General features: G+C 70.1%; 47 protein-coding genes (2 of these 47 only partly in view). 27 read left to right on the top strand and 20 right to left on the bottom strand.

The annotated features are described in order from the left end of the window. Nucleotides 1–375 carry the end of an NAD(P)H-quinone dehydrogenase gene (locus tag QRN26_RS13965; RefSeq protein WP_285037240.1) on the top strand. It extends 1,062 nt beyond the left edge of the window, so 375 of the gene's 1,437 nt are visible here — the last part of the coding sequence; the start codon falls outside the window, past its left edge; its stop codon occupies nucleotides 373–375. 23 nt (nucleotides 376–398) lie between these two features. Here the strand turns inward: QRN26_RS13965 and QRN26_RS13960 are convergent, their stop codons facing one another. The 3 genes from QRN26_RS13960 to QRN26_RS13950 all read right to left on the bottom strand — a co-directional run bounded on the left by QRN26_RS13960 (nucleotide 399) and on the right by QRN26_RS13950 (nucleotide 4,598). Beyond that, nucleotides 399–2,036, bottom strand: a complete 1,638-nt coding sequence (locus tag QRN26_RS13960) for a helix-turn-helix transcriptional regulator (RefSeq protein WP_285037239.1) — start codon at nucleotides 2,034–2,036, stop codon at nucleotides 399–401. 54 nt (nucleotides 2,037–2,090) lie between these two features. Further along, complete coding sequence (locus QRN26_RS13955; protein ID WP_056012871.1) at nucleotides 2,091–3,851, bottom strand: ATP-binding protein; 1,761 nt, start codon at nucleotides 3,849–3,851, stop codon at nucleotides 2,091–2,093. A gap of 96 nt (nucleotides 3,852–3,947) precedes the next feature. Beyond that, nucleotides 3,948–4,598 (bottom strand): Maf family protein, encoded by a 651-nt coding sequence (locus QRN26_RS13950; RefSeq protein WP_056012868.1) that lies wholly within the window; start codon nucleotides 4,596–4,598, stop codon nucleotides 3,948–3,950. Between the two features lie 61 nt (nucleotides 4,599–4,659). Here QRN26_RS13950 and QRN26_RS13945 point away from each other — a divergent pair, with 61 nt between their 5' ends. From QRN26_RS13945 to QRN26_RS13930, 4 genes are all read left to right on the top strand, one after another. After that, nucleotides 4,660–5,964: a class I SAM-dependent RNA methyltransferase gene (locus QRN26_RS13945; protein WP_056781626.1), complete on the top strand. Its 1,305-nt coding sequence runs from the start codon at nucleotides 4,660–4,662 to the stop codon at nucleotides 5,962–5,964. Nucleotides 5,965–6,041: 77 nt separating this feature from the next. Continuing rightward, a complete protein-coding gene (locus QRN26_RS13940) occupies nucleotides 6,042–6,698 on the top strand; it encodes a response regulator transcription factor (protein ID WP_056012862.1) in 657 nt (218 codons plus the stop codon). Beyond that, complete coding sequence (locus QRN26_RS13935) at nucleotides 6,688–7,938, top strand: sensor histidine kinase (RefSeq protein WP_285037238.1); 1,251 nt, start codon at nucleotides 6,688–6,690, stop codon at nucleotides 7,936–7,938. Before QRN26_RS13940 ends, QRN26_RS13935 begins: the two co-directional genes overlap by 11 nt. Then, the gene (locus tag QRN26_RS13930) at nucleotides 7,935–8,996 is read left to right on the top strand and encodes a DUF8320 family protein (protein ID WP_056012859.1); all 1,062 of its coding nucleotides are present in this window, start codon (nucleotides 7,935–7,937) and stop codon (nucleotides 8,994–8,996) included. Before QRN26_RS13935 ends, QRN26_RS13930 begins: the two co-directional genes overlap by 4 nt. 341 nt (nucleotides 8,997–9,337) lie before the next feature. On the opposite strand, the gene QRN26_RS13925 is transcribed toward QRN26_RS13930, so the two are convergent. Next, a complete protein-coding gene (locus tag QRN26_RS13925; protein ID WP_056012857.1) occupies nucleotides 9,338–9,589 on the bottom strand; it encodes an acyl-CoA carboxylase subunit epsilon in 252 nt (83 codons plus the stop codon). Further along, nucleotides 9,586–11,187: an acyl-CoA carboxylase subunit beta gene (locus QRN26_RS13920; RefSeq protein ID WP_056012855.1), complete on the bottom strand. Its 1,602-nt coding sequence runs from the start codon at nucleotides 11,185–11,187 to the stop codon at nucleotides 9,586–9,588. Before QRN26_RS13920 ends, QRN26_RS13925 begins: the two co-directional genes overlap by 4 nt. 140 nt (nucleotides 11,188–11,327) lie before the next feature. On the opposite strand from QRN26_RS13920, the gene QRN26_RS13915 reads away from it, so the two are divergent. Then, nucleotides 11,328–12,116: a biotin--[acetyl-CoA-carboxylase] ligase gene (locus QRN26_RS13915; protein ID WP_285037237.1), complete on the top strand. Its 789-nt coding sequence runs from the start codon at nucleotides 11,328–11,330 to the stop codon at nucleotides 12,114–12,116. Here the strand turns inward: QRN26_RS13915 and QRN26_RS13910 are convergent. Next, nucleotides 12,100–12,912 (bottom strand): EI24 domain-containing protein, encoded by an 813-nt coding sequence (locus QRN26_RS13910; RefSeq protein WP_285037236.1) that lies wholly within the window; start codon nucleotides 12,910–12,912, stop codon nucleotides 12,100–12,102. The two genes, QRN26_RS13915 and QRN26_RS13910, sit on opposite strands and share 17 nt — an antisense overlap. 99 nt (nucleotides 12,913–13,011) lie before the next feature. On the opposite strand from QRN26_RS13910, the gene QRN26_RS13905 reads away from it, so the two are divergent. Continuing rightward, a complete protein-coding gene (locus QRN26_RS13905; RefSeq protein WP_285037235.1) occupies nucleotides 13,012–13,578 on the top strand; it encodes a PH domain-containing protein in 567 nt (188 codons plus the stop codon). A gap of 128 nt (nucleotides 13,579–13,706) precedes the next feature. After that, nucleotides 13,707–14,852, top strand: a complete 1,146-nt coding sequence (locus QRN26_RS13900) for a 5-(carboxyamino)imidazole ribonucleotide synthase (RefSeq protein ID WP_056012849.1) — start codon at nucleotides 13,707–13,709, stop codon at nucleotides 14,850–14,852. Between the two features lie 40 nt (nucleotides 14,853–14,892). Here the strand turns inward: QRN26_RS13900 and QRN26_RS13895 are convergent, their stop codons facing one another. Then, nucleotides 14,893–16,728: a sulfite reductase subunit alpha gene (locus tag QRN26_RS13895; protein ID WP_285037234.1), complete on the bottom strand. Its 1,836-nt coding sequence runs from the start codon at nucleotides 16,726–16,728 to the stop codon at nucleotides 14,893–14,895. Nucleotides 16,729–16,751: 23 nt separating this feature from the next. Continuing rightward, nucleotides 16,752–22,328, bottom strand: coding sequence for a glutamate synthase-related protein (locus tag QRN26_RS13890; RefSeq protein ID WP_285037233.1), 5,577 nt, complete (start codon nucleotides 22,326–22,328; stop codon nucleotides 16,752–16,754). 390 nt (nucleotides 22,329–22,718) lie between these two features. Between QRN26_RS13890 and mvk the strand changes: the two genes are divergently transcribed. From mvk to QRN26_RS13865, 5 genes are read left to right on the top strand one after another with little or no spacing between them, the layout of a single operon-like run. Next, nucleotides 22,719–23,657 carry a mevalonate kinase gene (gene mvk, locus QRN26_RS13885; RefSeq protein ID WP_285037232.1) on the top strand — a complete coding sequence of 313 codons (939 nt, stop codon included), beginning with the start codon at nucleotides 22,719–22,721 and terminating at the stop codon, nucleotides 23,655–23,657. Next, nucleotides 23,654–24,688, top strand: coding sequence for a diphosphomevalonate decarboxylase (gene mvaD, locus QRN26_RS13880; protein ID WP_056012843.1), 1,035 nt, complete (start codon nucleotides 23,654–23,656; stop codon nucleotides 24,686–24,688). The genes mvk and mvaD overlap by 4 nt, the downstream gene beginning before the upstream one ends. Then, nucleotides 24,685–25,902 carry a phosphomevalonate kinase gene (locus tag QRN26_RS13875; protein ID WP_082456127.1) on the top strand — a complete coding sequence of 406 codons (1,218 nt, stop codon included), beginning with the start codon at nucleotides 24,685–24,687 and terminating at the stop codon, nucleotides 25,900–25,902. Before mvaD ends, QRN26_RS13875 begins: the two co-directional genes overlap by 4 nt. Further along, complete coding sequence (locus QRN26_RS13870) at nucleotides 25,899–26,966, top strand: hydroxymethylglutaryl-coenzyme A reductase family protein (protein ID WP_285037231.1); 1,068 nt, start codon at nucleotides 25,899–25,901, stop codon at nucleotides 26,964–26,966. Before QRN26_RS13875 ends, QRN26_RS13870 begins: the two co-directional genes overlap by 4 nt. A gap of 58 nt (nucleotides 26,967–27,024) precedes the next feature. Beyond that, nucleotides 27,025–28,215: a hydroxymethylglutaryl-CoA synthase gene (locus tag QRN26_RS13865; protein WP_285037230.1), complete on the top strand. Its 1,191-nt coding sequence runs from the start codon at nucleotides 27,025–27,027 to the stop codon at nucleotides 28,213–28,215. A 44-nt stretch (nucleotides 28,216–28,259) separates the two neighbouring features. Here the strand turns inward: QRN26_RS13865 and QRN26_RS13860 are convergent, their stop codons facing one another. Continuing rightward, the gene (locus QRN26_RS13860) at nucleotides 28,260–30,356 is read right to left on the bottom strand and encodes an acyltransferase family protein (protein WP_285037229.1); all 2,097 of its coding nucleotides are present in this window, start codon (nucleotides 30,354–30,356) and stop codon (nucleotides 28,260–28,262) included. A 178-nt stretch (nucleotides 30,357–30,534) separates the two neighbouring features. Beyond that, nucleotides 30,535–31,638, bottom strand: a complete 1,104-nt coding sequence (locus QRN26_RS13855) for a VIT1/CCC1 transporter family protein (RefSeq protein ID WP_056013443.1) — start codon at nucleotides 31,636–31,638, stop codon at nucleotides 30,535–30,537. A 148-nt stretch (nucleotides 31,639–31,786) separates the two neighbouring features. Between QRN26_RS13855 and purE the strand changes: the two genes are divergently transcribed. Both purE and QRN26_RS13845 read left to right on the top strand, forming a co-directional pair. After that, the gene (purE, locus tag QRN26_RS13850; RefSeq protein ID WP_056012830.1) at nucleotides 31,787–32,308 is read left to right on the top strand and encodes a 5-(carboxyamino)imidazole ribonucleotide mutase; all 522 of its coding nucleotides are present in this window, start codon (nucleotides 31,787–31,789) and stop codon (nucleotides 32,306–32,308) included. Beyond that, nucleotides 32,305–33,678 carry an LCP family protein gene (locus QRN26_RS13845; RefSeq protein WP_285037228.1) on the top strand — a complete coding sequence of 458 codons (1,374 nt, stop codon included), beginning with the start codon at nucleotides 32,305–32,307 and terminating at the stop codon, nucleotides 33,676–33,678. Before purE ends, QRN26_RS13845 begins: the two co-directional genes overlap by 4 nt. An 89-nt stretch (nucleotides 33,679–33,767) precedes the next feature. Here the strand turns inward: QRN26_RS13845 and QRN26_RS13840 are convergent, their stop codons facing one another. The 3 genes from QRN26_RS13840 to QRN26_RS13830 are packed head-to-tail and all read right to left on the bottom strand — an operon-like array spanning nucleotide 33,768 to nucleotide 36,342. Next, nucleotides 33,768–34,904 carry a glycosyltransferase family 4 protein gene (locus tag QRN26_RS13840; protein WP_056012824.1) on the bottom strand — a complete coding sequence of 379 codons (1,137 nt, stop codon included), beginning with the start codon at nucleotides 34,902–34,904 and terminating at the stop codon, nucleotides 33,768–33,770. Then, nucleotides 34,901–35,752 carry a dTDP-4-dehydrorhamnose reductase gene (gene rfbD, locus QRN26_RS13835; protein ID WP_502927558.1) on the bottom strand — a complete coding sequence of 284 codons (852 nt, stop codon included), beginning with the start codon at nucleotides 35,750–35,752 and terminating at the stop codon, nucleotides 34,901–34,903. The genes QRN26_RS13840 and rfbD overlap by 4 nt, the downstream gene beginning before the upstream one ends. Next, nucleotides 35,749–36,342: a GtrA family protein gene (locus QRN26_RS13830; RefSeq protein WP_082456130.1), complete on the bottom strand. Its 594-nt coding sequence runs from the start codon at nucleotides 36,340–36,342 to the stop codon at nucleotides 35,749–35,751. The genes rfbD and QRN26_RS13830 overlap by 4 nt, the downstream gene beginning before the upstream one ends. 101 nt (nucleotides 36,343–36,443) lie before the next feature. On the opposite strand from QRN26_RS13830, the gene QRN26_RS13825 reads away from it, so the two are divergent. Further along, nucleotides 36,444–37,046, top strand: a complete 603-nt coding sequence (locus QRN26_RS13825) for a dTDP-4-dehydrorhamnose 3,5-epimerase family protein (RefSeq protein ID WP_056012821.1) — start codon at nucleotides 36,444–36,446, stop codon at nucleotides 37,044–37,046. Nucleotides 37,047–37,091: 45 nt separating this feature from the next. Here the strand turns inward: QRN26_RS13825 and QRN26_RS13820 are convergent, their stop codons facing one another. After that, nucleotides 37,092–38,636 (bottom strand): glycosyltransferase, encoded by a 1,545-nt coding sequence (locus tag QRN26_RS13820; RefSeq protein WP_285037227.1) that lies wholly within the window; start codon nucleotides 38,634–38,636, stop codon nucleotides 37,092–37,094. Next, nucleotides 38,633–39,010 carry a nucleotide exchange factor GrpE gene (locus tag QRN26_RS13815; RefSeq protein WP_056012816.1) on the bottom strand — a complete coding sequence of 126 codons (378 nt, stop codon included), beginning with the start codon at nucleotides 39,008–39,010 and terminating at the stop codon, nucleotides 38,633–38,635. Before QRN26_RS13815 ends, QRN26_RS13820 begins: the two co-directional genes overlap by 4 nt. A gap of 163 nt (nucleotides 39,011–39,173) precedes the next feature. Between QRN26_RS13815 and rfbA the strand changes: the two genes are divergently transcribed. Together rfbA and QRN26_RS13805 are read left to right on the top strand one after the other, a co-directional pair. After that, a complete protein-coding gene (rfbA, locus tag QRN26_RS13810) occupies nucleotides 39,174–40,040 on the top strand; it encodes a glucose-1-phosphate thymidylyltransferase RfbA (RefSeq protein WP_056012813.1) in 867 nt (288 codons plus the stop codon). A gap of 7 nt (nucleotides 40,041–40,047) precedes the next feature. Then, a complete protein-coding gene (locus QRN26_RS13805; protein WP_285037226.1) occupies nucleotides 40,048–41,166 on the top strand; it encodes a glycosyltransferase in 1,119 nt (372 codons plus the stop codon). On the opposite strand, the gene QRN26_RS13800 is transcribed toward QRN26_RS13805, so the two are convergent. Together QRN26_RS13800 and QRN26_RS13795 are read right to left on the bottom strand one after the other, a co-directional pair. Further along, entirely contained in the window at nucleotides 41,098–42,033 is a 936-nt protein-coding gene (locus QRN26_RS13800) for a lysylphosphatidylglycerol synthase domain-containing protein (RefSeq protein ID WP_056012807.1), read from the bottom strand. The two genes, QRN26_RS13805 and QRN26_RS13800, sit on opposite strands and share 69 nt — an antisense overlap. After that, complete coding sequence (locus tag QRN26_RS13795) at nucleotides 42,023–43,048, bottom strand: glycosyltransferase family 2 protein (protein ID WP_350223925.1); 1,026 nt, start codon at nucleotides 43,046–43,048, stop codon at nucleotides 42,023–42,025. The genes QRN26_RS13800 and QRN26_RS13795 overlap by 11 nt, the downstream gene beginning before the upstream one ends. A gap of 58 nt (nucleotides 43,049–43,106) precedes the next feature. On the opposite strand from QRN26_RS13795, the gene QRN26_RS13790 reads away from it, so the two are divergent. Beyond that, nucleotides 43,107–46,004, top strand: coding sequence for a putative glycosyltransferase family protein (locus tag QRN26_RS13790; RefSeq protein ID WP_285037225.1), 2,898 nt, complete (start codon nucleotides 43,107–43,109; stop codon nucleotides 46,002–46,004). Nucleotides 46,005–46,028: 24 nt separating this feature from the next. Here QRN26_RS13790 and QRN26_RS13785 read toward each other — a convergent pair whose 3' ends face one another. Together QRN26_RS13785 and QRN26_RS13780 are read right to left on the bottom strand one after the other, a co-directional pair. After that, nucleotides 46,029–46,769: an ABC transporter ATP-binding protein gene (locus QRN26_RS13785; RefSeq protein ID WP_082456132.1), complete on the bottom strand. Its 741-nt coding sequence runs from the start codon at nucleotides 46,767–46,769 to the stop codon at nucleotides 46,029–46,031. Further along, nucleotides 46,766–47,605, bottom strand: a complete 840-nt coding sequence (locus QRN26_RS13780) for an ABC transporter permease (protein ID WP_056012801.1) — start codon at nucleotides 47,603–47,605, stop codon at nucleotides 46,766–46,768. Before QRN26_RS13780 ends, QRN26_RS13785 begins: the two co-directional genes overlap by 4 nt. 191 nt (nucleotides 47,606–47,796) lie before the next feature. On the opposite strand from QRN26_RS13780, the gene QRN26_RS13775 reads away from it, so the two are divergent. The 8 genes from QRN26_RS13775 to QRN26_RS13740 all read left to right on the top strand — a co-directional run bounded on the left by QRN26_RS13775 (nucleotide 47,797) and on the right by QRN26_RS13740 (nucleotide 57,050). Beyond that, the gene (locus tag QRN26_RS13775; RefSeq protein WP_056012798.1) at nucleotides 47,797–48,741 is read left to right on the top strand and encodes a class I SAM-dependent methyltransferase; all 945 of its coding nucleotides are present in this window, start codon (nucleotides 47,797–47,799) and stop codon (nucleotides 48,739–48,741) included. A gap of 82 nt (nucleotides 48,742–48,823) precedes the next feature. After that, nucleotides 48,824–49,084 carry a hypothetical protein gene (locus tag QRN26_RS13770; protein WP_157580017.1) on the top strand — a complete coding sequence of 87 codons (261 nt, stop codon included), beginning with the start codon at nucleotides 48,824–48,826 and terminating at the stop codon, nucleotides 49,082–49,084. 4 nt (nucleotides 49,085–49,088) lie between these two features. Next, nucleotides 49,089–50,624 (top strand): glycosyltransferase family 2 protein, encoded by a 1,536-nt coding sequence (locus tag QRN26_RS13765; protein WP_056781646.1) that lies wholly within the window; start codon nucleotides 49,089–49,091, stop codon nucleotides 50,622–50,624. Between the two features lie 16 nt (nucleotides 50,625–50,640). Further along, nucleotides 50,641–51,876, top strand: a complete 1,236-nt coding sequence (locus QRN26_RS13760; RefSeq protein WP_056781649.1) for a rhamnosyltransferase WsaF family glycosyltransferase — start codon at nucleotides 50,641–50,643, stop codon at nucleotides 51,874–51,876. Continuing rightward, on the top strand, nucleotides 51,869–52,804 hold the full coding sequence (locus QRN26_RS13755) for an NAD-dependent epimerase/dehydratase family protein (protein ID WP_285037224.1): 936 nt from the start codon (nucleotides 51,869–51,871) through the stop codon (nucleotides 52,802–52,804). Before QRN26_RS13760 ends, QRN26_RS13755 begins: the two co-directional genes overlap by 8 nt. Nucleotides 52,805–52,899: 95 nt before the next feature. Beyond that, nucleotides 52,900–53,373 (top strand): hypothetical protein, encoded by a 474-nt coding sequence (locus QRN26_RS13750; RefSeq protein ID WP_056781652.1) that lies wholly within the window; start codon nucleotides 52,900–52,902, stop codon nucleotides 53,371–53,373. Further along, complete coding sequence (locus QRN26_RS13745; protein WP_285037223.1) at nucleotides 53,370–55,562, top strand: hypothetical protein; 2,193 nt, start codon at nucleotides 53,370–53,372, stop codon at nucleotides 55,560–55,562. The genes QRN26_RS13750 and QRN26_RS13745 overlap by 4 nt, the downstream gene beginning before the upstream one ends. A gap of 132 nt (nucleotides 55,563–55,694) precedes the next feature. Next, a complete protein-coding gene (locus QRN26_RS13740; protein ID WP_285037222.1) occupies nucleotides 55,695–57,050 on the top strand; it encodes a hypothetical protein in 1,356 nt (451 codons plus the stop codon). Nucleotides 57,051–57,073: 23 nt separating this feature from the next. Here QRN26_RS13740 and QRN26_RS13735 read toward each other — a convergent pair whose 3' ends face one another. Further along, on the bottom strand, nucleotides 57,074–57,671 hold the 3' end of the coding sequence (locus QRN26_RS13735) for a DUF2142 domain-containing protein (RefSeq protein ID WP_285037221.1). The gene runs 1,064 nt beyond the window's last position; only the last 598 of its 1,662 coding nucleotides appear in the window; its start codon lies off the right edge, out of view — the gene reads right to left on this strand; it ends in the stop codon at nucleotides 57,074–57,076.

Below are 57,671 nucleotides of genomic sequence, written 5' to 3'. Positions count from 1 at the left end.
AACCCGACCGAGATCCGCAACGTGGCCGCGAACATCTTCACGCAGCCGGAGATCGCGACCGTCGGGTGGACCCAGAAGCAGATCGAGGACGGCATCGCGCAGGGCGAGATCTACAAGCTGCCGCTGGCGCAGAACCCGCGCGCGAAGATGATGGGCATCAAGGACGGCTTCGTCAAGCTGTTCGCCCGCACCGGGAGCGGCACGGTGATCGGTGGGGTCATCGTCGCGCCGAAGGCCAGTGAGCTCATCTTCCCGCTGGCGTTGGCCGTCGAGCAGCGGTTGAACGTCGACCAGGTCGCGCGGGCGTTCACGGTGTACCCCTCGCTCACCGGGTCGATCACCGACGCCGCGCGGGCCATGCACATCGTGGAGTAGCCAGGCCGGTCGCGCTCTCCGGCTCAGGCCGGGCGGTTGGCGAGCACGATCCTGGCCACGGCCACGCGCGAGCGCACCGACCACGCGGTGAACACCGCGCTGAGGTGCTTCTCCACGGTCTTACGGGAGATCCCGAGGGTCGCGGCGATCTCGTCGTTCGACAGTCCGTCTGCGACGAGCTCCGTGAGGTCCCGTTGCCGCGGCGTCAGTGGCACCGTCGGGACGGGCACGGCGCTCAGCGGGAGGGTCGCCGGCAGTCTCGAGGGGAGCTGGCGCCGGGACACGATCCCGAACGCCGCGAGCACCCGCGTCACGTGGGCGTCGACGGTCCGGGAGGAGAGCTGCAGGACCGACGCGATCTGCGCCGTTGAGTTGCCCTCGGCGGAGAGCAGGGCGACCTCGCGCTCGCGGGGTGACAGGCCGTCCCAGCCGGATCCCGCGATCGGCGCGAGACGTCGTCCGATGGCCTTCAACTCGCGGGCGGCCGATCGGGTGGCCGCGGTGTGTCCGCCACGGTCGGCCTGCTCGGCGAGGGCGGACAGCTCGCGCACCGCCTGGGTGCGGTCGGACATTGCGATGAGCGCGCGGGTGGCGAGGATCTCCCCGATCCCCGCCTCGAGCATGCGCCCGTCCGCGAGCGCACGCATGGCCGCCGTCCGGGCGAGGGCGAGCGCACTGGCCGGATCGCCTCGCAGCAGCTCCAGCTTGCACTGCATGCGCAGGATCGCCGGGCCGGGCACCCGTCGGTCGACGTCGTCGGCGATGAAGCCGATGAGACGTTCCAGTTCGACGACGTCACCGTCGACGAACGCGCTGGCGACGAGCAGTTCGATCGCGAGGGCCCGGTCCTGGACGGACAGCCCGCTGAAGTCGTTCCCGGACGCGCTCCGAGCCAGGGCGGCGGCACCGTGGTCGTCGGCGAGGGCGGCCAGCCCGTACCCGACGAGGAGGTAGCAGGTCGTCTGGAAGGCGCCCGTCGGCTCGGGGATGGCCTGCCGGACGCGCCGAGCGAGGGTCCGGGTCGCACCCTGCTCGGCCCGGTTCCCCGCGACGAGACACTGGACGGCCTCCGCGTAGAGCGTCGTCGGCTCGCTGGAGGCCCGTTCGAACATGGCGAGTGCCGCCGCCTCGGCCTCGGCGACGCGGCCCTCGTTGAGGAGCAGCCGAGCGACGACGCCGTCGACGAGCGTGCGGAAGAGTCGGGTGGGCGTTGCGGCGATCTCCTCGCTGAACGCATCGGCGAACCGGCGCGCCACGTGGATCAGCACGTTGACGACGGCGCCTTCGACGAGCAGGTAGCCGACGAGCCAGGCGATGGACGGCTCCAGGTCGCCACCGGCCTCGACGAGGGACATGGCCTCCTCGAAGCACCCCTCGAGGATCGAGTCCGGTGACCGGTCGGACCCGAGCGCGAGCCCGGCCGCGCCGAGCGCGAGGAGTCTGGTCGTCCGGTCGGCACCCGCGGACGCGGCGACGGCCGCCGCCGCGTCGTGCTGGCAGCCGAGGAAGTCCGCGGCGGTGAAGCGCGCGTAGGAGCGGAGCGCGAGGAGTCGAGGGTCGGCGCCACCACCCGGCACCGACTCGAGCAGGGCGATCGCTCCGGAGGCGTCGAAGTTCGCCACACGATCCAACGCGTCTTCGAGGAGGTCGGCTGCTGACACCTGCTCAGCGTATCGCCGCCGTGAGCCGGGCGGCGCCGTCGACTGAACGGCGGGTCAGCTGATGGTGAGCAGTTGGTGCCCTGAGGAGACGGTCGTGCCGACCGTCGCGTCGATCGCGCCGACCGTACCGTCCTTGTGCGCGGTGATGGGCTGCTCCATCTTCATCGCCTCGAGGACGACGACGAGGTCGCCCTTCACCACGACGTCGCCCTCGGCGACCGCGAGCTTCACGATCGTCGCCTGCATCGGGGCGGAGACCGCGTCGCCGGTCGCCGCGGAGACGACCGTGGAACCGCCGCGACGGTGCGGGGCCGGGGCGGCGACGGGTGCGCCGACGTTCAGCCCCAGCTGGCCACCCGGGAGACTGACCTCGAGCCGCTTGCCACCGACCTCGACGACCACGGTGGATCGCGTCGCCGGCACCTGCTGGGCGTCGATGGAGCCGTCCCACGGTTCGATGTCGTTGACGAACTCGGTCTCGATCCAGCGCGTGTACACGCCGAAGGTGCCGTCCTCCGCGGTGAACGCCGGGTCGCGGACGATCTTCCGGTGGAAGGGGATCACCGTCGGGAGTCCGGCGACCTCGAACTCGTCGAGGGCGCGGCGGCTGCGCTCGAGCGCCTCCTCGCGGGTGCGACCGGTGACGATGATCTTGCCGAGCAGGGAGTCGAAGGCGCCGGAGATCGTGTCGCCGGCGGTGACGCCGGAGTCCAGGCGGACGCCGGGGCCACCGAAGGTCTTGAAGACGTGGATGGGTCCGGGCTGCGGGAGGAAGCCGCGTCCCGGGTCTTCACCGTTGATGCGGAACTCGAAGGAGTGGCCGGTCGGCTTCGGGTCGTCGTAGTCGAGCACGCCGCCCTCGGCGAGACGGAACTGCTCGCGGACGAGGTCGATGCCGGTGACCTCTTCGGAGACCGGGTGCTCGACCTGGAGTCGGGTGTTGACCTCGAGGAAGGAGACGGTGCCGTCCTTGCCGATGAGGAATTCGCAGGTGCCCGCACCGAGGTAGCCGACCTCCTTGAGGATCGCCTTCGACGCCCGGTAGAGCTCGGTGTTCTGCTCCTCGGTGAGGAAGGGTGCCGGTGCCTCCTCGACGAGCTTCTGGTGGCGGCGCTGCAGCGAGCAGTCGCGGGTGGAGACGACGACGACGTTGCCGTGCGCGTCGGCGAGGCACTGGGTCTCGACGTGCCGCGGCTGGTCGAGGTACTTCTCCACGAAGCACTCGCCGCGTCCGAACGCGGCGATGGCCTCACGGGTCGCGGACTCGAAGAGCTCGGCGACCTCCTCGCGTTCGCGGGCGACCTTGAGGCCGCGTCCGCCGCCACCGAAGGCCGCCTTGATGGCGACCGGCAGGCCGTGGATGTCGACGAAATCGAGGACCTCCTCGGCGCCCGAGACCGGGTTGAGGGTGCCTGGCGCGAGCGGGGCACCGACCTTCTCGGCCACGTGGCGGGCGGAGACCTTGTCGCCGAGGCGTTCGATGGCCTCCGGCGACGGCCCGATCCAGATGAGGCCGGCGGCCGTGACGGCGCGCGCGAAGTCGGCGTTCTCGGCGAGGAACCCGTAGCCGGGGTGCACGGCGTCGGCGCCGGACCGTCGGGCGATGGAGAGGAGCTTGTCGATGACCAGGTAGGTCTCGGCGCTCGTCGTCCCGTCGAGCGCGTACGCCTCGTCGGCGAGGCGGGCATGCATGGCGTCGCGATCCTGGTCGGCGTAGACGGCGACGGAGGCGATCCCGCTGTCCTTCGCGGCTCGGATGACGCGGACGGCGATCTCGCCACGGTTGGCGATGAGGACCTTGGTTATACGTGGCACAGTCCACGAGCCTACCGGGCGGGCCGGGTCGGCTTTTGGACCACACGCACAGAAAAGCTGGTGGAACGACATGCGACTCCTACAAGAGCATGAGCGTCACAGGGCTCCGGCGCGATTGCGGAGCGCATGCCAGTCGTGCCCGAGGGTGCGGACGAGACGCCGGAGCGTCGGCAGGGACAGGCCGACGACGGTGGACGGATCGCCGTCGATCCGGGTGATGAAGGCTGCACCGAGGCTGTCGATGGTGAACGCTCCGGCGACCTCGAGCGGCTCACCGGAGGCGATGTACGCGTCGATCTCGGCATCGTCGAGGTCGTCGGCGAAGGACACCTCGGCCGAGGCGACCGCACCGACCCCGACCGGCGAGGGGCGCGTGCCGTCGATGAGCCAGTGGCCGGAGTACAGCGTCCCGGTCCGCCCGCGCTGTGCCCGCCACCGCTCGCGTGCCCGCTCGGCCGTGTGCGGCTTCCCGTGGACGACGCCGTCGAGGACGAAGACCGAATCGCCCCCGAGGAGGAGGCCGACCTCGTCGCCGCGATCGACGACCACCCGCAGCGAGGCCTCGGCTTTCGCCCGGGCGAGGAGTGCCACGACCGCTTCCGGGGTCAGCGGCGCTCCGGCGGCGTGCGTGGCGTCCGCGACCGCCTGGTCCTCGTCCACCGACGACGGGACGACGACCGGTTCGATGCCGCTCGACCGCAGCAGCGCGAGCCGGGCCGGGGACGTTGAGGCGAGCGTGAGACGCACGGCGGTTCCTTCCGGGAGGACGGTGGACCCCCGCCGGTCACCCGTGTGACATGCTCGACGCATGAGCACGACGACTGGACGCACCGTGGAACTGGACATCACCAACGTAGCCCACGGGGGTGTGTTCGTCGCTCGGCACGAGGGCCGCGTGGTCTTCGTCCCCGACACCCTGCCCGGTGAACGGGTCAGGGCCCGGATCGTCGACGAGAACGAGAAGCGCTTCTGGCGCGCGGAGACCCTGGAGGTCCTCACGCCGTCCGAGCACCGCCGCCCCCACGTGTGGGCCGAGGCCTCCGTCGACCGCGATCCGGGCGAACGGGCCGGCGGCGCCGAGTTCGGCCACATCGATCTGGCCCACCAGCGTGCTCTGAAGCACCAGGTCCTGGCCGAAGGGCTCGAGCGCTTCGCCGGGGTCGCACCGGAGTTCACCGTGTCCGCGGTGGACGGCGAGACGCCCGACGGGACGCGGTGGCGCACGAGGGTCTCGCTGCACGTCGACCAGCACGGCAACATCGGTCCCTACGCCGCGCGGTCCCACCAGGTCGTCCCCGTCGACGACCTGCCCCTCGCGATCGAGGCCGTCGCGGACGCGGCGCGGCTCGAGGAACTGCCGCACGGCACCACGTCGATCGACATCGTCGCCTCCTCGACCGGAGCCGTCCGCGTCCTCACCCGCGCCGACGAGGCCGGAGGCGGCGACCGGCGACGCGGCGGCGGCCGTGGTCGACGCGGCGGCCCGAAGCCGGTCCGTCCGGCGGCCGATCCGATCCGTGAGCTCGTCGGCGACCGCGAGTTCATCGTCGACGCGAACGGGTTCTGGCAGGTCCACCGCCAGGCCGCGACGACCCTGCAGCAGGCGGTCTCCGACGCGATCGACGACGCGCGTTTCGACGCCCGCGCCGCGAACCTCGACCTCTACGGCGGTGTCGGGCTGTTGGCCGCCGGCGTGGCCGACCGCTTCGGCTCCACGACGCGCATCACGACCGTCGAGAGCGACGAGCGCGCCACCGAGTACGCGGGGGAGAACCTGTCCGAGTGGGTCGGCGCGCAGGCGGTCACCGCCAAGGTCGACGCCTTCCTGCGGTCGGAGATCGCCTCGGGCAGCCGCATCGAGCGTTCCCGCTACGCCACCGCGACGGTCGTCCTGGACCCGCCGCGGTCGGGCGCCGGCGCGGAGATCGTCGCGATGCTCGGCGAACTGCGCCCCGCGTCGATCGTCTACGTCGCCTGCGACCCCATCGCGCTCTCACGCGACGTGGCCCTGCTGGCCGAGCAGGGGTACGAACTGGGCCACCTGGCCGCCTACGACCTCTTCCCGAACACCCACCACCTCGAGGCCGTCGCCGGCTTCACCCGCACGGCTTGAACGGCGAGCACCCGGGCGGACCGACTCGCTCCACAGCCGTCCCGCCCGACGGGTCCGGCACTCGCTACGATGGTGCCGTGGTGACCGTCGCAATCATTGATGATCACGAGTCCGTCCGGCTCGGGATCGAAGCGGTGTGTGCGCACGCCGGGTATCAGGTCGTGGCGAGTGCCCCGACCGCCGTCGAGTGCATCGCCGCGCTGAACGGAGTGGTCCCCGACGTCGTCGTGCTCGACCTCTCCCTCTCCGACGGCAGCACCCCGACGACGAACATCCAGGCGGTGCAGGCGGTGGGCGCGCACGTGCTCATCCACTCCATCGCCGACCGGGTGGCGCTCGTCCGCGAGGCGCTGGCCGCCGGGGCGTCCGGGGTGATCCCGAAGTCGTCACCGACGGACACCGTCATCGCCGCCATCGCCACCGTCGCCCGCGGCGAGGCGCTCAACAACATCGAGTGGGCCAGCGCGATCGACGCCGACAGCGACTTCGCCCGCGCACAACTCGGTCGGCGCGAGCGCGACGTGCTGCACCTCTACGCCTCCGGCCTGCCGCTGAAGACCGTCGCCATGCAGCTCGGGATCGCCTACTCGACGGCCCGTGAGCACATCGACCGCATCCGCGTGAAGTACGTCGAGGTGGGTCGTCCGGCACCGACGAAGGTCGACCTGCTCCGCCGCGCGGTCGAGGACGGGATCCTCCCCGGCCTCGATCAAGGCGGGACGGATGTCTCCTAGCTTCCGGGCACCGACCAGGCATCCCGCGATCCCCGCGGACACGAAGGATGCCCAGGCTCAGCGCCGGATGCTGAACACCGCCAACTTCGAGCGCCTCCTCGGCCGATCGGTCGCGATCATCGGGCTCGTCTTCGGCCTGCAGACCGCGTTCACCACCCTCGGCCAGGGTGTCCAGATCGACGGCTGGATCGGCGTCCTCTACGTCGTGGCCGTCTTCGGGTCCATGGGGGTGGCCATCGGCTGCTGCTTCTTCCTCTGGCACCATCGGCTCGCATCCGGCGTCTTCGCGGCGGTGTTCTTCGTCGCACTGCTCATCTGGCCCGCGGTGAATGCACCGGCGCCGGCCGACATCAACCAGGAACCGTGGATCTGGTACCTCTGCACGATCGCGGTGGCCTTCGCCTGCGTCCCGCTCAAACTGCGCGGAGCGATCGTGTACCTCGTGGTCACCTCGCTCATGTACGGCGTGAACCGCATCATCGACGCCGACTTCGCCCCTGCCTCCTGGGAGATCGGCACGCTCGATGCCTCGTACGCGACCATCATCGGCGGGCTCATCGTCGTCCTGGTCGGCCTCTTCCGGGTGTTGGCGGGCCGGGTCGACGTGGCCAGGGCCGCCGCGCTGTCGACGTACGACGCCGCCGTCAAACAGCACGCCACGGAGGTGGAGCGGGTCGAGGTCGATTCGATCGTGCACGACAGCGTCCTCGCGTCGCTGCTCGCGGCCGACCGCGCGATGACCCCCAAGTCCGAGGCGCTCGCGGTGATGATGGCCAGGGTCGCCATCGAGCAACTCGAGGGGGTCGGCGCGCCAATGACCAACGAGGACGAGGTCACGGGCCTCGCGGAACTCGTCGAGCGCCTGCGCGGTGCGGCGTCGATGCTCGGCGAACCGTTCACGGTCACGACCGAGGGGGCGTCCGGCCGGGTGCTCCCCGTGACGGTCGCGAACGCGGTGTACTGGGCGACGGTGCAGGCGATGGTCAACAGCGTCGAGCATGCCGGCCAGGGCGTCGCGCGGAGCCTGGCGATCGAGGGGACGGTGTCGGGCGGGGTCTGCGTGACCGTCAGCGACGACGGGGTCGGATTCTGCCCCGACGCGGTCGCCGAGGAACGGCTCGGCCTCAAGGTGTCGATCGTCGAGCGCATGGCCGGTGTCGGAGGCCGCTCGACCGTGCTCTCCCGGCCCGGTGAGGGAGCCGTCATCCGGATCGAATGGTCTCCGGAGGACGCCTCATGACCCCGGCCCCGCGGTACGCGCTCGTCATCCTCGCCGCCCTGTTCTCGGCCTACCACCTGCTCCGTGCCGCCTTGACCCTCGAGACGCCGCGTGAAGCCGTGCCGGTGCTCATCGCGATGCTCGTCTACGCCGTCGCGAGCGTCCTGAGCCTCTGGCCGATGGGATCGACCCGGATGCCCTCGTGGCTCGCCAGCCTCAACCTCGCGACCGCCATCATCGTCCCCCTCCTCGTGACGAGCCAGCTGGACCCCACCCGGAACAACGGCTACGCCACCTGGCATGTGGCCTCGATCGGGACCCTGATGACGATCACGGTGGTCCGGCAACGCGAGTTGATCGCCTACCTCGGGATCATCTTCCTCACCGTGCAGTCCCTGGTCTGGGCCGGCCCCGGCCTGGCGCTCGGCATGGGCGTGACGGGGAGCCTCATCTGGGTCGTCCTCGCGAGCGTGCTCACCCGGTCGATCGCCGGCGCCCAGCACGACGCCGAGCGACTCACCCAGGCGGAGCATGCGACCTCGGACTGGCAGGCAGCCCAGTACGCCCACGTCCACGAGCGACGGCGACGCCTCAGCCAGACGGGCCGGCTCGCCACACCGATGCTGCGCACGATCATCGCGAACGGTGGCAGACTCTCGGTCGCCGACCGGACCGAGTGCCGGACGCTGGAGGCGAGCCTCCGCGACGAGATCCGGGGCCGCCACCTCCTGAGCGACGCGGTGCGCGCCGAGGTCCTCGCCGCTCGTCGTCGGGGCGCGGTCGTGAACATGCTCGACGAGGGCGGTCTCGAGGAGCTGGACGCCGAGGTCCTCGACGCGATCCATGCGCAGATCGCCGAGACGCTCGCGGCTTCGGCCGCGACGCGCCTCATCGTGCGGAGCGTGCCGGACGACGATCGCGTCGCGGTGACGGTCGTCGGGCTGCGTGCCGTGCCCCCGGTTCCCGGCGTCGCGCCGGGCCCCGACGACGATGACGAGGACCTCGACGTCTGGCTCGAGATCCCGCGGGACGGATCGCGCGCCGACCTCGGACGCCAGGCGGCCGCCGAAGCGGAGTGATCCTCGAGCGGGAACCTCGGATCATCGCGAGCTGCAGTCGATCGGCATGGGCGGCCGTTCAGCACACCCACGTGAACGAGAAGGAGGGCCAGCACCCGATGCTGGCCCTCCTTGGAGTTCGTGGGTCAGAGCGGTAACCCGAATACCGCTCTGACCCGCCCCCGAACTTCTGCCCGCTTACCCTAGATGGAGCAGAAGCTGGTGAAGTGGTCTCGATGAGACTCAACTCTCGAGAATGATCTTCCCCCATCAGGGGTACCCCCGACAGTCGGCACTATGGAGGACATACCCGTCCCCCACGGTGGACCGGGAGGACGAGCGCTCCGTGGAGTCGCGGGCGCTCAGCCCGTGAACGCGCGCCAGTGACCGGGACCCGGGGTGATCCCGCTGCGCAGCTGGCGACGCGTCCGTTCCCAGGTCGACGGGATGCGCGGCGGCGGCGCGGTGTCGGCGTCGCGCATCGCCTGCTCGGCGATCGCGACGCTCAAGACGGCGGTCAGGGCCGCGATCTCCTCGTCGTTCGGGGCGCCCCGCACGATCCGGAGGTCGATCGCCGAGGGTTCCGTCGTGTCCGGCCGGCCGGTGTCGCTCACAGCGGGATGTTCCCGTGCTTCTTGGCGGGCAGGCTCGCGCGCTTCGTCCGGAGCGCTCGCAACGCCTTGATGACCGAGACGCGGGTGGCTGCGGGCTCGATCACGCCGTCCAGCTCGCCGCGCTCGGCGGCGAGGAACGGGCTCGCGACGTTGTAGGTGTACTCGTTCGCCAGGCGGGTGCGCACCGCCGCGACGTCTTCGCCGGCCTCTTCTGCCCGCTTGATCTCGCCGCGGTAGAGGATGTTGACGGCGCCCTGACCGCCCATGACGGCGATCTCGGCGGTGGGCCAGGCGAGGTTGATGTCGGCACCGAGCTGCTTGGAGCCCATGACGATGTAGGCGCCGCCGTAGGCCTTCCGCAGGATGACGGTCACGAGCGGCACGGTGGCCTCGGCGTAGGCGTAGAGCAGCTTCGCGCCGCGCCGGATGACACCCGTCCACTCCTGGTCGGTGCCGGGCAGGTAGCCGGGGACGTCGACGAGGGTCAGGATCGGGATGCTGAACGCGTCGCAGAAGCGGACGAAGCGGCTGGCCTTCTCGCCGGCCTCGATGTTCAGGGTGCCGGCCATCTGGGACGGCTGGTTCGCGATGACGCCGACGGAGCGGCCCTCGACGCGGGCGAAGCCGATCACGATGTTCGGGGCGAAGAGCGGCTGGACCTCCAGGAAGTCGCCGTCGTCGACCACGTGCTCGATGACCGTCTTGACGTCGTACGGCTGGTTCGGGGAGTCGGGGATGAGGGTGTTGAGTCGGCGGTCCTCGTCGGTGGTCTCGAGCTCCACCTCGACGTCGAAGACGGTGGCTTCGGCGAGGTTGTTGTCGGGCAGGAACCCGACGAGGGTCCTGGCGTAGTCGAGGGCGTCCGGCTCGTCGCTCGCGAGATAGTGCGCGACACCGGAGCGGGTGTTGTGGGTGTACCCGCCGCCCAGCTCCTCCATGCCGACGTCCTCGCCCGTGACCGTCTTGATGACGTCGGGGCCGGTCACGAACATCTGGCTGGTCTTGTCGACCATGATGACGAAGTCGGTGAGGGCGGGGGAGTAGACGGCGCCACCGGCGGCCGGACCCATGATGATGGAGATCTGCGGGATGACCCCGGACGCCTGCGTGTTGCGGCGGAAGATCTCGCCGTACTTGCCGAGGGCGACGACACCCTCCTGGATGCGGGCGCCGCCCGAGTCGAGCATGCCGATGATCGGGACGCCGGTCTTCAGGGCGAGGTCCATGATCTTGATGATCTTGTCGCCGGCGACCTCGCCGAGCGAACCGCCGAAGATGGTGAAGTCCTGCGAGTACACGGCGACCTGTCGACCGTGGATGGTGCCGGTGCCCGTGACGACGGCGTCGCCGTACGGCCGCGAGCGGTCCATGCCGAACGCCGTGGTGCGGTGCCGCACGAATTCGTCGAGTTCGACGAAACTGCCGTGGTCGAGCAGTTGCTCGATGCGCTCCCGCGCGGTGAGCTTGCCCTTCTTGTGCTGCTTCTCGATGGCGGCTTCGCCGCTCGCCGTCACGGCTTCGTGATAGCGGTTCTTGAGGTCGGCGAGCTTCCCGGCCGTCGTGTACAGGTCAGGGCCGGAGGCGGTTTCGTCGGTCACACTTTCACCTTACCCGGTGGCCCCCCGGCGAACCCGTTGACGATCGCGTACAAGCACCATCGAGATCCGTTGTCGACATCGGCCAAGCGAAGGTGCGTGCGTCGGCGGCTCGGACGGCGCTCCTCAGTAGGGTGGTCGGCATGGATCTGCCCAGCACCGCCGCCCTCGTCCCGCGCCTCGAGATCCTCGAGCACGCGGGCTCGACCAACGACGAACTCGCGATCAGGGCCCGCGAGGACGGCGGCGGCTGGCCGGACCGTTCGGTCGTCGTCACCGACGACCAGCGCAACGGACGGGGCCGTCTCGGTCGGGTGTGGACGACGCCTCCTGGAGCCTCGCTCGCCGTGTCCATCCTGCTCCGGCCGGTCACGCCGTCCGGCCGACCCCTCGGGCTCGAGGCCTACGGATGGCTGCCGCTGCTCGCCGGAGCCGCCCTGGCGTCGTCGCTCCAGGATCTCGGGGTGCCCGCCGGGGTGAAGTGGCCGAACGACGTCCTCATCGGTGGCCGGAAGGTGTCCGGTATCCTCTCCGAACTGCTGCCGACCGGCGACGGTGCCATCGTCGGCACCGGGATCAACCTGCGGCAGCGAGCGGGCGAACTGCCGACGGACCGGTCCACCTCGCTCCTGCTCGAGGGGCTCGCCGACCCGGATCCCGACACGGTCCTCGCCGGGTACCTCCGCGCGTTCGGGCGGCTGTACGACGCGTACCTCGAGGCGTCAGGCGACGCCGAGGCCAGCGGTCTCCGCACGACGGTCACGGAACACTGCGTGACACTCGACAGTTCGGTCCGCGTCGAGTTGCCGGGCGGCGGGACGTTGACCGGTACCGCCGAGCGCATCGACCCCGATGGGCGGCTCGTCGTCCGGCCGAGCGACGGTGGCGCCCCGGTGGCCGTGGCCGCCGGCGACGTCACGCACGTGCGTTGAGCGGGCCGTCCGCCTCGGCGAGCGCTCGACGGGCGAGCACCGTTGCACCCGACACGGCCGCAGGCATCACCAGGACGGACAGGACGGGGACGAGGAAGAGCACTGCGACGGCGGTCCCGAACCCCAGGGTGCGGGACCGTCGCTTGGCGAGCGCGCGCCGCCGCTCGCGCACCGACAACCCTCTCGCGTCGAAGGCGTAGCCGGTCAGCTCCAGGGTGAGGAACCAGCCGCTCACCACGACACCCGCCACCGGGACCACCGTCTGACCGATGATCGGGATGAACCCCAGCAGGAAGAGGACGGCCGCCGTCGGGATGGTGAGCAGCAACAGGCCGAGGGAGCGCCCGATGCCGGTCAGGAGCCCGCGCCAGGCCGACTCGCCGGACTCCGCTGGAGCGTCACCGAGTGAGCGTTCGACGTCCGCCCAGATCCGCTCGTAGAACGGGTCGCCGACGAGCAGGGTCACGGCGGCGTAGGCGTACAGCATGACCACGACGGCGACGGCGATCAACGCGACAGCGGCGGCGACCCGGACGGACGAGCGGTACGGCTCGTCCCAGGTGTCCGCGAACGGTGTCGCCCAGTCGACGATCGCCGCCGCGTTGAGGCCGAGGACGACGAGCAGCGCGACGAAGACGACGCCCACGATCGCCGCTGGGACCATGCCGAGCAGCATCCGTTTCGGCGAGGTGCCCCACAGTCGGAAGCCGCCGAGGAGGACGCCGACCCCCTCGAAGAACGATGCGAAGACGCCGGGAGGCCGGCCCGTGGGTGCGGTGCTGTCGGCCGGTTTCACGCCTTCATGCTAGTCGGAGGCGGACACCCGCCGATCGGGATTGCCGACGAGCGGGGTGGGAGCAGGCGGCGGGTTCCGACGACTGCTAAGAATGGGAGCATGGCTGATCCCGGTATGACGGGGCCGGGCCGGCCGGCCCCTCCCGCGGCGGCGACCGAACGTGTGGTCGCACGCCTGCGTCCGCATGCCCGGCGGCTCCTGCTCCCCGCCCTCCTCCTCATCGCGGTGAGCGGTGTCGGAGCGTACGTCTTCGGCTCGTTCGACCTCGAGTGGCAGAACTGGGCCGTGCTCATCGGCGGCGGGGTGATCGTGTTGTTCGCCTGCGTGCTGCCGTTCGTCGCCTGGCTGTCCGTCCGCTACGTCATCACCACCCGGCGACTCATCGTCCGCCGGGGGTTCTTCGTCCGGTCCCGCCAGGAGCTCTACCACGCACGTGGGTATGGGATCACGGTGCACAAGAGCTGGGTGCAGAGCGCGTTCGGCAGCGGCAACGTGCGCGTCGCCTCCGGTGGTGAGCTGCCGGTCGTCCTGCGGGACGTTCCGGGTGCCGTCCTCGTCCAGAACGCCCTCCACGAGCTCGTGGCGGAGAACCAGAGCATCGCCGCCCCCTATCCGGCCGCCCAGTCGTCCGGACAATCGCCGACCCAGCCGCCCGTCCGCCGCTGACCTGACCGGGTCCGACCCGGCCGGTACGATGTTGGAGTCGGGGCTCAGCCGATCCGCCTCCGGATCCGCCAGTCCCGCCTGCCGTTACGAGACCCGCCGGCCGGTCGCCGGAGAGCTGGAGTGAACCCATGAGCATTCGCGTCGGAGTGATCGGTGGCGGTCAGCTGGCCAGGATGATGGTGCCGGCGGCGATCAACCTCGGACTCGACATCCGCGTGCTCGCCGAGCAGGAGGGCATGTCCGCCCGGTTGGCGACGGTGCAGGTGGGCGACTACCGCGACGCCGACACCGTCCTCGCCTTCGCCGAGACGGTCGATGTGATCACCTTCGACCACGAGCACGTCCCGCAGCACGTCCTCCGCGCCCTCGTCGACGCCGGGGTCCAGGTGCACCCCGGGCCGGACGCGCTCGCCGTCGCCCAGGACAAGCTGCTCATGCGCGAGCGGCTCACCGAGCTCGGGCTCCCGGTCCCGGACTGGGCGCGGGTCCACGACCAGGAGGAACTCGCCGCCTTCCTCGCCGAGCACGGCGGCAAGGGCGTCGTGAAGACCCCGCGCGGCGGCTACGACGGCAAGGGTGTTCGGGTCGTCCACGGCCCGAACGAGGTCGACGACTGGTTCACGGCGCTGTCGGAGGACGCCAACGGCGGCGCGCTCCTCGTCGAGGAGCTGGTGTCCTTCCGACGCGAACTCGCCCAGCTCGTCGCCCGCCGGCCCTCGGGCGAGGTGGTGCCGTGGCGCGTGGTCGAGACGGTGCAGCTCGGCGGCGTGTGCAGCGAGGTCATCGCTCCGGCGCCGGGATCCGCCGGACGCCTCGCGGACACCGCCGAGGAGATCGCCGTCACCGTGGCGACCGCGCTCGGGGTCACCGGTGTCCTCGCCGTCGAGTTGTTCGAGACCGACGACGACCGCCTGCTCATCAACGAGCTCGCCATGCGTCCGCACAACAGCGGGCACTGGACGCAGGACGGCAGCGTCACGAGCCAGTTCGAGCAGCACCTCCGCGCCGTCCTCGACCTGCCGCTCGGATCGACGGGGTGTCACCGCGACTGGACCGTCATGGTGAACGTGCTCGGTGGACCGACCGAGGGCACCCTCGACGACCGGTACCCGCAGGTCCTCGGCGCGCACCCGGTCGCGAAGGTCCACACCTACGGCAAGGATCCGCGGCCCGGCCGGAAGGTCGGCCACGTGAACGTCGCAGGCGATGAACTCGACGACGTCGTGTACGAGGCACGCGCCGCGGCCGCCCTGCTCGGCGCCGAGAACGCCTGATCGGCGCCCTCCGACGAGCTCAGGGACCGGAGCGCGGCTCCTAGTAGACGTCGCGGATGTACCGCTTCTCGCGCTTCAGCGTGTGCACGTACTCCGCGGCGGCCTCCGTGGACCGGCCGCCGTGCTCGGCGATGAGGTCGTGCAGCGCCTGGTCGACGTCCTTCGCCATCCGTGAGGCGTCTCCGCAGACCGCGAAGTGGCCGCCCTCCTCGAGCCAGGCGTACAGCTCCTTGCCGTTCTCGCGCATGCGCGTCTGGACGTACACCTTCTCGCGCTGATCGCGGGAGAAGGCGAGGTCGAGGCGGTCGAGGACCCCTCCGGTCAGCAGCTCACCGAGCTCGTCCTCGTAGATGAAGTCGTGCGCCCGGTGCTGGTCGCCGAAGAACAACCAGTTCCGACCGGTCGCGCCGCGTTCACGGCGCTCCTGCAGGAACGAGCGGAACGGGGCGATGCCCGTGCCGGGACCGACCATGATGAGCGGGGCGTCGTCGTCGGACGGGACGCGGAACGCCGCGTTCGCCGAGACGAAGATGCCACTCGTCCCGCCCTCGGCGACGCGGTCGGCGAGGTGCGTCGAGGCCACACCGCCGTGCACGCGGTCGCCCACCGCGTAGCGGACGCTCGCGACCGTGAGGTGCACGCGTCCGTCGGCCGCGAGCGGGCTGGACGAGATCGAGTACGCACGGTGCTGCAGCGGGCGCAGGACGTCGACGAGGGTGGCGGCGTCGAACCGGACGGAGGTCGACCGCAGGAGGTCGAGGATGTCGCGGTCGCGCAACCACGAGTCGAGCGTCTCGGCCTGGGCGAGCGCCAGGATCCCGGCGAGCTCCGAGTCCGGCGAGCGCTCGGCGAGCTCCGCGACGAGGTCCTTCGACGGGGTGCGGATCTCGAAGCCGTTGGTGAGTCGTTCCGCGAGCGTCGAGCCGTCCACGGCGTCGTCGGGATCCGCGTCGAGTTCGGAGATGATCGCGTCGACGAGGGCCGGGTCGTTGCTCGGCATGACGCCGAGGGCGTCACCGGCGGCGTATTCGATACCACTGTCGGCGAGGTCGAACTCGTAGTGTCGGATCTCCTTCGAGGAGGCCGCGCCGGAGAGGACCCGGTTGACCGCGAGCGTCGCCCCGTAAGGCGTCTTCCGGGTCCAGGGCGACCGGGTGCGGCCCGGTTTCTTCGCGGGGGCGGCGGCCGGGACGGCCGGGGTCGCCGCGCCGTCGGCGGTCGCCGGCGCGAGGGCGCCGAAGAGCGACAGGGCCTGGGTCGTCCATGCCGCGGCGGGCTCCTCGTAGTCGACGTCGCAGTCCACGCGGGCGAGGACACGCTCCGCACCGAGCTGCTCGAGGCGCGTGTCGATGAGCTTCCCGGCCTGGCAGAAGCCGTCGTACCCGGAGTCGCCGAGGGCGAGGACGGAGAACTTCAGGCCGTCGAGTCGGGGAGCGGTGCTCGCCTGGAGCGCCTCCCAGAACAGTTCGGCGTTGTCCGGCATCTCGCCCTCGCCGTACGTCGAGGTGATGACGACGAGGTGACCCATCGACGGGAGCTTGTCGACCTCGACGTCGTCGAGACCGGTGGTCGTCGTCGCCACCCCGTAGCCGGACGCCGCACGACCGAGGTCCTCCGCGATCGCCTCCGCGGTGCCCGTCTGGGTACCGACGAGGACGTGCAGGGCCAGCTGCGGTGTGCGTGCGGCGGCTTCGGAACCGTCGACGGTGCTCGCTCGGACACCGGCCAGGAACCCGGCGAGCCACACCCGCTGCTCCGGGCTGAACGGTGCGTCCTCGGGGATGAAGGGATCGTCGGTGCTGCTGCCGAGCGCCGCGAGCGCCTCGAAGAGCACCGGGCGGGGCCCGACGGCGGACGGGGTCTGCGTCTCGCTCATGGTCCCTTCCAGACCGGGCGCGCTCATCGGCGGCCCGCCAGTGTCAGCTCGGCCAGAGCGGCCGATGCAAGGAGTGCTTCGGTGCCACCGGTCGCACCGGATCGGGCCCGGTTCTTCGCGTGCTGGTGCATGATCCACCCGGTGGTCCCCGGGTGGTCGATCGACCGGACGTTCCGCAGGCGCAGCGCCTCCGTGTAGTCGTGCAGGCGTTTCGCGGCGATCATCGCGGCGAGGGCTGCGTCGTCGTAGCGTTCGAGCAGCTCGCGGGCCGCCCGCTGCACGCGCTGCATGACGAAGAAGTCCTCGGTCAGGATGAGCGTGCGGACGGCCGCCTGCACGGTCGGGTGGGCGGGGTCGTCGACGCCGGGGGTCCGGGTGAGGGCGACCTCCTGCGCGAGCTTGAGCACGGTGTAGCTGGTGAGGAGCGCGTACACGTCCTGCGGGTCCGCCGCGGGCTCGCCCAGACCCGGTGCGCGACCGCCGCGGACCGGTCGGCGGTCGCGGTAGTCGAGCTTGAAGGTGCGGAGCTGTTGCGCCGCGAGCGCGGCACCGAGCTCGTCGAGGAGCTCCTTCCGGCTCTTCGCCGCGAGGATGGCGTCGCTGTCCTGGTACAGGAGCAGCGCGCGGGGCATGCCGAACACGAAGTGGTGCCTGGCCGTCGCCCAGTCGGCGAGCAGCCGGGACGCCAGCGGTGAGCCGGTCGCCTCGACGTGCCAGTCGAGCAGGAGGAGCACGGCCGCCTCGTGGAAGGCCGCCTGCTCGCCCTCGGTGATCGATCCGAGGAGGAGCGAGTCGGCGCTGACCTTGCTGGGCAGTTCGCCGCGCGGGTCGTACTGGTAGACGAAACCGCCACTCATGCCGTTGCCGAAGCCGATGCCGAAACCGCCGAGGTTCAGCACGGCGCCGTTGGTCATGTACTCGCAGGCGTAGTCACCGACGCCCTCGACGACCGCGGTCGCCCCGGAGTTGCGGACGGCGAACCGGTCGCCTGCCTCGCCCTGGACGAAGGTGCGCCCACCGGTGGCCCCGAAGAGCGCGAAGTTGCCGATGAGGACGTTGCCGCCGGGCTCCGGGCTGCCGCCGCCGGGGGAGAGGATCGCGATGGTGCCGCCCGAGGCGCTCTTGCCGACGCCGTCGTTGCAGGTGCCGGTGTGCCGCCAGTGCAGGCCGTCGACGCAGAACGCCGCGTAGGACTGCCCGGCCGAGTGCTCGGTCCGGATCGTGACGGTGTCGGCGCCAAGCGACCGGTGGCCGCGATCGTCGGTGACGACCGAGGGGGTCGCCGCCGCCTGCGCGTCGTCGAGCTCGTGGTTCAGCAGACGTTCGAGGTCGATCGCGAGCTGCCCGCCGACGGAGCGCCAGCGGTTGCCGAGCCGGATCCCGCCGTCGCCGTCGGTCGCGCCGAGGTCGATCGTGGTCCGACGTTCGTCGAAGAGCCCGGCCCGCACCCGCTCGATGAGCGCGTCGTCGAGGGTGAAGTCCTTCTCGAGGTACACCGGGTCGGTGACGACGACCTCGGGGACGACCGCGAGCATGGCGCGCAGGTCGAGGTCGGCGACGGCGGCCGGGTGGTCGACGAGGTGGAGGAGGTCGGTGCGGCCGCGGGCCTCGCGCAGCGAGCGGAGCCCGAGGATCGCGAGCCGCTCACGGACGTCGTGCGCGATGTTCAGGAGGTACTGCGCGAGCGCGCGGGGGTCGCCGTCGAAGGTCTCCGGGTTCGTCGTGAGACCGGCCGGGCACTTCACGTTGCAGTTCTTCGCCATGACGCACTTCAGCATCATGAGCGCGGTGGTCCCGAACTCAAAGCTGTCGCCGCCGAGCAGGGCGGAGATGACGACGTCGCGACCGGTCTGGTGCGCGCCGGAGCAGCGCAGGGTGACCTTCGACCGCAGACCGTTCGCGCTGAGGGCCTGGTGGACCTCGGCGATGCCGATCTCGGCGCTGCGGCCGGCGTACTTCAGGCTCGTGACCGCTGCCGCACCCGTGCCGCCGGTGTTGCCGGCGACGTTGATGACGTCCGCACCGGCCTTGGCGACGCCGACGGCGATCGTGCCGATGCCCTCGGAGGAGACGAGCTTGACGACGACGCGGACTCTGGCCGCCTTGCAGTCGTGGATGAGCTGCGCGAGGTCCTCGATCGAGTAGGTGTCGTGGTGCGGCGGCGGGGAGACGAGCTCGATGCCGGGGGTGCCACCGCGGGCGGCGGCGATGTCCACCGTCACCTTGGGCGCCGGGAGCTGACCGCCCTCGCCGGGCTTCGCGCCCTGTCCGATCTTGATCTCCAACTCCTGCAGCATCGGGTCGGCGAGGTAGCCGGCCCAGACCCCGAACCGGCCGGAGGCGAACTGCTTGATGCGCGAGCCGCGGATCGTCCCGTAGCGCGAGAGGTGCTCGCCGCCCTCGCCGCTGTTCGACATCCCGCCGACCATGTTGGTGCCGTGCGCGACGGCTTCGTGGGCGGTCGCCACGAGGGCACCGTGACTCATCGCCCCGGAGGCGAGCGCGCGGGTGATCTCGCTGGCGGGCTGCACGAGGTCAGTGGAGATGCTCTCCTCGCCCTCGACGAGCATGGAGAAGTAGTCGTCGGCCGAGCCGACCGCTTCGACGATGAGGTCGCCGCCCGAGATCCAGTGGCCCGTGACTTCGGAGCTGAACCGGCGGACGTAGTACTCGCCGAGCGCCGAGACGCGGGCGAGGTCGCCCGCCAGCGGGCCGGTGAGCTGCAGGCGGTGCCGTCCCTGGTCGGTCCGCGTCGCCCGCAGACCGCGCACGACGATCGAGGAGTTGCCCACCGGGCCGAGCCGGTCGAGCTCGCGAGCGAACTCCTCCGGGGTGGTGAGGCGGGTGATGTCCTCCGGGAGGACGAGCACGTCGCGGAGCGCCGCCGGGCGACGCCGCCGCTCGGTCGTCATCGACTGGACGAAGGAGCGGTACCCGGGGGTGATGGTGAACGCGTCGATCTCGTCGTCGTCGAGCGCGTCGAAGGAGGTGTGCTGGTAGGCGTCGTCGTCGATCCCGAAAGCGTCCTCGAGGTCGCCGATGGTGTGGAGGCGCAGCGGGTCGTCCCCGAGCGTGCCACCCTCCCGGTCGACGGCCGCGGTGTCGACGCGGGGGAGCTGCACCGCCTCCTCGGTGAGGTCGACGAAGCCGCGGACGGCCGTCGTCCCGTAGGAGTGACCGGCCCCTTCCGCGCGCTCCTTGAACAGACCGAGGAGCGGCACGTCGGCCTCGGCCGTGGTGGTCAGGGCGCGCCGGTGCCAGGCGCTCGCCGTCCGGGCGATGCCGGCGAAGCCGACGCCACCGACCGGGGCGCGCAGGTGCGGGAAGGCGCGGGCGAGCACCGGGTCGCTCGTGTCGAGGTAGTTCGGCTCGAAGAACTCTCCGCCGATGTAGCTCTCGACGGTGCACAGGCCCACTCGGCCCATCGTCTTCAACAGCGACTTCTCGGCCGCGGCGGCGAAGCGGTGGAACGCGGCGTCGGCTTCGTCGGGGTGCTTCTGCTCGGCTCGCAGCCGGACCGCGAGCGGGTGCACCGCGGACGCGCCGAAGCCGAGTGCCGACGCGACGTGGTGCGATGACGGCAGCTGGCCGCTGTCCACGACGAGGGAGACCCGGAGCCGGAGCCCGTCGTCGATCAGGCGTTGGTTGACGGCCGCGACGACGAGGATCAGCGGAAGGGCGGCCGCCTCGGTGTCGACGCCGCGGTCGCTGAGGACGGCGATGCCGCCGTTGACCGCCGCGAAGGCGGCGACCTCGGTGGCCACCCGCTCGACGGCGTCCTCGAGCGCGTCGGCGTTCGCTTGCGCGTCGGCCTCGGGGCGGTAGAGGATGTCGAACCAGGCGACGGGGGACTCCTGCTGCGTCCCGAGCCGTCGGAGCTCGTCCTCGCTGATGATGGGCGAGCGGAGGATGAGCTGCTTCGTGCCGACGGTCCCGCTCCCGGGCTTCGCACCGAGCGCCACCCGGAGGGTCATGCCGTCGGCCTCACGGATGCTGTCGAGCGGCGGGTTGGTCACCTGGGCGAACCGCTGCGAGAAGTACTTCGCCAGACCGCCCTCCTGGTCGGACAGCGCGTTGATGGCGTTGCCGTACCCCATGGCGGAGATCCGCTCCTTGCCGGACGCCAGCATCGGGTCCGTCATGAACTTGAAGCTCTCCTGGTTGAGCGAGTAGGCGACGTAGCGCTGCACCTGGCCGAAACCGCCGCGGTACGGGAACGCCTCGTCCACCGCTGCTGCTGCGCTGGTCTGGCCGTGGTCCTCGAGCGCGTCGAGCTCGACGGCGGCCGCGGCGAGCATCGCCGGGTAGTCCTTGCGTGCGGCGAGCAGCTCGAGCGCCTCGCCCGTGCGGAGGCGCGTGCCGGTGCGGTGGTCGTAGGCGAGCATCCCGCCGGCTTCGATGCGTCCGCGGTGGACGACCTCGTCGTCCGGGAACGGGAGCTGTCCGGCCTCCGAGGTGACGCAGAGGTACTCCTCCGTCTCGACGCTGCGCAGGGGGCGCAGACCGAGGCGGTCGAGCCGGGCGCCGACGGTCGTCCCGTCGTTGAAGATGAGCGCCGCCGGGCCGTCGTTCTTCTCCTCCACGAGGGAGAAGTACTCGAGCATCGCCCGAACCTCGCGGCTCAGCGTGCGGTCGTTCTCCCACGCCGGCGGCATGACGGACACGACCGCCTCGAGGAGTTCCAGTCCGTCCTCGACGACCCGGCTGTGGAGCGTCTGGTCGAGCCGTGAGCTGTCCGACTGCCCCCTGGCCCGGATGATCCTCCGCCCGCGCGACGCCGCGAGCGCCGTCTCGGACAGTCGGTTCTTCCGGTCGGTGTTGAGCTCACCGTTGTGCGCCATGAGACGGAACGGCTGCGCCATGGACGGGTGCGGTGCGGTGTTGGTGGAGAAGCGCGTGTGGAAGGCCAGCGTGCGGACGCGGTGCAGCGGGTCGGCGAGGTCGGCGAAGTAGGGGATGACCTCGCCGGCGTTCAGTCGTCCCTTCAGCACCTGGGTGCGCGTGCTGAGCGACAGCGGGTACAGGCCGTCGAGGGTGAGGTCGGTGTACGCGACCGCCTCGATCGCGAGCAGGGCCGCGTGGGCGCGTCGGTCGAGCTCCTCGACGGTCGCGTCGTCGGTGGACGCGAAGACCCACTGGCGGATCGGGAGCTGGTACGGCACGGCCTTCGGGCGGAGGACGGCGTCGACCGTCGGGACGGCGCGGGCCAGCAGGACGGTGAAGCCCGCCTCGCCGAGAGCCCGCTCGATGAGGGCCTCGGCGTCCGCGGTGCGGCCGTGGTCGACCGGCAGGAAGACGTTCGCCACGCCGAACCGGCCGGCGACGAGCTGCTCGCCGACGAGCGCGCTGAAGAAGTCGACCGAGAGGTCGACCTGGACCCCGGCGCCGTCGCCGACGCCCTCGGAGGACATGCCGCCGCGGTGCGGGATGGCGCAGAGGGCCGTGTCGCCCAGGGCGATGACGTCGTGGCTCTGCACGCCGTCCTTCCGGGTGATGAACCCGACGCCGCAATCGCTCTTGTCGGTCTCGCGATCGACGAGGTCGGGACGGGGTGCTGCTGCGGACGCGCGCGGGCGCGGTGGGACGGAGGAAGAGATCACGACGGGGTACCCCTCGGAATGCGGGCGCTGGACGGCCCGGAGACGGTGAGATGACGGGACCGGGTCTACGTCGCTGGAGGGTGGGTCCGTGTCGACGCGGGCGCTGGGTGCGGCGGCCGTCGTCTGCATGAATGGAGGTGTACCGATAGTAACCGTGCCGTCACGCCCACTCAACCGTAATCGGCCGAACCCGGTCGATCGGCGTAGGCTGGGTGCTTCCAGTGCGGATGGGACGAGCCGTGAGGGCTCCGGTGGCTCCCGCCGCCCGAGGATCGTGGAGCGCCCGGATGCGCCGCCGGACGGCGACGGGCCGAGGCCCGTCCTGGCCCGGATCGCGACCGGACCACCGATGTGCAGCCAGCTGCATGTTTTTCGGACCAGAATGGTGAGATGACGACAGAGCACACGGCTGCGACCGGTCGCGGCTTCGCGCACGCCAAGGCGATCCTGCTGGGCGAGCACGCCGTCGTCTACGGATCGCCCGCCGTCGCCCTCCCGGTCCCGTCGCTCCGCGTCGAAGCGTCCGCCCGGCACATCGCCGGCGCGTCGGTCCTCGACACGGAGATCTCGCTCGGCCCGCTGGACCCCGCGGATCCGCTCGGGACCACCGTCCTCGAGACCCTCCGCCACGTCGGTGGCGAGGCCGACGGCGTCGAGGTCGTCGTCCGGGGGACGTTGCCCATCGGACGAGGACTCGGCTCGAGCGCTGCGGCTGCGAACGCGATCGTCGACGCCGTCGCCGATCTGTACGGTGTGGCCCTCGACGACGCCGACCGGTTCGAGCTCGTGCAGCGCGGCGAGCGCGTCGCCCACGGCACCCCGAGCGGTCTCGATGCTCGGGCCACGAGCGCCTCCGCGCCCATCCTCTTCACGGCGGGTCGCGTCGACCACCCACCCATCCGCTTCGGTGGTGGGTTCGTCGTCGCCGACACCGGTGCACGCGGATCGACCCGCAAGGCGGTCGCCGACGTGCGGGCCTTCATCGAGCGGAACCCGGAGCGTGGACGGACGCTGCTCGCGGAGCTCGAGCACGGGACGCTGGCCGGCGTCGCGGACCTCGCGGCCGACCGCCGTGACGACCTCGGTACGCGCATGACCGCCGCGCAGCTCGTCCTCGACGAGCTCGGTGCGGGCCACCCCGCCATCACCGCCCTCATCGAGGTCGCCCGAGCGGATGGTGCCCTCGGAGCCAAGCTCACGGGCGGTGGCCAGGGCGGCTGCATCATCGCCCTCGCCCGCGACGCCGCGTCGGCGGAGCACATCTCGCAAGCCCTCCTGGAGGCCGGAGCACTCGGCACCTGGACGATCGACGCGGAGGACTACGCGTGACCACGACCCCACAGCACCAGGCGACGGCGCTCGCCAACCCCAACATCGCGCTCGTCAAGTACTGGGGCAAGCGCGACGAAGCCCTCATCCTCCCGTGGACCGGCAGCCTGTCCCTCACGCTGGACGCAGCGCCCACCACGACGACGGTGCGGCTGAGCGACGGACCCGACGACGTCGTGTCCCTCGGTGGTCAGCCGCTCGACGGAACGGCTCGCGCGCGCGTCACCCGCTTCATCGACCTCGTCCGGACGATCGCCGGTCGCGACGACCGGGTCGTCGTGGACTCCCACAACGAGATCCCCACCGGTGCCGGGCTCGCCTCCTCCGCCTCCGGGTTCGCCGCCCTGGCGCTCGCCGCGTCGGCCGCGTTCGGACTCGAGCTCGACCGCCGCAGCCTCTCGCGCCTGGCCCGTCGCGGTTCGGGCTCCGCCTCCCGGTCGATCTTCGACGGGCTCGCCGTCTGGCACGCCGGGCACGACGACGAGAGTTCCTTCGCCGAGGCGGTCCCGGCTCCTCCTGGGCTCGAACTGGGCATGGTCCTCACCGTCCTCGACGCCCGGGCGAAGTCGGTGTCGAGCCGCGACGGCATGCGGCGCACGGTCGACACCTCGCCGTACTACCCGGCATGGGTCGAACGGACGCCGATCGAACTCGAGGAGATGCTGGCCGCGATCGCCCGCGCCGACTTCACCGCCGTCGGCACGATCGCCGAGCGGAACGCCATGCGGATGCACGCCACGATGCTCGGTGCCGAGCCGCCGGTGCGGTACTGGGGCCCGGCGAGCGTGGAACTGCTCGACCTCGTCGCAAACCTCAGAGGCGACGGCCTCGAATGCTATGCGACGATGGACGCCGGCCCGAACGTGAAGATCCTCTGCCGGGCCGACACGGTCGACGCGCTCGCGTCTCGGATCCTCGAGGCGCAGCCGGACATCGGCGTCATCCCCGCCAGAGCCGGACGGGGCGCGAGGCTCATCACCTCGGAGCCCGACGGATCGGCGGGCGAGCAGACCACGGAAGGAGCGCGATGATCGAGATCAAGGCGCCCGGCAAGTTGTTCGTCGCCGGTGAGTACGCCGTCGTGGAGCCGGGACACCCCTCCATCCTCGTCGCCGTCGACCGGTGTGTCACCGTGCGCCTCGAGGCGAGCGAGCACGAGGGACGCATCTTCTCCGACCAGTACGGTCGCGCACCGATCATCTGGCGACGGAACCGCAACGGTGTCGTCGTGGAGCACGAGGAGCGCCCGCTCGACCACGTCCTCTCCGCCGTCAGCACCATGGAGACCCTGGTCGCCGAACTCGGTGTCGCGCAGCGGTTCTCCGCACTGTCCATCACGAGCGAACTCGACGACGCGAGCGGCCGGAAGTTCGGTCTCGGCTCGAGCGCCGCCGTCACGACCGCGACGATCCGTGCGCTCGACGAGTTCTACCAGCTCGACCTCACCCGCACGCAGATGCTCAAGCTCGCGATCCTCGCGACGATCGACGTGGCTCCTGCGGCGTCCGGGGGCGACCTCGCGGCCAGCATGTTCGGTGGCTGGCTCCGGTACACCTCTCCCGACCGCGCGCGCCTGCGCGAACTGCGCCACCGGTCCGGGGTGCTCGCCGCGCTGCGCGACCCGTGGGCTGAGCTCGGGCTCGAACGCCTCTCACCGCCCACCTCCCTCCGTCTGCTCGTCGGCTGGACGGGCGAGCCCGCCTCCACCACGCGGCTCGTCGACGAACTGCAGTCGCGCAAGTGGGCGGAGAGCGCCCACTACACCGCGTTCCTCTCGGCCAGTCGAGCCGCCGTCGACGCGTTGACCATCGGCTTGAACGACGAGGACCCGGCGCTCGTGCTCGGCGCCGTCCGCTCGGCACGCGCGACGCTCGCCGGTCTCGGCCGCGACGCCGGAGTCGACATCGAGACGGCCGCGCTCGCCGAGCTCTGCGACGCCGCCGAACGACTCGGCGGGGCGGCGAAGTCGTCCGGCGCGGGCGGCGGCGACTGCGGCATCGCGTTCATCGGTCAGTCCGTGTGCACGACCGCCCTCGAGGACGACTGGTCGGCCCACGGCATCGAACGGCTCCCGCTCACCGTGCATCCGCCGACCGGCCTGATCGACGCCGCCCACAGTCCCTGGGGGCCGTCGGAGATCAGCCGCACCGACGACCGCGCGGTCGAATCCATCAGATCCACCTACGCTCGCGCCTTCGCCGAGCAGCACGACGTCCCGCGGGGCGGAACGGAACACCACGCATGAGCAACGAACCCGACGGCGTCGCACCCGTCCCCCTCAAGTGGGTCGGCCCGCTCCACCTCAGCGGCAACGTCATGGAGGGTGAGCAGGAGGTGCCGCTCGCCACGTACGAGAGCCCGCTCTGGCCCTCGGTCCGTCGCGGCGCGCGCATCTCCTCCATGGTCCCCGGCGGGATCCGGGCCACCCTCATCGACGAGCGCATGAGCCGTTCCGTCCTCTTCGAGGTCGACTCCGCCGGAGACGCTCTGCAGGCGTTGCGCGAGATCGAGCGCAGTCTGCCCGAGCTCCAGGCCGTGGTCGCGCAGTCGAGCCACTTCGCCGAGCTCATCGAGGTCAACTCGCAGATCGCCGGCAACCTCCTCTTCCTCCGCCTCGAGTTCCGCACGGGCGACGCATCCGGGCACAACATGGTGACCCTCGCGGCCGACAAGCTCATGCCGTACATCATGGAGCGTTGGCCGCAGCTGCGGTACGGGTCGATCTCCGGCAACTTCTGCTCGGACAAGAAGGCGACGGCGGTCAACGGCATCCTGGGCCGCGGCAAGAACGTGGTCACCGAGATGACCATCCCTCGCGCGATCGTCGAGCGGTTCCTGCACACGACGCCGGAACAGATCGTCCAGCTCAACGTGCGGAAGAACCTCGTCGGGACGATCCTGGCCGGCGGGCTCCGCAGCGCGAACGCCCACTACGCGAATATGCTGCTGGCGTTCTACCTGGCCACCGGTCAGGACGCGGCGAACATCGTCGAGGGCTCGCAGGGCGTCACCCACGCCGAGGTCCACGACGGTGACCTCTACTTCTCCTGCACGCTCCCGAACCTCATCGTCGGAACCGTCGGCAACGGCAAGGGCCTCGGGTTCGTCGAGGAGAACCTCGCCCGCCTCGGCTGCCGCGAGGACCGCGAGCCGGGCGCCAACGCACGGCGACTCGCCGTCCTGTGCGCCGCCGCCGTGTGGTGCGGTGAGCTCTCCCTGCTCGCAGCGCAGACCAACCCGGGCGAGCTCATGGCCGCCCACCTCAAACTCGAACGCAGCGCGCAGACCGCCCCCGGCACGCCTGCCTGACCCTCCACCGCACCGGGGCACCGGTGCATCGTCGACGCTCGAACGGAGCACCCCGCACGTGAACACCCAGACCACCACCCCCGTCGTCGGCATCGACGACATCGCCTTCGCCACCGGTGCGAACCGCATCGACCTGGCCGAGCTCGCCGGACGCTTCGGCGTCGAGCCGGCGAAGTACTACGTCGGCCTCGGACAGAGCGAGATGAGCGTGCCGGCGGCCGACGAGGACATCGTCACCATGGCCGCCGCCGCGGCCGCTCAGATCATCGAGCGACACGGGAGCGACCGTCTGCGCACGGTCCTCTTCGCCACCGAGTCGGGGATCGACCAGTCGAAGGCCGCCGGTGTCTACGTGCACCGCCTCCTCGCCTTGCCGCAGGCGGTCCGCGTCGTCGAACTCAAGCAGGCCTGCTACTCGGCGACCGCAGCCCTCCAGTTCGCTGCAGCGCTCGTCGCGCGGAACCCCGAGGAGACCGTGCTCGTGATCGCGAGCGACGTCGCGCGCTACGAACTGCACTCCAACGCCGAACCGACGCAGGGCGCCGGCGCGGTCGCCATGCTCGTCGCCGCCGACCCCGCGATCCTCGAGCTCGAGACCGCGACCGGCGTGTACACGCAGGACGTCATGGACTTCTGGCGGCCGAACCACAGCGCGACCGCGATCGTCGACGGCAAGCTGTCGATCTCCGCGTACCAGGACGCGATCGAGGGCGCCTGGGCCGACTACCGCTCGCGCGGGGGAGCGGACTTCAGCGAGGTCGACCACTTCTGCTACCACCAGCCCTTCACGAAGATGGCGATCAAGGCGCACCGTCACCTCGCGAAGGCCGTCGGGGCCGAGCGCAGCCAGGAGGAGCTCGACGCGCAGATCGAGCCGACGACGGGGTACAACCGTCGCATCGGCAACAGCTACACCGCCTCGGTGTACCTGGCGCTGCTCGCCCTGCTCGACGGCGACCTCGACCTCACCGGTCAGCGCATCGGCTTCCTGAGCTACGGCTCGGGTGCGGTCGCCGAGTGCTTCAGCGGCATCGTCCGTGCCGGCTACCGCTCGGCGCTCCGGAGCGACGCGAACCGGGCGAGCCTCGACGCTCGTACGGTCGTCGACGACGCCCGGTACCTGCAGCTGCTCGGTGACGCGGCGTCCGCCGACGTCCACGACTCGGAGCGCCCGCACGAGACCTCGGGCCCGTTCCGTTTCGCCGGTGTCGTCGCCGACCGTCGGCAGTACGAGGCCACCGCCGTCTGATCCCGCCGGGTTCTGGGTCGGCGGATCACGTCGACCCTGCGCCGTCAACCGTGGGCGGTGACGTCCAGCATCCGGTCGACGAGGAACGGGCCGAGGGTCCGCGACCAGGTGGCCGTGATGTGGTGCTGATCCCGGTAGACGAGGACGTTCCCCACGGCGAGCGGACAGGTCCCGTCCGAGCAGTACAGCTCGCCGAGGTCCACGACGGGGACGGCGCCGTCGGTCATCGCAGCCGTGGCGGTGTTCAGGTCGAAGGTCGGGTAGGCGTCGGTCACGGGGAACGCACACGCGCCGGCGACGAGGTCGGCGGCGCTCGAGCGGTCGACGCACGCCGCGGCCGCCGTCGGAACGCGCGGGTTGTCCCGCAGCACCACGATCGACGTCCCGAGGTCGAGTACCGGCGTCCAGGCGGCGAGGGTCGCGCTGCGGATCGAGGCCTGCTGGGCGACGGAGGTCTCGTCGGGGCTCTTCGAGGTGACGAGGATGATGTCGTACGGCTGCGCGCCCGTGAACGCCCGCTGCATGAGCGTGCGTCTGGAAGCGCAGGCCTCCGAGTCGTCGGGCCCCGGCGTCCGCCACTCGCATCCCTTGCCGACGTAGACGTCGAGCCGCCAGTTCCGTGCCTCGAGCTGGTCGACCAGCCCGGGGATGAGCATCGTCGCGTGCGAGTTCCCGGTGAGCGCGACGCGGGTGGCGTCGGGTCGGTCTGAACCGAAAGTGCAGCCGGGGAAGTCCGGGGCGTCGGCGGCTGCCGAACACCGGAAGGTGTCGCCGGTGTCCTCCGTGCGGACCGACAACGGCGGGAGGAGTTCGTCCGCGAGCACCGGATTGCTGCAGCCCGAGACGGCCGCGTCGGCACCGAAACACGGTTCACCACCGGAGACGTAGGCGTCGACCGTGCTCGCGAGCGCGCGCTCCTGAGCGGCGACGGTCTGCAGCCCGCTGATCGGGATGCACAGGACGACGGCGGTCGCCACGGCGGCCAGGACGGCGGTTCGACGCGGGCGCGCGTCGACGAGGGGGCTCGCACGTCGGACCGGGTCTTCGACGAACCGCTTCGTGAGCACCGCGAGCACCACGGTCAGCACCAGGAGCGACGCCGCCACCGCCCACCCGAGCGGCGTGCCGAGGTCGACGGTCACCCCGAGCACCATCGGGGCGAAGACGATGAGCGGCCAGTGCCAGAGGTACGTCGCGTACGAGACGTCGCCGAGGAACGACGACACCCGCGTCCGGGCCAGCGTCGTCACCGACCACCGATGCAGCGACGACCCGCCGACGATCACCAGGAGGGTGCCGGCCACGGGGAGGGCTGCGGCGATCCCGGGGAACGGGGTCTGCTCCGTGAAGGTGAGCAGGCTCGTGGCCAGGAGCCCGATGCCGACGACCCCCGCAAGGGTCCGCCATCGGCTCCGGTGCACGACCACCGCCGGCCCGAGGAGCGCGAGCAGACCGCCGGCGGCGAACTCCCAGGCCCTGGTCGGGGTGACGAAGTACGCCGGTGCCGGGTCGTGGGCGGTGAGCAGGATCGAGCAGGTCAGCGACGCCGCGCCGATGACGCCGAGGGCCGTGCCGAGGGTACGGCGGAGTTCCCAGCGGGACACCCGACGCACGAGGACGAGACACAGCACGACCACGAGCGGCCAGAGGAGGTAGAACTGCTCCTCGACGGCGAGCGACCAGTAGTGCTGCACCGGCGACGCGGCGTTCCCCTGCGCGAGGTAGTCGACGGCGCTCCCCGCGAGGAACCAGTTCTCCCAGGACGTCGCACTCGCCACCACCTCGGTGAAGAACTGCGTCCAGGCGCTCGGGGGAGCCGACCGCCAGATGAGGACGCTCGTCACCGCAAGCACCAGGAGGGCGGCCGGGAGGAGTCGACGGAGACGCCGGGCCCAGAACGCCGGCAGGTCGATCCGTCCGGTCTCCGACGCCTGCCGGACGAGGTGGCCGGTGATCAGGTACCCGCTGACGACGAAGAACACGTCGACCCCGACGTAGCCGCCGGGGAGCAGGGAGGCTCCGAGATGGAAGACCACGACCGAGACCACCGCGATCGCGCGGAGGAGTTGGATGTCGGGCTGGGCCCGCGGCACCGTGCCGAGCAGGGGAGGCGTGCCGAGGTGGTCCTGCAGTCGCGTCACCCGCGGTCCCACCCGTCCTGGTCGGCGTCGGCGCTCCGCCGGAGCGGGCCTCGTGCGCCGGTGCGGCGGACGACGCGCCCAGGCTAGTCAGCCCGGGTGACGTGCCTGTGGACGGGAGGTGACCGGTTCGGTCTCGGATGCACCCGCTCGGCTTTGCGCCCCACGGACGCCTTCCGGATCAGCTGACGTTGGCGCCGAACAGCAGACCGAGGAGGTACGTCGCGGCCGCGGCCCCGTAGCCGATCGCGAGCTGTCGCAGCGCTCGGCGGAGCGGCGGCCCTCCGGACAGCAGTCCCACGACGGCTCCCGTCCCGAGGAGGGCGACACCGACGAGGACAGCCGCGACCAGGAGTGCGGCGAGCCCCTGCAGCCCGAACAGGTAGGGCAGGACCGGGATGACCGCACCCGATGCGAAGAAGCAGAAACTCGAGAGTGCCGCACCGAGACCGGTGCCGATGGCCTCGTGGTCGAGCACGGTCTGCGCCTCGCGCTGGTAGGTGCCGGCGCCGACCCTGCTGAGGACGTCGGCGGCGTGGGCCTCGGCCTCCCGGACCTCCATCCCGCGTGCACGGTAGACGAGGGCGAGCTCGTTCGCGTCGACGTCGAGGTGGGGGAGGGCGTCGTCGGCGGCGGGATTGGGGCTCGACGCCTCGAGGAGCTCCCGCTGCGACCGCACCGAGACGTACTCGCCGGCGCCCATCGACAGTGCGCCCGCCAGGAGCCCGGCGAGCCCCGCCGCGAGGACGACCCCGTTGCCGACGCCGGTCGCGCTCATCCCGATGACGAGTGCCAGGTTCGAGACGAGCCCGTCGTTCGCGCCGAACACGGCTGCCCGGAAGGTGCCCGAGAGCCGGTTCCGTCCGCGGGCGGCGAGGCCCCGGACGACCTCTTCGTGGATCTGCTCGTCGGCGGCCATGCGTTCGGTGGCCGCACGTTCGGTCGCGTAGGGGGAGCGGGCCTCGGCGCGCTGGACGAGGGCCAGGACGAAGACCGAGCCGAAACGCCTGGCCAGCCACCCGAGGGCCCGCGTCCGCAGGTCGCCGCGCTGCGGCTTGCCGACGTCGTCGCCGAGGAGGGCGATCCAGTGCGACTCGTGCCGTTTCTCGGCGTCGGCGAGGGCGAGCAGGATGTCGCGTTCCTCGCCGCTCCGCCGACTGGCGAGGTCTCGGTAGACGGCGGCCTCGGCGCGTTCGTCGGCGAGGTAGCCGCGCCAACGACGGCGCTCGCTGGGGCTGGGCGGATCCTGGGGTGCTGGTGATCCGTCGATGGTCGACTCGCTCATCCGCCGATTCTCCCAGACACCGGCCCGGCGGTGCCCGTCGCGGACGATCGGGACCTCCCCACACTGGGGTCGGGCCGGCCGCAGCTTGTCCGACGCCTGCGGTGCGTCCTGAGGCGATGTCCAGGCACTGCGATCTACGATGGTGCTCATGCCCGAGAACTCCACCCCGTCCCCTGACGCCCCTCCGCTCGTCGGAGTGGTCATGGGCTCGGACTCCGACTGGAACGTCATGAGCGACGCGGCCCAGCTGCTGCGCGAGTTCGGCGTGCCCTTCGAGGTCGAGGTGCTCTCGGCGCACCGCACCCCGGAGAAGATGATCGCCTACGGCAAGGCGGCTCACGGCCGTGGCCTCAAGGTCGTCATCGCGGGTGCCGGCGGCGCCGCCCACCTGCCGGGCATGCTCGCCTCCGTCACCACCCTGCCGGTCGTGGGTGTCCCCGTCCCGCTGTCGCGCCTCGACGGGCTCGACTCGCTCCTCTCGATCGTGCAGATGCCGGCCGGCGTCCCCGTCGCGACCGTCTCCATCGGTGGCGCCAAGAACGCGGCGCTCATCGCCGTCAAGATCCTCGCCACGGCCGACGACACGTTGCACGAGGCGCTCGTCGCCTATGCGGCATCCCTCGCCGACTCCGTCGAGGAGAAGAACCGGAACCTCAAAGCCCAGCTATGACGAGTGCAGCCACCGCCGCGAAACCGATGCGGTATCCCGACACCCGTTCGCGCGAGGTGATGACGAAGCGCGCCTGGTGGCTCGTCCTCCTCAACCTGCTCATCCCGGGGTCCGCGCAGGTCCTCGCCGGCAACCGGAAGCTCGGCCGCTTCGGCCTCGGCTTCACCCTGTTCCTCTGGGTCCTCGCCGTCGTCGGATTGGCCCTCATGTTCCTCGCCCGCGAGGTGCTCTTCACCCTCGCGACGAACCCGATCGCCCTCACCGTCGCGCAGGTCCTGCTCGTCGCCTACGCGATCCTCTGGGTGGTGCTCACCCTCGACACCCTGCGCCTCGTACGGCTCGTCAAAGCGTCCCCGAACGCCCGGCTCGGGGTCGCCCTCTTCACGACCCTCGCGATGGTCCTGGTCGCCGGCGGCGCCGGCTACGGCGCGGTCGTCGCAGGAGCCACCCGCGGTTCCATCTCCTCGATCTTCGGCAACACCGGCCCGTCAGAGCCGCCGGTGGACGGCTACTACAACATCCTGCTGCTCGGCGGCGACGCCGGTCCCGACCGCGACGGCATGCGACCGGACAGCATGTCCGTCGTCAGCATCAACGCCGAGACGGGCCAGGCGACGACCATGTCGATGCCGCGCGACCTCGTCGACATCCCATTCCCCGAGGGCAGCGAGATGGCGTCGATCTACCCCGACGGTTACGACGACTCCTGCGACGTGGACGTCTGCCAGCTGAACTCCATCTACACCGAGATCGAGCTGAAGAACCCCGAGCTGTTCCCGAAGGCCACGGCCGAGGCGAGTGAGCCCGGCATCGAAGCGATGAAGCAGGCGGCCGAGGGCATCACCGGCCTGCACATCCAGTGGTACGTGCTCATCGACATGTACGGGTTCGCGACGCTCATCGACACCCTCGGTGGCGTCGACATCGAGGTCAAGGAGCGGCTCCCGATGGACGGCGACGCCGACCTCGAGAACGTCACCAAGTGGATCGAGCCCGGGCAGCAGCACATGGACGGCTGGACGGCCCTCATGTACGCCCGCTCACGGCACTCGACGAGCGACTACGACCGCATGGAACGCCAGCACATCCTGCAGACGGCGATGCTCAAGCAGTTCAACCCGGCGAACGTCCTCGCACGTTTCCAGGACGTCGCGGCGGCGGGTGGCGACGTCGTGAAGACGGACGTCCCGCAGGGCATGCTCGGCTACTTCGTCAACCTCGCACTCAAGACGCGGGAGCTGCCGATCAACTCGCTGCAGTTCGTGCCGCCGACGATCGACCCGGCAGAGCCCGACTACACGCTCATCCACCAGATGGTGCAGGACCAGCTGTTCCCGCCGTCGCCGAGCCCGGAGCCGGACGCGGGCTGACCGACCCTGGTCCGCGACCCAGAACCCGGTCCCTGAGCCCCGACCTGGTCCCTGAGCCGCGACCCGGTCCCTGAGCCTGTCGAAGGGTGTCAGAGCTCCGCGTGCAGCTGCCACACGCGCTCGGCGGAGTCCTGCCAGCTGAACGCCTGCTCGCGGTCCATGCCGAGGATCCGTAGGCGCTCCAGCCGCTCGGTGTCGCCGATGACGTCGTTGATGGTGGCGATGAGCCGGTCGGCGTACCCCTTGGCGCCGGACTCGACCACGACGCCGGCGCCGCCGCCGACCTCGACGAGGGCTGGGACGTCGGAGTGGATGACGGGCGTGCCGAAGCGGAACGCCTCGACGAGGGGGAGGCCGAAGCCTTCGGCCAGGCTCGGGTACACGAACGCGGTCGCACGGTCGAGGACGACGGCGAGGTCGGCGTCGTCGAGGAAGCCGAGCGCACGTACCCGTCCTTCAGGCAGGCCTGCTTCGTCGGCGACCTGCGCCAGGGTCACGTCGCCCCAGCTGTCGGTGCCCACGATGAGGAGCGGGAGGTCGGGGGCACCTGGCCGCCCGAGGCCCGTGATGAGCTCGGTGATCCCGCGCCGCGGGTCGAGGGAACCGACCGAGACGAGGTACTCCGACGGGAGGTCGAGCGTCCGGGCGCGACCGTCGGCGTCGGTCGGGATGGTGAGCGTGGTCGCTGCAGCGCCACCGATGACCCTGACCCGATCGCCGAGGTCGACGATGTCGCGGAGCTCGTCGGCGACCGCGTGCGTCGGGACGACGATGGCGTCCGCGTGCTTCCGTGCCCGCTTGACCATCGCCTTCTGCCAGGCGACCGACATGGGGGTGAGTGAGGAGGGGTGCGACCAGGCGAGGGTGTCGTGGATCGTCACGACGATCTGGTTGCCGTCGTTGACGCGGTCGTGGCGGTTGAGCGGGGCCAGGAGGCCGGGCGCGTGCACCATGCCGTTGGCCGTCCCCGGCGCGACGATCCCGAGCTGCCAGGCGGCGCTCAGTTCCCGCCGGGGCAGGGTGGTGCGGTGCAGGGTCGCGAGGCCGGGGAGCTTCGACTCGATGAGGTCGATCTTCTCCTTCGAGACGGCGGACACGATGCCCTCGACCTCGCAGCCGGCCGGAGCGCTCGCGATGAGCTCGCGGGTGAGTTCCTCGGAGTAGCGTCCGACCCCGCCGGCGACGGGTGCGACGATCTGGTCGACGACGACGCGGAGCGTGGTCACGGTGCGGTGACGACGCCGTGCTGCGTCGCTGCCTCGAAGGCCTCGCGCCAGTCGCGCATGGGGGAGAGACCCGCCGTGGCCCAGGCGTCGTGGCCGAGGACGGAGTACGCGGGCCGGGGTGCCGGCCGGACGAACGCCGAGCTGTCGGTGGGCGAGACCCGTGCGGGGTCGGCGCCGACGGCTGCGAAGACGGCCTGTGCGAAGTCGTACCACGAAGCCTCGCCGGCGTTCGTGCCGTGGTAGACACCGGCTGGGGCGTCGGCGTCGAGCAGTGCCACGATCTGAGCCGCGAGGTCCGCCGTCCAGGTGGGCTGGCCGAGCTGGTCGGTCACCACGGCGGGGTCGACGCCGTTGGCGGCGAGCTTGGCCATGGTCGCCGCGAAGTTCGGGCCGTTCTTGCCGTAGAGCCACGCCGTCCGGACGATGTAGGCGCCGGTGGGGTGCTCGGCGAGGACGGCCCGCTCGCCGTCGGCCTTCGTTCGACCGTAGGCGCTGATCGGAGCGAGCGCGTGGTCCTCCTGGTACGGCGACGTGGCCGATCCGTCGAACACGTAGTCGGTCGACACCTGCACGAGCTTCGCGCCGGCCTCGCGGGCGGCGACGGCGAGGTTGCGGGCGCCGATGGCGTTCACGGCGGCTGCGTCGGCCTCGTGCGACTCGGCGTCGTCGACCTTCGTGTAGGCGGCGGCGTTGATGACGGCGGTGTGGCCGGCGACGGCGGCACGGACGGCGTCGAGGTCGGTCACGTCGAGCTCGACGCGTCCGAGGGCGGTGACCTCGCGACCCGACAGGGCCTCCTGCAGGTCGTGGCCGAGCATGCCGGAAGCGCCGGTGATCAGGTACGTCAAGATAGGGGTCCTCTCGGGAGTGGCCCGTTCATCGTACCCGGCTCGCTCGGGGAGGACGGTGACGGCACCTCCTCGGCCTCCGGCTCCTCGAACAGGGTCCGCTGCGCTTCCTCGGCTCGGGCGAGGTTGGCCAGGCCGTCGGCACGGTGGTGCCCGTAGACCCAGAAGCGGTAGAGGAAGAACCGGAAGAGGGTGCCGAGGCCGAGCCCGATGACGTTGGACGCGAGGTTGTCGGCGAGGAGTGAGGTGAAGCCGAGGACGTAGTGACTCAGGTAGAGGCAACCGACGGCGATGGCCATCCCGCCCAGGGAGACGACGATGTACTCCCCGAGCTCGAGCACGAAGTTCTTCCGCCGGTGCTCGCGGAAGGTCCAATACCGGTTGCCGATCCAGTTGAAGATGATCGCGACCGAGACGCTGATGACCTTGGCGCCGATCGGGGACTGCGCGAGATGGTCGTGACCGAAGACGCCGACGCGCAGCAGGTTGAAGACGAGCACGTCCAAGCCGAACCCGATGAGTCCGACGACGCCGAACTTCACCGCGTAGGCGGCGACACCGTGCCAGAGGCGTTGGAGCAGCGTGGTCATGGTGGGCCGTTCTGTGCGAGGACACTCGATTATGCATGAGCCGACCCGGAGCGAAGCTGAGGGAATGCAGCCAGCCCGCACCCTCTTGGTAGACTCCCCGGGTGCAGATCCGCGAACTGAACGTCCCCGACAGCTATGAGATCACGCCGAAGCAGTTCGGCGACGACCGAGGCGTCTTCCTCGAGTGGTACCGCTTCGACAAGCTCGAAGAGGCCTCCGGCCGCTCCATCAAGCTGGCGCAGTCCAACACCTCGGTGTCGAAGCGTGGCTCGGTCCGCGGCATCCACTTCGCCGACATCCCGATCGGCCAGGCGAAGTACGTCACGGCCACGCGTGGTGCCGTCCTCGACTACGTCATCGACATCCGCGTCGGGTCGCCCACCTTCGGCCAGTGGGACTCGGTGCTCCTCGACGACACCGACCGCAAGGCGATCTTCATCTCCGAGGGTCTCGGCCACTGCTTCGTCGCCCTGACCGACGACGCGACCGTCAGCTACCTCGTGACCGACGTGTACCGCCCCGACCGCGAGCACGGGATCAACCCGCTCGACGAACGGATCGGGCTCGTCATCCCCGCCGAGGCCGGCACGCCGCTGCTCTCGCCCAAGGACACCGACGCCCCCGGGCTCGACGAGGCCGCTGCCGCCGGCCTGCTGCCGAGCTGGGACGACGCGCGGGCGTTCTACCAGAGCCTGCGCTCCTGACGCCTCACCCCGTGGAGCCTGCGTGCAGGCCCCACGGGGTCAGCCTCACGCGGTGAAGCGGTCGACGCCCTTCCAACCCCAGCGGCGCGAGATCACCTTGCGCTGACGCTTCGGCAGTTCGTCCTCGGCGATGCTCCGGTCGAGCGACGTCACGATCGGTTCGCAGAGCGTGAGTACCCGGCTGCCCTGCGACCAGACCTTCATGGCCAGGTCGAGTTCGGCGCAGTATCCGTCGAGTTCGGCGTTGAATCCGCCGACCGCTTCGAACACTATCCGGTCGATGACGGCGAACTCCGTCGAGACGGCGGTCACCTCACGGTTGACGGTGAGTGCCCCGTAGGTGCTGTCCGTCCCCGCCGGCCACCCGCGGAACGCGTCGCGAAGGTGCGTCTGCGAGGTGCGGTACCCCGCGTGCTTGACCGTCTCGTCCGAGAAGACGATGCGTCCGCCGGCGAAGGCCACGTCGGGTTCGCCGAGTGCCCCGGCGAGCCGTGTGAGCGTCTCGGGCTGCAGCTCCGTGAGGGACTCGCCGAGGAGGACGAGGAGGTCGCCGCGAGCCTCGACGGACGCCTCGTGCAGCAGGCGCGTCCGCTCCTCGGCGGTGGTGTGGACGAAGGAGACCGGGAACCGGCCGGGAGCCCGGGTCACGGGCGAGGCGTCGCGGCCGGCCGGCAGCGCGACGATGAGCTCGACGATCTGCGAGGAGACCTCGGACGCGTCGAGTTCCGCGAGGAGTGCGTCGAGGCGGGGCGTGGGGGCGTCCGCCGCGACGAGGATCGACAGGGTCCGATCCGGGTGGAGCCGGTGACGGACGGCGTAGGTGCCGAAGTTCGGACCGAAGGCGACCTCGGCGTCGATACCGCGTCGCTCGACCGCCGCCGTGACCGCCGCGAGACCGGCGTCCCACGCGTAGCTCTTCTCGGAGCCGTTGAGCGCCGTCGAGCCCGGGACCGCCCGCCAGTGGTACAGGACTTCGGGCACGTGGGCGATGCCGCGGGCCCGTTCCGTGAACCGCAGGACGAGGTCGTGGTCCTGTGACCCGTTGTACGCGGAGTTGAAGGGCCCCACCTCGCGGAGCAGGGAGGTGCGGAACACCGAGAGGTGCGAGGTGAACATCTGGCCGAGCAACCGCTCCGGCGACCATTCCGGCTTCGCGAACGGGATCCGGTAGTGACCCTTGTCGGTCATGACGTCTTGGTCGGTGTACACGTAGTCGACGTCGACGCCCGCCTCGATCGCGTCCTGCACCATGGCGAGGGCCCGAGGGTCGAGGGTGTCGTCGTGATCGAGCAGGGCGACGAAGGTGCCGCGGCTCGCATCGATGCCGGCGTTCGAGGCCTCCGAGATGTTGCGGTTCTCGGGGAGTTCGATGAGCACGATCCGGGGGTCGGATGCGGCGCACGCTCGCGCCGTCTCGAGGGTCCGAGGGTCTGGGGAGGCGTCGTCCACCAGGACGAGCTCCCAGTCCTCGTAGCTCTGCAACTGCACGGACGCCACCATCTCCTGCAGGAGGAACGGCGTCGTGTTGTACAACGGAACGACGATGGAGAACTGCGGTCCGGACGGGGGCGTCGGATCGGCAGCGGTCACGACCGGCCTCCGCGGAGACGCTTGACGACCCCGACGGGGCTCATCACGGCGGCGCCGATGCGCCACGTCCGCGAACCGGTGAACTCGCGCACCAGGCGTTCGTGGTCGCGCTCGCGCTCAGCCGAGATCCGCAGGTAGAGCGACTCGAAATAGTGCTGGCCGACCCTCGCCTGGGCGAGTTCGTCGCGGAGCCTCAGGTTCTCGTGCGCGAGGGGCAGCCCGTCGAGTTCCAGCTTGGACGCCGCCAGACGCTGCCTGGCGTGCTCCGCCTCGGCCGTCGCTCCAGTGAGTGCATCACGCAGTCTCAGGATCTCTGCGCGAAGCTCGCGCACGTCGTTCGTCTCGGCCTCTGCTGCCGAAGCGCTGTCGCTCACGGTGTTCTCCTTTTGTCTTTGCTACGGTGGACAGGCTATCGGACCGGTTCGACCGGTTCGTCGGCGACCATTCAGGAACGGACGGCGTCCCCTGGCCTCGGCCCTCGGATGCGATCCGACCAGCCGACCTCGTTTCGGCGACGACCTCAGAGGAAAGTGACCGATGCGCGGCATCATTCTCGCCGGTGGATCCGGCACGCGGCTCTGGCCGATCACCAAGGGCATCTCCAAGCAGCTGATGCCGATCTACGACAAGCCGATGATCTACTACCCCCTGTCGACGCTGATGATGGCGGGGATCAAGGAGATCCTCATCATCACCACCCCCGAGTACAACGAGCAGTTCCGTGCCCTCCTCGGCAACGGCGACGACCTCGGCATCCGACTCGAGTACGCCGTGCAGCCCTCGCCCGACGGCCTGGCGCAGGCGTTCATCATCGGTGAGGAGTTCATCGGCGACGAGAGCGTCGCCCTCGTCCTCGGCGACAACATCTTCCACGGCACCGGGCTGGGCTCCGCCCTCCGCAGCCACAACGACATCGACGGCGCGCTCATCTTCGCCTACCAGGTCGCCGACCCGAAGGCCTACGGCGTCGTCGAGTTCGACGACGACTTCAAGGCGCTCTCCATCGAGGAGAAGCCCGCGCAGCCGAAGAGCAACTACGCCGTCCCCGGTCTCTACTTCTACGACAACTCCATCGTCGAGATCGCGAAGACCATCGAACCCTCCGCTCGCGGCGAGCTCGAGATCTCCACGGTCAACGAGCGCTACCTCGAACAGGGCGAGCTGCAGGTGCAGGTCCTCGACCGCGGCACCGCCTGGCTCGACACCGGCACCTTCGAATCGATGATGCAGGCCTCGGAGTACGTGCGGGTCATCGAGGACCGACAGGGCTTCAAGGTCGGTTGCATCGAGGAGATCGCCTGGCGCGCCGGGTGGATCGACGACGAGCGGCTCGCGGCGCTCGCGGCACCACTCGTGAAGAGCGGTTACGGCCGCTACCTGCAGACGCTGCTCGCGCAGGCGTGATCGAACGGTGAGTCGAGCGGCCATCGGGAGGCTCGCGGTCGTCACCTGCTACCGGCATCCCGACTACATCCGGGCGATCACGCTGCGGCAGGGCGTCGTGGACTCGGGTGCGGTCGACGAGATGATCGTCGTGAAGAACACCCGCCGTGGTGTCCTGCGGTATCTCGACGTCGCCGCTCAGCTCGTCCGTCTCCGGGTGTCCGGCACCCCGGACGCCTTCCTGGTGACCTTCCGCGGCTACGAGATCCTCCCGCTCGTGCTGCTGCTGGCGGGTCGCCGGCCGGTCTACTACGACGAGTTCATCAACCCCGTCGAGTGGTTCGTCGACGAGCACCACAAGTTCCCGGCCACGTCGGCGCGTGCGCGGCTCCTGCGCGCCGTCTTCCGTTCCCTGATGCGTCGATGTGCCGGCGTCCTCAGCGACACCGCCTCGCACGCCGACTCGTCCGCCCAGCGGATGGGGATCCCGCCGGAACGGTTCACTGTCGTGCCCGTGGGGAGCGACGAGGAGACCTTCGCGCCCCGGCCGGACGGACCCGGCCCGGTCCGGTCCGTCGACGCGGCGTTCACCGTCCTGTACTACGGCTCGATGCTGCCACTGCACGGGGTCGACACCGTCCTCGCCGCAGCGGTGTCGCTCCGATCCGACGCGCGAGTCCGGTTCCTCTTCGTCGGCGGGGGAGCTGCGACCGCACGGCTCGTCGCCGAGGCCCGTTCCCGGGGAGCGGCCGTCGAGCACCGGGCCTGGGTCGACTACGCCCAGCTCCCCGAACTCTTCTCCGAGGTCGACCTGCTGCTCGGGGGCCCCTTCGGCGGCACCGTCCAGTCGCAGTTCGTCATCACCGGGAAGACGATGCAGTACCTGTCGAGCGCTCGACCGGCGGTGGTCGGCGAGAACGCGGAGACCGGCGTGTTCACGGACCGCGTCGACGCCCTGGTCGTGCCGCAGCGCGACCCGGAGGCACTCGCCGAGGCCGTCAGCTGGGCGGCCGACCATCCCGAGGAGCTCGAACGGATCGGTCGACGCGGCCGGGACGTGTACGACCGACGCTGGTCGTCAGTCCGTGTCGCCGAGGCGCTTCGCGCTCTGCTGCTGGACGGCGGACCGCAGGTGGAACGCTCCTGAGATGAGGAACAGCACCCCGAGGAAGACCGCGTAGATCGCGCGGTCGGCGATGCCCGCGGCGACGATCGTGTCGGACGGGATGCCGTGGAGGTGCTGCGCGAAATAGAGGAAGCCCTCGCGGATGCCGATCGCACCCGGCGTCAGGGAGACGAACAGGGACAGGTTCGCGCTCGCCGCGTAGACGAGCGAGTGGAGGTAGTCGTAGGGGCCGGCGACGGCGTTCACCTCGACGAAGTAGATCACGCTCATCACGAGCGCCTGGACGACGGTGATGCCGGCGATCGCGACCACCGTGCCCGCCCGGTCGCCGAGCCCCAGCTTCCAGGTCGCCACGACGACGACGCCCGCGCCGATCGTGAGACCGAGCACCGACAGCCACGGCAGGGTCGTTGCGAACAGGAGCGAGGCGTTCACCGCGCCGAACACGAACAGGTAGAAGAGGGTCGCGAGGGTGTAGTCGCGCAGCCGCACACCGACGGTGGTCTTCAGATAGACGGCGCGGACCCCCGGCCCGGTCTGCAGCGGGCCGAAGAAGTTGGCGACCGTCGAGTAGACCGTCAGGCTGGCCCCCGGTCCCAGGGCGATCCGTCTGCCGCACAGCCGCACCGTGGCGAGCAGGATCAGGAAGTGGGTCACGAGCACGAGGACGTACAGCCCGAACAGGAGGGAGAGGTTGCCCCAGCCGATCGAGAGGGCGTCGGCGATGACGCTCGGGTTCGTCCAGACGTACACGACCAGGAAGACGGCGAAGGCGACGAGGACGGTGACGCCGATCCCTCGCCGGTGGTTCCGCAGCCAGGCGACGAAGGCCGAGCCGATGAACGCGGCCCAGACGCGACGGACCGCTCCGATGGGGTCAGTCGCCATACCGTTGCAGTTTCAGGTAGTCGAGCATCTCCTCGTTGAGGGTCCGGTTGATCCTCGTGAGGTCGGCGACCACGCCGATCGCGAACGACAGCAGGGAGCCCATGAGCAGGGTCGCGCCCACCAGGAGGCTCTGCAGATGGTTCCCCTGGTCGTCCACGAGCATGAGGACGAGGTATCTCGCGAACGGCGTGATCCCCGCGAGGAGGAGGATGAGGCCCAGACCCGCGAACACGACGTACGGCCGGTACATGAGATAGGCGCGCACGATCGCGACACCCGACTGGTACATGTGTTCCCCGATCGAGGAGAACAGGCGGGACTCGCGCGTCTTCGGGTTCGTCCGGACGGGGATGCTCGTGATGGCCAGACGCTTGTTGCCCGCCTGGATGATGGTCTCCATGCAGTAGCTGAACTTCGTCACGACGTTCAGCCTGATGAGCGAGTACTTCGAGTAGGCGCGGAAGCCGCTCGCCGCGTCCGGGAGCGTGGTCTTCGCCGCCTTGTTGACGACGAAGCTGCCGAACCGCTGCATGGCCTTCTTGAACGGCGAGAAGTGCTCGATGAGGGCGGTCTGGCGGTCGGCGACGACGATCTCCGCCCGCCCCTCGAGGATCGGCTGGACGAGGTCGCCGATGCAGTCCTGCGGGTACTGGTTGTCGCCATCCGTGTTCACCACGATGTCGGCACCGTGGAGGAGGGCGTAGTCGACGCCGTCCCGGAACGACCTGGCGAGCCCCATGTTCGTCGCATGGCGGACGATGTGCGTCACGCCGTGGGCCTGGGCGACCTCGACCGTGCGATCGGTCGAACCGTCGTCGATCACCAGGATCTCGATCTCGTCGATGCCGGGGATCGACCGCGGGATCGATTCGAGCACCGCTGGGAGCGTCGTCTCCTCGTTCAGGCAGGGGATCTGGATGAACAGTCGCACGTCGTCCTCTCGCTGGCCGTCTCGCAGCTGACCATTATCCCCGATCGTCGCGGCCGAGTTCGCGTCGCGGAGGTGAGCAGGCATAATCGAGGGTGCGCGCGGTCGGACCCGGTGCACCCGAGATGCGAGACCCAGGACGCCCATGACTGCTCAACCGGACACGGCACCGGACGCCCCCTCGCGTCCCACCGTCCCGGTCACGGCGCTCCGCGTGCTCGGCATCGTGGCCTGGGCGTCCCTGATCGCCTTCGTGGTCCTGTCGATCGGACTGCCGCTCATCGGGGTCGGTACCTTCATGGGCACCGACATCCTGTTCCGGTTCGCGCCGTGGGCGTCCGCCGGCGGATCGACCGAGGTGGGCACCAACGCGATGATCGGCGACACGATCGACTCGGGCGTCCCGCAGATGTGGACGATCGTCGAGGCTGCCCGCCACGGTTTCTTCGCCGAGTGGCTGCCGTATCAAGCCGGCGGCTCGGAGCTCGGCGGGCTCCCGAACTCCGGTCTGTACTCGCCGATCTCCTTCGGGTGGTGGTTCCTGCCGGTCGCCGTCGCCCCCGGGTTCACGAAGCTGGTCGAGATGATCGTCGTGACCGTCGGTTGCTCGCTGTTCCTGCGACGACTCGGTGTGCCCCATCAGGCATGGCCCATCGCCAGTGTCGTCTTCCTCGCCTCGGGGTTCATGATCTCCTGGACGAACTGGCCCCAGACCAGGGTCGCGGCGTTCATCCCGCTCCTGTTCTGGGCACTCGACCGTGCGGCCGTCCGTCGGCGCCTCCTCGACATCGTGCCGCTGGGGCTGGTGCTCGCGGGCATGCTCCTCGGGGGGTTCCCGGCCATCGTCGGGTACGCCCTGTACGCGGGTGCCGCCTACGTCCTGGTGCGCGCGACGGTGGTCCACCGCCGGTTCTGGCGGGTCATCACCGCCGGCCTAGTCAGCGCCGCCGGCGTCGTCCTCGGGTTCCTGCTCTCCGCGTGGACGCTGGTGCCGTTCGCGCTGAACGCCGTCGCCGTCCTCGACTTCAGCGGTCGGCGACAGGGGCCGGAGAACCACCTGAGCATCGACGACCTGCTCTCGGCCTTCGTTCCGAGCCTCGTCGGTGAGGTGAGCTCCGGCGACACCTGGGGGAACAGCTCGCCCGTCGAGCGCCTGTCCTACGTCGGCGCGGCGGCGGTGGTCCTCGCCGTCGTGGCGATCCTCCTCAAGCGGCGGGGCGGTCGTCGCGACATGAGCCTGTTCCTCGCCGTCGCGCTGATCCTTTCCGGGCTGTTGGTGTACCTCGGCGGACCGCTCCTCGGCACCGCACAACAGCTCCCCATCTTCGACAGCAACCGGATCGGACGGCTGCGAGTCATGCTCGGCTTCTTCGTCGCCGTCCTCGCGGGCGTCGGGTTCGGGCGGCTGTTGGAGCGGGGCGACACGGCACCGGTGTCACCGCCGGCGACGCCGCGTCGACCGCTCGGTCGTTGGCTCTGGGGGCTCGCGACGCTCGGCTCGGGGATCGCCGCTGCGACGCTCCTCGCCGTCGCGCTCCAGCGCGCCGTGGTGTCCGCGCCGGAACGGTTCACCGCGCTGCTCGAGACGCAGGTCGTCTGGACCGTGGTGCTGCTCGCCGTCGCCGCAGCGCTCGTCATCGTCGTGCTCGCGACCCGGCGTGGGGGCATCCGCATCGTCGCGCTCTGCTTCGTGCCGCTGATCGTGGCCGCGCCGGCCGTCATGGTCGCCGACACCTGGTGGCCGAAGTCGGACACCGCGAGTGTCTACCCCGACACCCCGACCACGAGGTTCCTCCAGCAGCATCTCGGCGAGTCACGGTACGCGTCGGTGGACCACGCCATGCTCACCGGGACGAACTCGATGTACCGGGTCCGCTCGCTCGGTGGACACACGTTCCAGACCGTCGAGTGGAAGTCCCTCCTCCTGCGCCTGGACACGGAGTCGCTCGCCTCGGCGACCTATTCGACGTTGAACTACCCGAGTCTGATCTCGTCGATCGAGTCCCCGATCCTGGACCGGCTCGCCGTGAAGTACGTCGTGATGGAGCCGAACCTCCCGGTCCCAGGCCGATACGAGGACACTCCGGCGTCGGAGGAGGCCGTCCCGATCGGTGACGGCGAGATCGCCGTCTCGACCGTGCGGACCGGACCGGTGCGCAGCCTGTCCTTCCCGATGCTGGAGCCGGTCCTCGGAGCCGAGGGCGGCACCACCCTCGAGGTGACCCTCGTCGATCCGGTGACCGAGGAGGTCCTGGCCTCGACCTCGACGTGGTACCGCACCATCGAGGGTCAGCGGAGTGTGGCGATCGACGGGAGCGGCATCGCCCCCGACGCGTCCTGGCGGGCGGAGATCTCCATCGACCACGGACAGGGGCGGATCGCGGCCGACGCACTGGCACCCGAGGCCGCCGCCGTGTCGCTCAACCGTCCGATGGACGACGGCCTCACGGTCGCGCACACCGGCGACGCGACCGTCGTCGAGCGGGCGACCGCCCTCGACCGGGTGCGCTGGGCGTCGGACGGCCTCGTCGAGCGCGACCCCTCGCGCCGGGTGTCCCTCATGGAGGATCCGCTCCTGCCGTCCGCGACCGTGCTGCTGGAGGATCCCGACGACCTGATCGGTGTCGACCCGACGGCGACCACCGCGGACAGTGCCCCGACGACGGCGTCCAACGCCGACGTCGAGGTGCGCGACCAGGGATGGGACCTCAACCGGACCGTGGTCGACATCGACGCCGACGACGCCGGATGGGTCGTGTTCGCCGACTCGCTCCGACGCCCCGGGTGGTCGGTCACGGTCGACGGGGTCGCCAGTCCGCTGGTCGACGCGGAGCAGGCGGGAGCCGCGGTCCGGGTCGAGGCCGGCGAGCACCGGATCGAACTCGCCTATCGCACGCCCGGGCTCGACCAGGGCATCACTGCGACCCGCGTCGGCGTCGGGCTCTCGGTGCTCATCGTCGTCGGGACCCTGGTGATCCGATGGGGTCGGCGTGCGCGGGCCACCGCCGGGAGCGACGAGCCGGAGCCGACGAACGCTCGGTAGCTCGGCGAGGGCCGAGCAGCGTGCTCAGCCCTGGTGCGGGTAGGTCGCCTCGTAGGCGGCGATCACCGGATCGGCCGGGCCGACGAGTTCGAGGTTCCCCTTGTTGATCCAGGCGGCGTGGTCGCACATCTGCTTGACGGTGCCCATCGAGTGGCTGACGAGGATCACGGTCTTGCCGGCGGCCTTGAAGTCCTCGAACTTCTGGAAGCACTTCTGCTGGAATTCGGCGTCACCGACGGCGAGCACCTCGTCGACGACGAGGATGTCGGGGTCGACGTTGATGGCGACCGAGAATCCGAGACGGACGTACATGCCGGAGGAGTAGTTCTTCACCGGCTGGTCGATGAACTGCTCGACGCCGGAGAAGGACACGATGTCGTCGAACTTGCGCTGGATCTCCTTGCGGCTCATCCCGAGGATCGATCCGTTGAGGAAGACGTTCTCCCGGCCGGACAGTTCGGGGTGGAAGCCGGAGCCGACCTCGAGCAGGGCGGCGACCTTCCCGTTCGCGCTGATGTTCCCGTGTTCCGGGTAGAGGATCTTCGCGAGGCACTTCAGCAGGGTCGACTTGCCGGAACCGTTGCTGCCGATGAGCCCGAAGGTGGAGCCGACGGGGACGTCGAAGGTGATGTCGCGGAGGGCCCAGAAGTCCTCGTGCACCGAGATCTTTCGGCGCATGATGGCGGACTTCAGGCTCTGGTTCCGCTCGTGGTAGAGGCGGAACTTCTTGCTGACGGAGTCGACGTGGACGGCGGTTTCGGTCATAGGATCTCGGCCAGTCTTTTCTCTTTACGGGTGAACATGAGGAAGCCGCCGACGAGTGCGACGAGCGCCCAGGCGATGCACGCGAGCACATCCGCGGGGTCCGGCCAACGCTGGTCGTACATGAGGTTCCGGAACACCGAGACGAAGTGGAACATCGGGTTGGACTCGTAGATGTTCATCACCGTGATGTCCGTCCCGAGGAGGCCACCGAGCTTGTCGGACTGGACCTCCACGAGCGACGGCGGGTAGATGATCGGGGTCAGGTACATCCAGATCTGCAGGAGGATCGAGACGAGGTGCTGGGTGTCGCGGAAGTAGACGTTCGCGATCGCGAGGATGAGCCCGACGCCGGTCGCGAAGGCGGCGAGGACCACCATGAACACGGCGACGAGCGGGAGCCACACGATGACGCCCCACCCACCGACCGCGCACAGCACGATCACGAGGACGCCCATCTCGAACAGCCAGTTGTACCCCATGGTGAGCACGGAGGAGATGGGGAGGACGACCCGCGGGAAGTAGACCTTGGTGATGAGGCTCGCGCCGCCGACGATCGAGTTCATGCTCGCGGACAGTGCCCCGGAGAAGAAGGACCAGGGGAGGAGGCCGCAGAGGAGCCAGACGGCGAAGATGTGCAGGCCGCTCGGGTCGCCGGGCGCCGGCTCGGCGCGCAGCAGGAAGTAGAAGACGAACGAGTACACCAGCATCGACGACAGCGGGCTGACGAGCGACCACAGGCGACCGAGGATGGTCCGCTTGTACTGGCCGCGGATGTCTCGGAGAGTGAGATTCGCCAGGAGTTCCCTGGCGGATGCCAGATCCCTGAGATACTGCATGGAGCCTCGATTTGGGGTTCGGGTGACACGGGTGCGCAACCCGGACAATATACCGTAGCCATCCTGAGAGCCCGGGACCCGCGCGGCCCGCGCCGCCCGTCATCCGCTCCGCGCCGTGGCCTAGGGTTGATCGCGGATACGAGGACTCGTTCGGCTTTCGACGGTCCGCGGTCGACGAGAGGAACGGTTCGATGATGAGAGGTGCTTCGGCGCTCGGGCTCGGTGACATCACGACGGAGACCCCGGTCTCCTGGCTGGGCAAGGCCTCGTACTGGTCGCCCACGCACGTCGTCCCGTCGGCCTGGCACGAACACGCCCCCTTCGCCTTCTGGCTCGTGGACGCGCTGCGGCCGTCGAGCTTCGTCGAGCTCGGCTCCCACAACGGCTTCTCCTACTTCGCCGTCTGCGAGGCCGTGCAGCGTCTGGGACTCGACACGAGCTGCTCGGCGATCGACAGCTGGGAGGGCGACGAGCACGCCGGGTTCTACGGCGACGACGTCTACCGGTCGGTCACCGAGATCAACGAGGCCTCCTACACCGGGTTCTCACGACTCATCCGGTCCTACTTCAGCGACGCCGTCGACCAGTTCGAGGACGGGTCGATCGAACTGCTGCACATCGACGGACGGCACCGCTACGAGGACGCCGTGGAGGACTTCGAGACCTACCGGCCGAAGCTCGCGGCCACGGCCGTCGTCATCTTCCACGACACCTTCGAGTTCGAGCGCGGCTTCGGTGTCCATCGACTCTGGGCCGAGCTCTGCGAGCGGTACCCGGACTCGACGTTCCAGTTCGAACACGGGCACGGGCTCGGCGTGCTCGGCCTGGGCGACCTCCCGCAGCCGCTCGTCGACTTCTTCGCCGCCGGACGGGCCGACCCTGATGCGGTGCGCGCCGACTACGCCCGCCTCGGCGCGGTCGTCTCGGCACGGGCGGGCCTGGTGCAGGAGCGGTCGGACGCCCTGGCGGCGGTCGAGCGACAGGAGGCCGAGCTCGGTGCCGTGCGGTTGCACGCGACCCAGCTCGAGATCGAGTTGCAGCGGGCTCGCGACCGCTTCACCGAGGTGACCGACAGCACCGTGTGGCGGGCGACGAGCCCGCTCCGTCGGCTCGTCGACCGTGCCCGACGACGCTGAGCGACCGCCACTGGGCCGGGATCGGCCCGATGTTAGACTCGTCGGGTTAACCCGCCCGACGGAATCGAACGAGGGAATGACCATGACGACGAAACGCCCGACGGCGGCCGAACTGGCAGGCGAGGAACGAGTGCTCGCACTCGTCGACCGGGTGATCGGGCTCGAGGCCGAACTCGCCCGCGCATCGATCTACTTCTCGCCGACGAAGGACGACTTCGACGTCCTCGAGCGCGAGATGCAGGGGCTGCGCCAGCAGCTCGCCGCGGTCCACTCGACCCGCACCTGGAAGGCGGGCCGTGCCGTGCTGGCGCCGCTCCGCATCCTGAAGCGCGGACGCGCCTGACCCGATGGCCATCCCCTCCGCTTCCGGGACGACCGGTGCTCCGCTCGTCTCCTTCCTCGTCATCCGTCCCGACGCCGCCCGCGTCCAGGACCTGCTGGCCTCGCTGACCGGTCAGGCCGACTGGGAACTCGTGCTCGTGGCTCCCGTCGGTACGGTCGCCGACCACCGGTCGATCGTCCGCGCTGACGCCGAGGCGTCCGCCCCGGTCAGCCGACTGATCGAGACCGGGGTCGCCGCTGCCGGCGGCCGGTTCGTGTGCGTCCTGCCGGATGTCGGCGTGCCGGACGACAAGACGATCCAGACCCTCGTCGACTGGCTCGCGCTCGCGCCCGACGCCGCGGTGGTGTACTCCGACGAGTCGGCCGTCCGTCCCGACGGCGGCATCGAGGTGGTCTCCAAGCAGGGGCCCGCGCCGGAGCGGTTGCGCTGCCAGTTCTACTACGGCGACCTCCTGCTGTTCCGCCGCGACACCCTCACCGAGATCGGCGGGCTGGCCCACGACGTGGACGGCGTCGAGCTCTACGACGCCGCACTCCGGTGCGTCCAGGCCGGTGCGGTCACGCTCCACGTGCCCCGTGTGCTGTTCCACGCACCGTCGCGCCGGGACATCGGTGCCTTCCCCGAGGCACGGCTCGAGCAGGTCCGGACGGTCCTCGAACGACACCTCGCCGCCACCGGCGGTGGAGAGGTGCGTGCGGTCGCCGCGGACGGCGTCCACACCACCGTGCGTCCGCTCCACGGCGAGCCGCTCGTGTCCGTCGTCATCCCCACCCAGGCGCGCTTCAGCGCGCCGCTGCGGGCCGGCGGCGAACCGCACAGCTACCTCCTGCACGCCCTCCGCGGCCTCGTGGAACGGACGACGTACCAGAACCTCGAGGTCGTCCTCGTCGTCGACACCGACCCCGAGCCGGCCGTCATCGACGAGGCCCGCGCACTGCTCGGCGACCGCCTCGTCGTCGTCGACTTCGACCTGCCGTTCAACTTCGCGGCCAAGGCGAACCGCGGCGTGCTGAGCGCCGTCGGCGAGTACGTCCTCATGCTGAACGACGACGTCGAGGTCATCACGCCCGACTGGATCGAGTCGCTGCTGCGCCTCGCGCAGCTCCCCGGCGCAGGCATGGCCGGCTGCATGCTCTACTACGAGGACGACACCATCCAGCACGGTGGACACCACTACTGGATGGGGAGCCCGACGCACATCGGCCTGCAGGTCCCGCGCGGTGCGGCCGGATCGCAGCACGCGTTCCAGGTCGAGCGCGAGGTCGGCGGCGTGACCGCCGCCTGCTCGCTGTTCCCGCGATCGGTGTACCTCGAGGTCGGCGGTATGACCACGCTGCTGCCCGGTGCGTTCAACGACGTCGACTTCTGCCTCAAGGTGGCGGAGCTCGGCTACCAGGCCTACTGGACGCCGCGCGCGGAGCTGTATCACTTCGAGTCGAAGACCCGCGATGCACGTGTCCGTGCCTACGAGCTCGAGACCCTCGGACGGCGTTGGCGCCACCGACTCCACCAGCCGCAATACTGGCCATTCCCGGAATAGAGGTCGGTCCGCCGATATGAGATCAGTCATCACCACCTTCAGGAACGCCCTGTCCGTCCTGAAGCACGAAGGTCCCCGCTTCTTCTGGAAGCGCGTCGAACTGAACATCAAGTCGAGGTTCGCGGGGAAGAAGCTCATCCTCCCGGTCAAACTCGAGGACGCCCTCGCCGTCGACTGGACGGAGCCCGGCCCGCAGCTGTCGGACCCGGTCGTCGTCCGCGACCGGAAGTCGCACATCGCCTGGGTGATGTCGCCGCCGAGCGCGACGAGCGGTGGTCACCAGAACCTGTTCCGCTTCATCGACTACGCCGAGCGCGCCGGACACACGTGCAGCGTGTACATCTACAACAGCCTCGGCGTGATCGTCAAGGAATCCGACCTCAAGCAGCTGCTCCGCGAGTCGCCGGCGTACCCCGACGTGCGGGCGCGGGTGCACAACCTCGACGAGCGCGGGGTGGCCGACGACGTCGACGCCATCTTCGCGACGGGTTGGGAGACCGCCTACCCGGTGTTCCGCGATCGGTCACGGGCGCGTCGCTTCTACTTCGTCCAGGACTTCGAACCGGCCTTCTACCCGTCCGGTTCGGAGGCCATCCTGGCCGAGAACACCTACCACTTCGGCTTCCACGGCATCACCGCGGGCGGCTGGCTCTCGAAGAAGCTGCACGACGAGTACGGCATGCCCACCGACCACTTCGACTTCTCGGTGGACCGGACGCACTACAGCCTGACGAACCGCGCGCCGCGCAAGGAGATCTTCTTCTACGCCCGCCCGGTCACCCCGCGGCGTGCGTTCGAGCTGGGGGTCATCGCCCTCGGCGAGTTCGCCAGGCAGCGACCGGACTACACGATCAACATGGCCGGCTGGGACGTCTCGGACTGGGACATCCCGTTCGAGTACAAGAACCTCTCCGGGCTGTCGATCTCGGAGTTGAACCCGATCTACAACCGCTGCGCGGCAGGGCTCGTGCTCTCCCTCTCCAACATGTCGCTGCTCCCGCTGGAACTCATCGCGAGCGGCGTGGCACCGGTCGTGAACGACGCGCCGAACAACCGGCTTGTCTCGGACAACCCCTTCATCGAGTACGTGCAGCCCGCACCCGGTGCGATCGCCAAGCGCCTCGTCGAGGTGGTCTCGCGGGAGGACGCCGTCGAACGCTCGATCGCGATGGCGGACTCCCTGGAGCACACGAGCTGGGACGACAGCGGACGACAGTTCGTCGAGGCGTTCGAACGGGCGATGCGTGGCTGACGCCCTCGTCATCGGTGCGAACGGGTTCATCGGTTCGCACCTGGTCGACGCACTCAAGGCCGACGGACACCGGGTCCGTGCGTTCGATCGGTTCAGCTCACGCGAGCCCAGTTTCGACACCGACGGGGTGGAGATCGTCCGCGGTGAGTTCCTCAGCCGGTCCGACCTCGACGCAGCGGTCGCCGGCATGGACCTCGTGTTCCACTTCCTGTCGACGACGACCCCGGCGACGGCGCAGAACGACCCGACGCTCGACATCCGGACGAACGTCGCGCAGACGGTCGAGATGCTCGAGAGCTGTGCCGCGGCCGGCGTCGGTCACTTCTACTTCGCCTCCACGGGCGGAGCGATCTACGGGGCCCAGGACCGCGCCGAGTACGTCGAGACCGACCCGACGCTGCCGGTGTCGCCGTACGCCATCGGCAAACTGACGATCGAGAACTACCTGCGCTACTTCCAGGCGGTCCGCGGTCTCCGTTCGACGGCGCTCCGCATCTCGAACCCGTACGGCACGCGGCAGCACCACAACAAGAAGCAGGGTCTCATCCCGATCGCGCTCCGACAGATCGCCGTCGGGGAGCCCGTCGTCCGGTTCGGGGACGGCTCGATGGTCCGCGACTACATCTTCGTGAACGATGTCGTCCGCATGATCACGCGCATGGTCGGTCGCCAGCACGAGCACGAGGTCTACAACCTCGGGAGCGGACGCGGGCTGACGGTCAGCGAGGTGCTGGCTTCCCTCCGCCGTGTGACGGGGGTGGATTTCGAAGAACAGGTGCGCCCGGTGCCCGTGACCTTCGTCGATCGTGTGGTCCTCGACATCGGGCGGTATGCGGCCGAATTCGGGCGTCCGGGCTTCGAATCGCTCGACGACGGCGTCCGGGCGACCTGGAACGGCATCCTCGAGGAGCGCGACGCCGCGCGATGACGGACGCGCCGATCTGGTAACGATTGTCCGAGACCGGCCGCTGGGCCCGCTACCCTGATTCGGGGTACAACCACCCGCTGAGAGGACACAGGTCAATGAGCGACCGTACGAGGCCGACCTGGCAATACGTCGGGATACTCCTGATCGTCTCATCCGCGCTCGTCGGATGCACGGGACCCACCACGGGGACGTCGTCGCCGTCGCCCACGACTTCGACCCTGGCACCCGGCAACGAGTCGACCGCGAAGGGCGAGGACCCGACCCCCATCCCACCGGAGGCCGTCCTCGTGTTCGCCACCGTCGACGCCGACGGTGCGGCGGTGTCCGCGTCGGCCTACGTCGCCGGCGTCATCGAGAACGGCGGGACCTGCACGTTCACCTTCACCGCGGGGGACGCGGTCGTCACCGCTGAAGCCGAAGGACTCGCCGACCGGGCGACCACCAGCTGCGGCACCGTGCAGGTGCCCATCGACCAGTTCACCTCCGGTCCGTGGAGCGCCTCGGTCAGCTACACCTCAGCCACCATCTCGGAGCTCGCCTCCGCCAGCTCCCCATTGGAGATCCCATGAGACGTCGATTCCCAGCCGTCATGATCGCGGTCATCGCGCTCCTGGCGGGGCTGTTCACGGTGATCCCCACCGCCGGACCGGCGAGCGCGGCCGACGCCCGGAACTTCAACCCCGGCAACATCATCTCCGACGGGCTGTTCTACGACGGTGCGTCGATGTCCGCGGGGGAGGTGCAGTCGTTCTTGAACAGCGCCGTCCCGACGTGTCGTTCCGGGTACACCTGCCTGAAGGACTACCGGCAGGCCACGCCGACACGGGCTGCCGTCAGCGGACGCTGCGCCGCGTACATCGGTGCTGCGAACGAGTCCGCCGCGCAGATCATCGCCAAGGTCGGTCAGGCCTGCGGGTTCAGCCAGATGGCCATGATCGTCCTGCTCGAGAAGGAGCAGGGGATCATCACCGACGACTGGCCCAGTGCGCGCCAGTACCGGAGCGCGACCGGGTACGGCTGCCCGGACACCGCCGACTGCGACTCGACCTACTACGGCTTCTTCAACCAGGTCTACGCCGCAGCCCTCCAGTTCAAGAACTACCAGGCGAACCCGACCCGGTGGAACCACGTCCCCGGCCGGGTGAACACGGTGCGGTTCAACCCCAACGCCGCGTGCGGGAGCAGCCAGGTCTACATCCAGAACGCGGCGACCGCCGGACTGTACAACTACACGCCCTACCAGCCCAACGCGTCCGCACTCGCGAACCTGTACGGGACCGGCGACGGATGCGGCGCCTACGGCAACCGCAACTTCTGGCGGATGTACTCGGACTGGTTCGGATCGCCGACCGACGTCCCGAACCCCATCGGTTCCGTCGACCAGTTCACGGCGTCGGTCGGTGCGAAGACCGCCACGCTGTCGGTCCGCGGCTGGACCCTCGACTCGAACCGGTCGTCCAGCTCGATCGAGGCGCACGTGTACGTGACCTACCCTGACGGCAGCGTCAAGGGCACCCCGTTGGTCGCGAGTCAGTCGCGGCCGGACGTCGGGGGCGCCTACCCGGGTGCCGGCAACGCGCACGGCTTCTCGACCAACATCGAGGTCACCCAGGGCGGCACCTATCAGGCCTGTGTCTACGGCATCGGGCTGTCGGGCAACAACCGTCTCCTGCAGTGCCAGACGACGGTGGTCTCGCAGAACCCGCCGCTGGGCAAGGTGGACGAGTTCGTCACGACCGGGTCTGGAAGCTCCACCGCGATCAAGGTCCGCGGTTGGGCGCTCGATCCCGACGCCTCGTCGGTCTCCTCGCAGGTCCACGTGTACGTGACGCAGCCGGGCGGCAAGGTCGTGGGGACGTCCCTCGTGGCGAACAAGCCCCGTCCGGACATCGGGGCCACCTTCCCGGGTGCCGGCGCCAACCACGGATTCGAGTTGTCGATCCCCGTCACGACGCCCGGCGTCTACCAGGTGTGCTCCTACGCCATTCCGACGTATTGGAAGAACATCGGCGCGAACCGCCTGCTCGAATGCCAGTCGGCGAACTACGTGAAGGCGTTCCCGAACGGCCAGGTCGATGCCATCGTCGCGGACCAGACGCCGACGGCTCCGGCTATCTCCGTGAGCGGATGGACTTATGACGCCGGCTCGCCCGCTGAATCCATCGGCGCGCACGTCTACATCACGGACCCGAGCGGCGTGACCACGGGGTACTCGCGGAAGGCGGACAAGGCTCGCGACGACGTGAACCGCGCCTTCGGCATCTCGGGCGCGCACGGCTTCCGGGAGTCGTTCCCGGTCAAGGCGACGGGTACCTACACGGTCTGCGTGTACGGGATCGCCGTCTCGCCCCTGAGCGTCGGACTGAACACGCCGTTCCCCTGTCAGACGGTGACCTTCGGGACCACGCCACCGACCGGGGCGTTCGACTCGGCCACGGTGACCCCGACGACCGACGGCAAGGCGACGCTCTCCGTGTCGGGCTGGGCGGTGGACCGTGACCTCGCGGGCACGCCGATCCAGGTCCACTTCTACGTGACGCGGCCTGACGCGACGGTCAAGGGCTTCCCCTTCGTCGCCGACGAGACGCGCAACGACGTCGCCCGTGCCTACCCCTGGGCCGGCGCCAACCACGGTTTCGCCGAACAGATCACGCTCGACCAGAAGGGCACCTACCAGGTGTGTGCGATCGCCATCGGCACGGCATGGTCCAACGTCGGGGCGAACACCTCACTCGGCTGCAAGACCGTATCCTACTGAGAGCGAGTGAGCGGCCTCGCCGCCGCGAGATGATCGCGGTGGCGAGGCCGTCGTGCTGCTGACGCGCCGGATCCGCCTGCCAGGGGCCCGGTGCGGGATCCAAGACCTGGCACATCGAGGGGGAGGCTGACCGTGCAGACCGACACGAAGGGGAGATCGGGCGGCATCGCGCAGCTGTTCCGTCGCCGCGACACCCGCTTCTGGGAGCGCGCCGTGGCCGTCCTCCTCATGGTCGCCAGCGCCGTGCTCGTCGGCGTCCACGTCCCGAAGCACATCGCGGTCTCGCCGATCGACGAGTACATGTACATCGACTACGTCGCGAAGGTGTCGTCGCAGGGGGTCGTGCGGACCGGGGAGGGGGTCAGCGAGTTCGCCCGCGCCTACCTCGCCTGTCACAACGTCCGGAACGTCGGCGGTTGGCCCGAGACGCACTGCAATCCGCAGAGCATCGCCGACCCGAACGGGTTCCCCAATCGCGGCATCACGAGCGCTGACATCTACACCCCGGCGTACTTCGCGATCACCCGGGTGCTCGCGCAGCCGTTCGTGATGGCGGGCGTGGACCTCGTGAGCGCGGCACGACTCACCGGGATGTTCTGGTTGGCCCTCGCGGCCGTGGCGCTGTTCTTCGCGCTCCGCCGCCTGCTGATCCCGATGATGTTGAGCGCCTCGCTGTCGCTCCTCATGGTGGGCTCGTCCGCGGCGTTCTGGTCCAACACCTTCATCAGCACCGATGCGCCGGCGATGGCGGCGGGTGCCGTCGCCCTGCTGCTGGCGCTCCGCACCGCGGAGCACCGGACCGCGGTCTGGTGGCTCGCCGGGGCCGCCGTCCTCGCCGCGCTGCTGAAGCTGCAGCTCCTGTTGCCGTTCGCCGCGGTCGCCGTGTTCTTCATGCTGCAGCGCCTCAGCGCCGTGCGCGGCCGCCCGCGACCGGTGAGCAGCTTCTTCAGGGACCGACTGGTGCTCATCACCGTCGGCGGAGTCCTCGCGGCGGTCGTCGCGCAGTTCGTCTGGATGGTCGTCCGATCCTCGATCGCCGTCGGGGACGCCGGGGCCCTCGTCGCGTCGGCGAGCTTCACGCCCTCGGCGCTGGCCGACGAACTGTTCCGTTTCATCCCCGCCCTCGCCGAGGGCGCCCTCGACCCGGCCTCCACCGGGGGTGGGGCGATCATCCCGGTCGGGGTGCTGACGCTGCTGGTCGCCGGCGGTCTGATCGGCCTCTGGGGCTCGTCGCGGGGGCTGTCCACGGAGAGCAACCTCGCGGTGTCGACCATCCTCGTCGCGACGGTCTCCGCGCCGGTCCTCGCCGTGGTGTCAGCGGTGCTGACCGGCCAGTACATCGCGCTCGTCCCCCGCTACGGCCTGTCGCTCCTGCCGTTCGCACTCGCCTGCGCCGGGCTGCTGTTCACAGAGCGTCGCGCGATGCGGATCCCCTTCCTGGTGGTCGCCGTCCTCTGCTACTGCCTGGTCCTCACGATCCCGCAGTGAGCCGACCCGCCGAGCGTGGACGGTCAGCGGGGTGGGTCGAGGCGTGACGGCCGGGCGAGGCCACGTCGCGCGCGATCGAGACCCTCGAGCCGTTCGATCTCCGCCGTCTCCTGCCGTTCGGCGGGGGTGACGAGGAGGTCGTCGCGGGAGATGCTCGCCCCGGCGGAGCGGATGAAGAGTCGCCGCAGGACCAGCACGGTGAGTGCGGACCCGATCGCGTAGATGAGGGCGAGCGACTTCCACCCGAACGGTGGCTCCCACCCGTCGTTGAAGAACATCTCCGAGAGGCTCCCGTTCGCGCCGACGATGTAGCGCCGGAGCACCATCACGAAGGCCAACAGGTGCCCGATGAAGAGGAAGGCGTATCCGCCGGTCACGAAGTGACGGACGCGTCCGTCCGCCCCGAGACCGGCGTCGTCGAGCGCGAGGCCGGCCACGATCAGCAGGCAGAGCAGCATCGCGAGCGTGTACCGTCCCTGCCAGATGAAGCCGTACTGGGCGTAGACGCCCAGCTGGGTCAGCCCGGGGATGAGCACGGTCACCGCGAGGAGGACCCACAGGGCCCACTTCGTGCTGCGTCGTCCCCAGAGGAAGGCGACCGCGAGGATGAGGACGATCCCG

It is taken from the genome of Plantibacter sp. ME-Dv--P-095, assembly GCF_030209365.1.
In the GTDB taxonomy this organism is placed as follows: Bacteria; Actinomycetota; Actinomycetes; order Actinomycetales; family Microbacteriaceae; genus Plantibacter.
The sequence above is the reverse complement of the archived record's forward strand: the minus strand, read 5'-3'. Positions and strand labels throughout refer to the sequence as shown.

Bases quoted from the DNA above. Each gene is read 5' to 3' on its own strand.
- QRN26_RS13945 (WP_056781626.1), top strand. From the start codon at position 4,660: ATGAGCACGACGACTGGACGCACCGTGGAACTGGACATCACCAACGTA.
- QRN26_RS13935 (WP_285037238.1), top strand. From the start codon at position 6,688: ATGTCTCCTAGCTTCCGGGCACCGACCAGGCATCCCGCGATCCCCGCG.
- QRN26_RS13930 (WP_056012859.1), top strand. From the start codon at position 7,935: ATGACCCCGGCCCCGCGGTACGCGCTCGTCATCCTCGCCGCCCTGTTC.
- QRN26_RS13915 (WP_285037237.1), top strand. From the start codon at position 11,328: ATGGATCTGCCCAGCACCGCCGCCCTCGTCCCGCGCCTCGAGATCCTC.
- QRN26_RS13905 (WP_285037235.1), top strand. From the start codon at position 13,012: ATGGCTGATCCCGGTATGACGGGGCCGGGCCGGCCGGCCCCTCCCGCG.
- QRN26_RS13900 (WP_056012849.1), top strand. From the start codon at position 13,707: ATGAGCATTCGCGTCGGAGTGATCGGTGGCGGTCAGCTGGCCAGGATG.
- QRN26_RS13895 (WP_285037234.1), bottom strand. From the start codon at position 16,728: ATGAGCGAGACGCAGACCCCGTCCGCCGTCGGGCCCCGCCCGGTGCTC.
- mvk (WP_285037232.1), top strand. From the start codon at position 22,719: ATGACGACAGAGCACACGGCTGCGACCGGTCGCGGCTTCGCGCACGCC.
- QRN26_RS13875 (WP_082456127.1), top strand. From the start codon at position 24,685: ATGATCGAGATCAAGGCGCCCGGCAAGTTGTTCGTCGCCGGTGAGTAC.
- QRN26_RS13870 (WP_285037231.1), top strand. From the start codon at position 25,899: ATGAGCAACGAACCCGACGGCGTCGCACCCGTCCCCCTCAAGTGGGTC.
- QRN26_RS13855 (WP_056013443.1), bottom strand. From the start codon at position 31,638: ATGAGCGAGTCGACCATCGACGGATCACCAGCACCCCAGGATCCGCCC.
- purE (WP_056012830.1), top strand. From the start codon at position 31,787: ATGCCCGAGAACTCCACCCCGTCCCCTGACGCCCCTCCGCTCGTCGGA.
- QRN26_RS13845 (WP_285037228.1), top strand. From the start codon at position 32,305: ATGACGAGTGCAGCCACCGCCGCGAAACCGATGCGGTATCCCGACACC.
- QRN26_RS13830 (WP_082456130.1), bottom strand. From the start codon at position 36,342: ATGACCACGCTGCTCCAACGCCTCTGGCACGGTGTCGCCGCCTACGCG.
- rfbA (WP_056012813.1), top strand. From the start codon at position 39,174: ATGCGCGGCATCATTCTCGCCGGTGGATCCGGCACGCGGCTCTGGCCG.
- QRN26_RS13800 (WP_056012807.1), bottom strand. From the start codon at position 42,033: ATGGCGACTGACCCCATCGGAGCGGTCCGTCGCGTCTGGGCCGCGTTC.
- QRN26_RS13795 (WP_350223925.1), bottom strand. From the start codon at position 43,048: ATGCCTGCTCACCTCCGCGACGCGAACTCGGCCGCGACGATCGGGGAT.
- QRN26_RS13790 (WP_285037225.1), top strand. From the start codon at position 43,107: ATGACTGCTCAACCGGACACGGCACCGGACGCCCCCTCGCGTCCCACC.
- QRN26_RS13785 (WP_082456132.1), bottom strand. From the start codon at position 46,769: ATGACCGAAACCGCCGTCCACGTCGACTCCGTCAGCAAGAAGTTCCGC.
- QRN26_RS13780 (WP_056012801.1), bottom strand. From the start codon at position 47,605: ATGCAGTATCTCAGGGATCTGGCATCCGCCAGGGAACTCCTGGCGAAT.
- QRN26_RS13775 (WP_056012798.1), top strand. From the start codon at position 47,797: ATGATGAGAGGTGCTTCGGCGCTCGGGCTCGGTGACATCACGACGGAG.
- QRN26_RS13770 (WP_157580017.1), top strand. From the start codon at position 48,824: ATGACGACGAAACGCCCGACGGCGGCCGAACTGGCAGGCGAGGAACGA.
- QRN26_RS13765 (WP_056781646.1), top strand. From the start codon at position 49,089: ATGGCCATCCCCTCCGCTTCCGGGACGACCGGTGCTCCGCTCGTCTCC.
- QRN26_RS13760 (WP_056781649.1), top strand. From the start codon at position 50,641: ATGAGATCAGTCATCACCACCTTCAGGAACGCCCTGTCCGTCCTGAAG.
- QRN26_RS13750 (WP_056781652.1), top strand. From the start codon at position 52,900: ATGAGCGACCGTACGAGGCCGACCTGGCAATACGTCGGGATACTCCTG.
- QRN26_RS13745 (WP_285037223.1), top strand. From the start codon at position 53,370: ATGAGACGTCGATTCCCAGCCGTCATGATCGCGGTCATCGCGCTCCTG.